This window comes from Paraburkholderia lebeckiae, from assembly GCF_014201005.1.
GTDB lineage: Bacteria > Pseudomonadota > Gammaproteobacteria > Burkholderiales > Burkholderiaceae > Paraburkholderia > Paraburkholderia tuberum.
In genome coordinates, this window is sequence record NZ_JACHDK010000013.1 from 1 (window position 1) to 57,671 (window position 57,671).

53 protein-coding genes (1 of these 53 running past the window's edge) are annotated in these 57,671 nt (G+C 64.7%); 37 read left to right on the forward strand and 16 right to left on the reverse strand.

Features of this window, described 5'->3' with window-relative positions; genetic code table 11:
- Positions 1 to 220 precede the first annotated feature (220 nt).
- From fliT to HDG39_RS22835, 3 genes are all read right to left on the reverse strand, one after another.
- Positions 221 to 520 (reverse strand): flagellar protein FliT, encoded by a 300-nt coding sequence (fliT, locus tag HDG39_RS22825; protein ID WP_184008862.1) that lies wholly within the window; start codon positions 518 to 520, stop codon positions 221 to 223.
- Positions 521 to 539: 19 nt separating this feature from the next.
- Positions 540 to 2,111, reverse strand: a complete 1,572-nt coding sequence (gene fliD / locus HDG39_RS22830) for a flagellar filament capping protein FliD (protein WP_184008864.1) — start codon at positions 2,109 to 2,111, stop codon at positions 540 to 542.
- Positions 2,112 to 2,283: 172 nt separating this feature from the next.
- On the reverse strand, positions 2,284 to 3,501 hold the full coding sequence (locus HDG39_RS22835) for a flagellin (protein WP_184008866.1): 1,218 nt from the start codon (positions 3,499 to 3,501) through the stop codon (positions 2,284 to 2,286).
- 385 nt (positions 3,502 to 3,886) lie between these two features.
- Between HDG39_RS22835 and HDG39_RS22840 the strand changes: the two genes are divergently transcribed.
- On the forward strand, positions 3,887 to 5,569 hold the full coding sequence (locus HDG39_RS22840) for a glycosyltransferase family 2 protein (protein ID WP_184008868.1): 1,683 nt from the start codon (positions 3,887 to 3,889) through the stop codon (positions 5,567 to 5,569).
- 155 nt (positions 5,570 to 5,724) lie between these two features.
- Here HDG39_RS22840 and HDG39_RS22845 read toward each other — a convergent pair whose 3' ends face one another.
- Together HDG39_RS22845 and HDG39_RS22850 are read right to left on the reverse strand one after the other, a co-directional pair.
- Positions 5,725 to 6,063: a hypothetical protein gene (locus HDG39_RS22845; RefSeq protein ID WP_184008870.1), complete on the reverse strand. Its 339-nt coding sequence runs from the start codon at positions 6,061 to 6,063 to the stop codon at positions 5,725 to 5,727.
- A 196-nt stretch (positions 6,064 to 6,259) separates the two neighbouring features.
- Entirely contained in the window at positions 6,260 to 11,113 is a 4,854-nt protein-coding gene (locus HDG39_RS22850; protein ID WP_184008872.1) for an O-linked N-acetylglucosamine transferase family protein, read from the reverse strand.
- Between the two features lie 425 nt (positions 11,114 to 11,538).
- Between HDG39_RS22850 and HDG39_RS22855 the strand changes: the two genes are divergently transcribed.
- Together HDG39_RS22855 and rpsU are read left to right on the forward strand one after the other, a co-directional pair.
- Positions 11,539 to 12,480, forward strand: coding sequence for an aldo/keto reductase (locus HDG39_RS22855; RefSeq protein ID WP_184008874.1), 942 nt, complete (start codon positions 11,539 to 11,541; stop codon positions 12,478 to 12,480).
- A gap of 411 nt (positions 12,481 to 12,891) precedes the next feature.
- Complete coding sequence (rpsU, locus tag HDG39_RS22860) at positions 12,892 to 13,104, forward strand: 30S ribosomal protein S21 (protein ID WP_006050883.1); 213 nt, start codon at positions 12,892 to 12,894, stop codon at positions 13,102 to 13,104.
- Positions 13,105 to 13,243: 139 nt separating this feature from the next.
- On the opposite strand, the gene HDG39_RS22865 is transcribed toward rpsU, so the two are convergent.
- Together HDG39_RS22865 and HDG39_RS22870 are read right to left on the reverse strand one after the other, a co-directional pair.
- Positions 13,244 to 13,630, reverse strand: a complete 387-nt coding sequence (locus HDG39_RS22865) for a hypothetical protein (protein WP_184008876.1) — start codon at positions 13,628 to 13,630, stop codon at positions 13,244 to 13,246.
- 53 nt (positions 13,631 to 13,683) lie between these two features.
- Positions 13,684 to 14,280 carry a DNA-3-methyladenine glycosylase I gene (locus HDG39_RS22870; RefSeq protein WP_026225513.1) on the reverse strand — a complete coding sequence of 199 codons (597 nt, stop codon included), beginning with the start codon at positions 14,278 to 14,280 and terminating at the stop codon, positions 13,684 to 13,686.
- A 140-nt stretch (positions 14,281 to 14,420) separates the two neighbouring features.
- On the opposite strand from HDG39_RS22870, the gene HDG39_RS22875 reads away from it, so the two are divergent.
- The gene (locus HDG39_RS22875; protein WP_184008878.1) at positions 14,421 to 15,311 is read left to right on the forward strand and encodes a glucosamine kinase nucleotide-binding domain-containing protein; all 891 of its coding nucleotides are present in this window, start codon (positions 14,421 to 14,423) and stop codon (positions 15,309 to 15,311) included.
- A gap of 47 nt (positions 15,312 to 15,358) precedes the next feature.
- Positions 15,359 to 16,180 (forward strand): Cof-type HAD-IIB family hydrolase, encoded by an 822-nt coding sequence (locus HDG39_RS22880; RefSeq protein ID WP_184008880.1) that lies wholly within the window; start codon positions 15,359 to 15,361, stop codon positions 16,178 to 16,180.
- Between the two features lie 101 nt (positions 16,181 to 16,281).
- On the opposite strand, the gene HDG39_RS22885 is transcribed toward HDG39_RS22880, so the two are convergent.
- From HDG39_RS22885 to aqpZ, 3 genes are all read right to left on the reverse strand, one after another.
- Complete coding sequence (locus HDG39_RS22885; protein WP_184008882.1) at positions 16,282 to 16,575, reverse strand: hypothetical protein; 294 nt, start codon at positions 16,573 to 16,575, stop codon at positions 16,282 to 16,284.
- Between the two features lie 294 nt (positions 16,576 to 16,869).
- Positions 16,870 to 17,637 (reverse strand): histidine phosphatase family protein, encoded by a 768-nt coding sequence (locus tag HDG39_RS22890; RefSeq protein WP_184008884.1) that lies wholly within the window; start codon positions 17,635 to 17,637, stop codon positions 16,870 to 16,872.
- A gap of 173 nt (positions 17,638 to 17,810) precedes the next feature.
- On the reverse strand, positions 17,811 to 18,551 hold the full coding sequence (gene aqpZ / locus HDG39_RS22895) for an aquaporin Z (RefSeq protein WP_184008886.1): 741 nt from the start codon (positions 18,549 to 18,551) through the stop codon (positions 17,811 to 17,813).
- Positions 18,552 to 18,836: 285 nt separating this feature from the next.
- Between aqpZ and HDG39_RS22900 the strand changes: the two genes are divergently transcribed.
- Positions 18,837 to 19,139: an H-NS histone family protein gene (locus HDG39_RS22900; RefSeq protein WP_013090908.1), complete on the forward strand. Its 303-nt coding sequence runs from the start codon at positions 18,837 to 18,839 to the stop codon at positions 19,137 to 19,139.
- Positions 19,140 to 19,435: 296 nt separating this feature from the next.
- Here the strand turns inward: HDG39_RS22900 and HDG39_RS22905 are convergent, their stop codons facing one another.
- Positions 19,436 to 20,500 carry a glycosyltransferase family 4 protein gene (locus tag HDG39_RS22905; RefSeq protein WP_184008888.1) on the reverse strand — a complete coding sequence of 355 codons (1,065 nt, stop codon included), beginning with the start codon at positions 20,498 to 20,500 and terminating at the stop codon, positions 19,436 to 19,438.
- 797 nt (positions 20,501 to 21,297) lie between these two features.
- Here HDG39_RS22905 and flhD point away from each other — a divergent pair.
- From flhD to HDG39_RS23005, 20 genes are all read left to right on the forward strand, one after another.
- On the forward strand, positions 21,298 to 21,618 hold the full coding sequence (gene flhD / locus HDG39_RS22910; protein WP_026225512.1) for a flagellar transcriptional regulator FlhD: 321 nt from the start codon (positions 21,298 to 21,300) through the stop codon (positions 21,616 to 21,618).
- On the forward strand, positions 21,618 to 22,268 hold the full coding sequence (flhC, locus tag HDG39_RS22915; RefSeq protein WP_184008890.1) for a flagellar transcriptional regulator FlhC: 651 nt from the start codon (positions 21,618 to 21,620) through the stop codon (positions 22,266 to 22,268). The genes flhD and flhC overlap by 1 nt, the downstream gene beginning before the upstream one ends.
- A gap of 136 nt (positions 22,269 to 22,404) precedes the next feature.
- Positions 22,405 to 23,265: a flagellar motor stator protein MotA gene (motA, locus tag HDG39_RS22920; protein ID WP_018418791.1), complete on the forward strand. Its 861-nt coding sequence runs from the start codon at positions 22,405 to 22,407 to the stop codon at positions 23,263 to 23,265.
- 22 nt (positions 23,266 to 23,287) lie between these two features.
- A complete protein-coding gene (motB, locus tag HDG39_RS22925) occupies positions 23,288 to 24,298 on the forward strand; it encodes a flagellar motor protein MotB (RefSeq protein WP_184008892.1) in 1,011 nt (336 codons plus the stop codon).
- 84 nt (positions 24,299 to 24,382) lie between these two features.
- Positions 24,383 to 24,760 carry a response regulator gene (locus HDG39_RS22930; RefSeq protein ID WP_018418789.1) on the forward strand — a complete coding sequence of 126 codons (378 nt, stop codon included), beginning with the start codon at positions 24,383 to 24,385 and terminating at the stop codon, positions 24,758 to 24,760.
- Between the two features lie 96 nt (positions 24,761 to 24,856).
- Entirely contained in the window at positions 24,857 to 27,217 is a 2,361-nt protein-coding gene (gene cheA / locus HDG39_RS22935) for a chemotaxis protein CheA (protein ID WP_184008894.1), read from the forward strand.
- Positions 27,218 to 27,296: 79 nt separating this feature from the next.
- Positions 27,297 to 27,830, forward strand: a complete 534-nt coding sequence (locus HDG39_RS22940; protein ID WP_018418787.1) for a chemotaxis protein CheW — start codon at positions 27,297 to 27,299, stop codon at positions 27,828 to 27,830.
- A 39-nt stretch (positions 27,831 to 27,869) separates the two neighbouring features.
- Positions 27,870 to 29,726 (forward strand): methyl-accepting chemotaxis protein, encoded by a 1,857-nt coding sequence (locus tag HDG39_RS22945; protein ID WP_184008896.1) that lies wholly within the window; start codon positions 27,870 to 27,872, stop codon positions 29,724 to 29,726.
- A gap of 204 nt (positions 29,727 to 29,930) precedes the next feature.
- Complete coding sequence (locus tag HDG39_RS22950; RefSeq protein WP_184008898.1) at positions 29,931 to 30,893, forward strand: CheR family methyltransferase; 963 nt, start codon at positions 29,931 to 29,933, stop codon at positions 30,891 to 30,893.
- On the forward strand, positions 30,890 to 31,609 hold the full coding sequence (gene cheD / locus HDG39_RS22955) for a chemoreceptor glutamine deamidase CheD (RefSeq protein ID WP_184008900.1): 720 nt from the start codon (positions 30,890 to 30,892) through the stop codon (positions 31,607 to 31,609). The genes HDG39_RS22950 and cheD overlap by 4 nt, the downstream gene beginning before the upstream one ends.
- Positions 31,610 to 31,614: 5 nt before the next feature.
- The gene (locus HDG39_RS22960) at positions 31,615 to 32,703 is read left to right on the forward strand and encodes a protein-glutamate methylesterase/protein-glutamine glutaminase (protein WP_184009082.1); all 1,089 of its coding nucleotides are present in this window, start codon (positions 31,615 to 31,617) and stop codon (positions 32,701 to 32,703) included.
- 61 nt (positions 32,704 to 32,764) lie between these two features.
- Complete coding sequence (gene cheY / locus HDG39_RS22965; RefSeq protein ID WP_018418782.1) at positions 32,765 to 33,160, forward strand: chemotaxis response regulator CheY; 396 nt, start codon at positions 32,765 to 32,767, stop codon at positions 33,158 to 33,160.
- A gap of 1 nt (position 33,161) precedes the next feature.
- Positions 33,162 to 33,872 (forward strand): protein phosphatase CheZ, encoded by a 711-nt coding sequence (gene cheZ, locus HDG39_RS22970; RefSeq protein ID WP_184008902.1) that lies wholly within the window; start codon positions 33,162 to 33,164, stop codon positions 33,870 to 33,872.
- A gap of 342 nt (positions 33,873 to 34,214) precedes the next feature.
- Positions 34,215 to 34,760 (forward strand): DUF2844 domain-containing protein, encoded by a 546-nt coding sequence (locus HDG39_RS22975; RefSeq protein WP_184008904.1) that lies wholly within the window; start codon positions 34,215 to 34,217, stop codon positions 34,758 to 34,760.
- Between the two features lie 14 nt (positions 34,761 to 34,774).
- Positions 34,775 to 36,088 carry a DUF3443 domain-containing protein gene (locus HDG39_RS22980; RefSeq protein WP_184008906.1) on the forward strand — a complete coding sequence of 438 codons (1,314 nt, stop codon included), beginning with the start codon at positions 34,775 to 34,777 and terminating at the stop codon, positions 36,086 to 36,088.
- Positions 36,089 to 36,265: 177 nt separating this feature from the next.
- Positions 36,266 to 37,501, forward strand: a complete 1,236-nt coding sequence (gene flhB / locus HDG39_RS22985) for a flagellar biosynthesis protein FlhB (protein ID WP_184008908.1) — start codon at positions 36,266 to 36,268, stop codon at positions 37,499 to 37,501.
- Positions 37,498 to 39,600 carry a flagellar biosynthesis protein FlhA gene (gene flhA / locus HDG39_RS22990; protein WP_184008910.1) on the forward strand — a complete coding sequence of 701 codons (2,103 nt, stop codon included), beginning with the start codon at positions 37,498 to 37,500 and terminating at the stop codon, positions 39,598 to 39,600. Before flhB ends, flhA begins: the two co-directional genes overlap by 4 nt.
- Positions 39,601 to 39,848: 248 nt before the next feature.
- The gene (gene flhF, locus HDG39_RS22995) at positions 39,849 to 41,810 is read left to right on the forward strand and encodes a flagellar biosynthesis GTPase FlhF (RefSeq protein WP_184008912.1); all 1,962 of its coding nucleotides are present in this window, start codon (positions 39,849 to 39,851) and stop codon (positions 41,808 to 41,810) included.
- Positions 41,803 to 42,672: a MinD/ParA family ATP-binding protein gene (locus HDG39_RS23000; protein WP_184008914.1), complete on the forward strand. Its 870-nt coding sequence runs from the start codon at positions 41,803 to 41,805 to the stop codon at positions 42,670 to 42,672. Before flhF ends, HDG39_RS23000 begins: the two co-directional genes overlap by 8 nt.
- Before the next feature lie 30 nt (positions 42,673 to 42,702).
- Complete coding sequence (locus tag HDG39_RS23005) at positions 42,703 to 43,437, forward strand: RNA polymerase sigma factor FliA (RefSeq protein WP_018418774.1); 735 nt, start codon at positions 42,703 to 42,705, stop codon at positions 43,435 to 43,437.
- Between the two features lie 93 nt (positions 43,438 to 43,530).
- Here HDG39_RS23005 and HDG39_RS23010 read toward each other — a convergent pair whose 3' ends face one another.
- The 5 genes from HDG39_RS23010 to flgA all read right to left on the reverse strand — a co-directional run bounded on the left by HDG39_RS23010 (position 43,531) and on the right by flgA (position 46,964).
- Complete coding sequence (locus HDG39_RS23010; RefSeq protein WP_090802498.1) at positions 43,531 to 43,941, reverse strand: type II toxin-antitoxin system HicB family antitoxin; 411 nt, start codon at positions 43,939 to 43,941, stop codon at positions 43,531 to 43,533.
- Entirely contained in the window at positions 43,938 to 44,120 is a 183-nt protein-coding gene (locus tag HDG39_RS23015; protein WP_184008916.1) for a type II toxin-antitoxin system HicA family toxin, read from the reverse strand. The genes HDG39_RS23010 and HDG39_RS23015 overlap by 4 nt, the downstream gene beginning before the upstream one ends.
- A 290-nt stretch (positions 44,121 to 44,410) precedes the next feature.
- Positions 44,411 to 44,857 carry a flagella synthesis protein FlgN gene (locus tag HDG39_RS23020; protein WP_018418771.1) on the reverse strand — a complete coding sequence of 149 codons (447 nt, stop codon included), beginning with the start codon at positions 44,855 to 44,857 and terminating at the stop codon, positions 44,411 to 44,413.
- A gap of 94 nt (positions 44,858 to 44,951) precedes the next feature.
- Positions 44,952 to 45,311 carry a flagellar biosynthesis anti-sigma factor FlgM gene (gene flgM / locus HDG39_RS23025; RefSeq protein WP_184008918.1) on the reverse strand — a complete coding sequence of 120 codons (360 nt, stop codon included), beginning with the start codon at positions 45,309 to 45,311 and terminating at the stop codon, positions 44,952 to 44,954.
- A 177-nt stretch (positions 45,312 to 45,488) separates the two neighbouring features.
- Positions 45,489 to 46,964: a flagellar basal body P-ring formation chaperone FlgA gene (flgA, locus tag HDG39_RS23030; protein ID WP_184008920.1), complete on the reverse strand. Its 1,476-nt coding sequence runs from the start codon at positions 46,962 to 46,964 to the stop codon at positions 45,489 to 45,491.
- Between the two features lie 218 nt (positions 46,965 to 47,182).
- On the opposite strand from flgA, the gene flgB reads away from it, so the two are divergent.
- The 11 genes from flgB to flgK form a co-directional block, all read left to right on the forward strand.
- Positions 47,183 to 47,683: a flagellar basal body rod protein FlgB gene (gene flgB / locus HDG39_RS23035; RefSeq protein ID WP_090802505.1), complete on the forward strand. Its 501-nt coding sequence runs from the start codon at positions 47,183 to 47,185 to the stop codon at positions 47,681 to 47,683.
- A 129-nt stretch (positions 47,684 to 47,812) separates the two neighbouring features.
- Positions 47,813 to 48,238 (forward strand): flagellar basal body rod protein FlgC, encoded by a 426-nt coding sequence (gene flgC, locus HDG39_RS23040; RefSeq protein WP_026225509.1) that lies wholly within the window; start codon positions 47,813 to 47,815, stop codon positions 48,236 to 48,238.
- 10 nt (positions 48,239 to 48,248) lie between these two features.
- On the forward strand, positions 48,249 to 48,971 hold the full coding sequence (locus HDG39_RS23045) for a flagellar hook assembly protein FlgD (RefSeq protein ID WP_184008922.1): 723 nt from the start codon (positions 48,249 to 48,251) through the stop codon (positions 48,969 to 48,971).
- A gap of 43 nt (positions 48,972 to 49,014) precedes the next feature.
- Positions 49,015 to 50,529: a flagellar hook protein FlgE gene (locus tag HDG39_RS23050; RefSeq protein WP_184008924.1), complete on the forward strand. Its 1,515-nt coding sequence runs from the start codon at positions 49,015 to 49,017 to the stop codon at positions 50,527 to 50,529.
- A gap of 17 nt (positions 50,530 to 50,546) precedes the next feature.
- Positions 50,547 to 51,305, forward strand: a complete 759-nt coding sequence (flgF, locus tag HDG39_RS23055; protein WP_184008926.1) for a flagellar basal-body rod protein FlgF — start codon at positions 50,547 to 50,549, stop codon at positions 51,303 to 51,305.
- Between the two features lie 106 nt (positions 51,306 to 51,411).
- Entirely contained in the window at positions 51,412 to 52,200 is a 789-nt protein-coding gene (gene flgG / locus HDG39_RS23060) for a flagellar basal-body rod protein FlgG (protein ID WP_018418763.1), read from the forward strand.
- A gap of 29 nt (positions 52,201 to 52,229) precedes the next feature.
- Positions 52,230 to 52,928: a flagellar basal body L-ring protein FlgH gene (flgH, locus tag HDG39_RS23065; RefSeq protein WP_184009085.1), complete on the forward strand. Its 699-nt coding sequence runs from the start codon at positions 52,230 to 52,232 to the stop codon at positions 52,926 to 52,928.
- A gap of 2 nt (positions 52,929 to 52,930) precedes the next feature.
- On the forward strand, positions 52,931 to 54,100 hold the full coding sequence (locus tag HDG39_RS23070) for a flagellar basal body P-ring protein FlgI (RefSeq protein WP_026225507.1): 1,170 nt from the start codon (positions 52,931 to 52,933) through the stop codon (positions 54,098 to 54,100).
- A 12-nt stretch (positions 54,101 to 54,112) separates the two neighbouring features.
- Complete coding sequence (gene flgJ, locus HDG39_RS23075) at positions 54,113 to 55,117, forward strand: flagellar assembly peptidoglycan hydrolase FlgJ (RefSeq protein WP_184008928.1); 1,005 nt, start codon at positions 54,113 to 54,115, stop codon at positions 55,115 to 55,117.
- Between the two features lie 353 nt (positions 55,118 to 55,470).
- Positions 55,471 to 56,244, forward strand: a complete 774-nt coding sequence (locus tag HDG39_RS23080; protein WP_184008930.1) for a flagellar brake protein — start codon at positions 55,471 to 55,473, stop codon at positions 56,242 to 56,244.
- Positions 56,245 to 56,461: 217 nt separating this feature from the next.
- Positions 56,462 to 57,671, forward strand: partial view of a flagellar hook-associated protein FlgK gene (gene flgK, locus HDG39_RS23085; protein ID WP_184008932.1) — the 5' portion only. It continues 785 nt past the right edge of the window; only the first 1,210 of its 1,995 coding nucleotides appear in the window; its start codon is at positions 56,462 to 56,464; the stop codon falls past the right edge of the window.

Consider the following 57,671-nt stretch of genomic DNA (forward strand, 5'->3'; position numbering starts at 1 on the left):
CCGAACGTGACTCAGTCGTTGAGATGGCGTCGATCGGCGCAAATAAACAGCCTCTGGCTGCATGAGTGAGGCGACAACCTGCTTGACGCGCGCCGGAACAGTGGCGGCGTCGAGAATAGTCCAGACATAACCGTCCGATCGAAAACCGGGGCTGCACAAAGAAAAGCCCGCGCAAGGCGGGCCGTGGTGCGCAAATGCGCAGCGAATCGTGGTTCCTGCTTCAAGCGAGAGCCACGCTCAAATACCGCCCGGCGTTGCGACTCGCCTGCATGCTCGCCTGATACTCGGCGCCCAGTTCCTGCTGCGCGACACGCGCGGCTTCGAAGATGCGGCTGTCGATCTCGTGGATCTCCCTGAGCCGTGCCATAACCTCCTGCGGCGGCTGCGCGCCAAGCGCCGTCAAGAGCGGCGAGCGCTCGTCGGCGAGCTGCGCGGCGCGCTCCCAGTCGCCGACAGCGGCCGCCAGTTCGAGGTCTTTCGTCATCTGCCAGATGCGCTCGATCGTGGCTATGTTCTGCATGGTTCGCTCCGCGCCACACTCAGCCCTTGTTCGTGGCAAGCGCGCCCGCGCTGTTGGTGCCACCGAACAGTTGCGTGAGGTACTGCGAGTTGTTGTTCATCGTAGCCATCAGCGTGTCGAGCGCGGTGAACTGCGCGGTGTACTGGCTGGTGAGCTGGGCCTGCCACGCCGTCAGCGTCGTCTGCTGGTTCGAGAGGCTCGTCAGGTCGCTGTTGATCGCGTCCGTACGGTTTTGAATGATGCCGCCGGACGAGGTGTAGTTCGTGATGCTGTCGTCCAGTTGCGCGGCGATGCCGGTGGTCGGATTGAACAGCGAGGTCACGGCCGACTGGTTGTTCTGCAGCGCAGCGTTGAGCGTCGTGTCGTCGACCGACAGGGTGCCGTCCGCCTGGAGCGTAATGCCGATCGCGGCAAGCGTCGTCTTCGTGGTGCCGCTGCCCACGCCGCTGCCCACGATCTTGGCGAGCTGGTTCTGAATCACACTCAACGTGGAATCGCCGAGCAGCACCCCCTGCGACGTCGAGCTCGCGTTGTACGTCGTCAACGAGCCCATCGTCGTGACGAGTGTGTTGTAGACGGTGACGAAATTGTCGATCGCCGACGACTCCGCGCTGGTGTCCTGCGCAACCGTGAGCGTCTGGGTGGTGCCGACCGCCGCTGACGTGAGATTCAGCGTCACGCCGGACAGGGCCGTGTTCACGGCGTTCGTGGAGCTGCTCACGCCGACGCCGCCGAGCGTGAAGTACGAATCCTGGGCGGCCTGCGTCTGGGTCCAGCCTGTGCCGGAGATGGTCGACTGGCTGGGGTTGATCGTGTTGCCGCTGCTGTCGGTACCGGTGAGGTCGCTCGCGCTGGATATCGACTTGCCGGCGGTGGTCGTCACCGCGAGCTTGTTCAGGTCGTCGGTCGAAGTCGAATCGCTGATTGCGATGCTGATGCCGCTCGACGCACCGGTCGAGTTCGATTGCAGCACGAGGTGGGCGCCGTCCGAGCCGGTCACCACGGTCGCGGTCACGCCGGGATTGTCGTTGGCCGAATTGATCGCCGAGGCAATGCCGGCAATCGAGCTGTTCGAGCTGTTCAGGGAAATCGTGCTGCTCTGGCCGTTGACCGTCAGGGTCATCGTGGCTGAGCCGGAAGCCAGGTTCGTGCTCGCGTTATAGCCCGCCGAGGTGAGCACTTGCGAGGTGGCGACCTGCGCCACATTGAGCGAATACGAACCCGCCACCGCGCCAGTCGCGGCCGTAGCGGTGACGCCGGTGCCGCTCAGGGTGGTCTTGAACGTATTGAGCGTGGCACCGTCGCTGAGCGGCAAGATGGCTGCCTGCAACGCGGACAGTCCCGCGGAGAGCGTGCCGTAGGCGGAGATCAGCGTGTTGTCCGCGGTCTGCTCGGCGGCGATGGTCGCGGCCTGGCCGGCGGTCTTGCTGTTGACGAGCGCGGTGACGAGCGAACTCGTGTCCATCGAGGAATTGGTCGAGCCGCTGATGATCGACTGGGCGGCTGCCTGCACCGACGCCTGGGCGGCGGCGGTCGTGGTGGCGACTGCGCTCGAGATCGCGGCAGTCGTGGATCCGGTTACGGTGGACATGAGGAGGCTCCGTGCGTCGGCAAGGCCGGTCAAAACGCTTGAATGTGCGGTTGAATGCGCGATTTAATTCGCGGTGTAACGCTGGAAACGACAATCGGGAGGCAAGCCTCCCGACGGATTTGCGTCCGGCGCGCGATGCGCTGCGCGCCGGACACCTGTGGCCGGAAGCGCCTTACTGGAGGAGCTTCAGGATCTGCTGCGGCTGCGAGTTCGCTTGTGCCAGCACCGAGATACCGGCTTGTTGCAGAACCTGTGCCTTGCTCAGGTTAGCCGTTTCTTCCGCGAAGTTCGCGTCCTGGATCGACGACTGGGCGGTCGACAGGTCAGTCGATTGCGCTTGCTGCGTCGAGCCGATGGCGCTGAAACGGTTTTGTGCTGCGCCGAGCGTAGCTTGCAGGTTGTTCAGCGTGGTCAGCGCGTTGTCGATCGATTCCATCGCTGCGCTTGCGCCGGTCTGGCTGCTGATGTCGATGCTCGCAACGTTCGTCGGCGTGTTGAGTGCGTCGATCGTGGCACCGGTGGCGGTGGCCGAAGCCGCGGTGAAGCTCGTGGTGAGGGTAGCGGTCGATGCGCCTACCACCGTCGACATGTCAGTAGCAAGGGCCGTGGCAATTGACGCGCCTGCGCCAGCAGCATTGGCGGCTGTGATTGTGGCGTTGCCATTGGCGTCGGCGGTGATCGTAACGCCGCCGAGTACTGCCGTAGCGGTGGCGGACGTCAGCGCCTGGTTGTTCTGGTCCGTCAGCGTGTAACCGCCCGAGCCGTCGGCGATCACGTTGATGGCCGTGATCGAGGCGCCCGTAGCAACGGTTTGGCCGCTATTGTTCAGCGACAGGTTGCCGAACGAACCGAGCGTGTTGCCTGCTTGCACGTTGCCGGTGCCGAGCTTCGCAGCCGACATGTCTTGCGTCAGGTTCAGGCTGATCGACTGGCCGACGTTCGCGCCAACCTGGAACGACACGGTGCCCAGCGAACCGTTGAGCAGGTTCATGCCGTTGAACGTCGTCTGCGACGCGACACGGTTGACTTCCGAAATCTGTTGCGAGACTTCCTGCTGCAGGGCCGCGCGGTCGTCGCTGGTCATCGAGCCGTTCGCTGCTTGCGTGGCCAGCTGGCGGATACGCTGCAGGCTGTTCGTCAGCGAGGCGAGGCCGCTCGATGCGGTTTGCACCATCGACGTACCGTCGTTCGAGTTCGACACACCCTGGTTCAGACCGTTGATCTGGGTCTGCATGATGTTCGAGATCGCGAGGCCTGCTGCGTCGTCCGCTGCGCTGTTGATGCGCTTGCCCGACGACAGACGCGTGATCGCCTGCGACAGTGCGCTGCCCGAACCGGTCAGGTTCTGCTGCGAAATAAGCGAGTTGATGTTTGTATTGATTCCGAGCATTTCAATTCTCCGAGTAGGGCACGGGCCCGATCCCAAAAATGGCAGCGTGGTGTGTGTTGGCCGCCTTGTTTGGGATATCGGTCCCTACCGGGAAAACTTTAAGGGGAGAATCAATCAAGGGCGTCAAATGGCGCAAAAGGGGCTTCGGCGCGGGATTGACGGCGCATGTCCGGCATTGAATCTTGCATCTTGCTTTCAGTGGCTGCCCCTGACTTCAAGGGCTGGTCATTGGATTCATTGCGCATTTTTCAGCTATGACTTAGCTTGCGCGAACCCGGCGTTTGCGCATCTGCGGAATTAGGCGCGAAAAGCGTGCTTGTCTGCCGGATCAACATTCCGCAGCGGCCGCTACACTGCCCGATCGCTTAATTCGGCCGCCAGTCGTATGCCCACAGTCAGCATCCTCATTCCAGCGTTCAAGCCGGCATACCTGGCCAAGACTTTGGCGAGCGCCTGCGCTCAAAGCTTTACGGACATTGAAATCCTCGTCGGCGACGACACGCCGGACGGCATACTGCGCGAGATCGCCGATGCAGCGAACGATCCGCGGATCCGCTATTTTCACCACGGATTTCAGGACGGCCTGCGCAATCAGGAGCAGTTGTGGGCGCACGCTAGCGGCCGGTACGTGAAGTGGCTTTACGACGACGATCTTTTGATGCCGACCTCGGTCGCCACGCTGGTTGCCGCGCTCGACAGTCATCCCGAATCGACCCTGGCCTTTCATCAGCGCGTTGTCATCGATTCCGACGACAAGGTGATCGACGTGCCAGCCGCACTGATCCAGCCCGGCGAGACGGCGCTCCTCGATCGCGCGTTTCTGATCGAGAACGTGGTGGTGACAGCCAACAACTTCCTCGGTGAACCAAGCAACGTCATGCTTGTGCGCGAGCGGGTCAACGTCGGCGCCATGATGAAGTACAGGGAACACGGACTTATCTATCTGACCGATGTCGCGATGTACCTGAACATGGCGGAGCAGGGGCCGGTCGTCCTGGCTGGCGGCTACCACAGTTGCTTTCGGCGACACGCGACGCAAAACTCCGGCGTGGCGAACCCCTGGCTTGCGGCGGGCTTTTACGAATGGGAAATCATGGTGCGCGGCGAAGCGGCCGCCGGGACCATCGGCGCGGAGGCGCTCGGCAAGGCTCGCGAGCGGCTCGGCGAGGTTTACAGCTTTGCCATTGAACAGGGCGGCCTGTCTGGGCTTGAACCATTGAAACAGAGCCTGGACGAGCTGGGGCGCGTGCCGCCTCGCGAACTGCCCGCGTCTCGCCGGTTTCTCGACGGCCTGGCCCACTCGCGCGCGGTGGCGGCGGCAAAGAGCCGCAAGCGCGTGCGGCTCGTCTGCGCCACGCGGGGAGACCAGCAGCAGTTCATGGCCGAAACCGCGCTCGGCCGTTCGCTGCGGCTATACAGCTCCGCCATGCGTGAAGACGACGTGCAGATCAGGCTGACGATCAACAACACGCAAGGGCTGCCTGCGATCTACAACGCCGCGATCGAGGCGGCGGCCACTGATCCGGCGATCCTCGTCTTTATCCACGATGACGTTTGGCTTGCCGACTTTTTCTGGCAGGAACGCATCCACACGGCACTCGACCGCTTCGATGTGGTCGGTATTGCTGGCAACACGCGCCGCGTGCCGGGGCAGCCGGCCTGGCATTCGACGACGCTCAGCTTTGAGCCGGACGCGGAGCATCTGAGCGGAAGCGTTGGCCGCGGTCGGGGCATGCCCTGCGACGAAGTCGATCTGTTCGGGCCACCGGAGCAAGAATGCAAGCTGCTCGACGGCTTGATGCTCATCGCCGACAGCGAGACGCTGCTTGCCCGCGGTGTCCGGTTCGACGAACGTTTTGCGTTTGACTTCTACGATCTGGACTTCTGCCGCCAGGCCGAACTGGCTGGCCTGCGGATGGGAACGTGGGCGTTGAGCGTGATTCATGAGGGTGGGCGTCGGTACGGCACCGAGGCGTGGCTCGAAGGCTACATCCGGTATCTGCAGAAATTCGGCGAAAAGGCGGGGCATGACATGCCGGTCGCGCAGGTTGATGCCAATGAGGCGTAGTGAGGGGGAAAAGCCCCTTAGTTCGCCGGACTGAAATGGCGGCGCGAGGGTCAAAATCTCGGGACCGACTTATCTCGATTACCCATAAAATCGCCCGGTCACAGGCCCATCTATGTCACCCAGCCGTACATGCCACCGCTGGAGGACTTCATTCCCTATCTGGAAAAAATCTGGGACTCCAGCGGTGCGGATACGGGGTTGTACGTACGGCACATCAGCGTTTCATTCCGCAAGACGAACATGGCGATTTGCCTTTCGTGCCGTTCGAGACATTGCCGCAGAGCCATCCGCCACATGAGTATGAGGTATTCGTTGCGTTGGAGCATGCACGGCAGAACATAGTGCGCGCCGAGATCGCCGAAACTGCCAGACAGCAGGGCTATCGGCTTGCTTCGTATGTCAGTCCTTCGGCACAGCTCGGTGCGCGTGTTGTCATCGGCGAGCACAGTCTGGTTCTCGAAGGTGCCATCTTCATTGACGGAACCTGTTTTCATCCATGAGGCACTTCGGGCTTCGGGTCGCATTGTTGATCGTCGGCTTGCAGCGGAAAAGGAGGGGATCTGATTCGGGCCTCGCATACGGCGCGTGATTCAGCGGAACACTGCGCCGATGCCGTTCGGCAGATATTTCACCGGCGATTGGCGTAGCCGCGAAAAATCAGCTTCGTTCACTGGCTGCGCCTGCAATCTACTAGCTCCCGTATTTGCGCAAATACCGCTCGTACCCCTCGCGCCATCCCGGCGACCCAAAAGCCCCACCGCTTTCGTGCACCACGCTCAACGGCCAGGTGCCCATGCTCAGGCCCTTGAGTTCGGCCTCGCGACAAAAATCCATATCATAGAAGTGGAACTTGAACTGCTCGTCGAATCGCACGTCGCGGCTCACGAGCGTTTCGCTGTCGGCAATCAGCAGGAGACCGTCGAGGAGCTTGCATTCCTGGGCGATCGGGCCGAAGTTCGAGATCTCGTTGCACGGGAATCCCTTGCCGTGGCCGACCGTCCCGCTCAGGTACCGGCGCTCGTCCCAGCGCAGGTCCGGCGTGACGAAGGCCCATGACGGCTGGTGCGGCACGCGGCGCAGGTTACCGGCAAGGCCCACCACGTCGAAACGCGTCAGCGATCGCCGCACGCGCAGTTTCCAGAAGAAGTCGCTGAGCCAGATGTCGTCGTGAATGAAGACGAGAATCGCCGGATCCTGCCTGGCGTGCTCGATGGCCTCGTTGTAGATGCTGGAAAGCCCGCGCGAGTTGTTGTCGAACAGTTGGAGCTGGACGTCCGGTTGGCTCGCGTAGGGCTTCAGCGTGCGACCCAGTGCGGTTTCGTTCCAGAACTGCTCGCGGCTGCAACGGGTGCCGCAGACGAAACGGATCGGCTTGATTGCCGCGGGGACGCCGTCTGCCTTCTCGCTCGACGTGACCGGTGCCGCCGTTGTCCCGGCGGCGGCTTGCGTATCGCTTTCGCGCGCCGGAACCTCGAAGTGTGCAGGTTCCAGCCCGTCGCACCAGCGTTGCCACATCGCGCGCAGCGCACGCGATGCGGCCTCGGCAATCGTGCCCGCGCTGATGAGCGAGGACTGCGCGCAGTGCGCTCGAAGCTCGCGGCGCACCATGGCTAGCGCATCCGGATCGGCGGCCAGCGCGACGCACTTGCGCACAAAATCGTTCTCGTCGCGCGCAACGAATGCGTCGTCGATGCCGAGGTGCGAGAGCCATCCCGTGCTGCCCCGACTCGCCATCGAGGAGCCGGGCAGGGTCACGGTCGGGACGCCCATCCACAGCGCGTGCATGGTCGTGGTCGAACCGGCGAACGGAAATGCGTCGAGACACACGTCGATCTGATGGTGCTGCGCCAGGTAGGCCGCCATCCCCGCGCGTGGCAGGAAGCTGATGCGGCTGGCGTCTATGCCCTCGTTGGCGAATAGCGCGCTCACCTTGCTGATCTGCTCGGGCGCCACAATCGCGCCGATGACCATCCGCGAATGCGGCACCTCGCGCAGCACGCGCGCCCACAGCGCGATGACTTGCGGCCCGATCTTGAGTAGCTTGCTGAAGCTGCCGAAGGTCATGAAGCCGTTTTTCAGGGCGGGCAACGCGTTGACGTCCGGCGCGTGCGGGTGCGGCTTGAACGGTGCGAGCGCCGGCAGGAACACGAGCTTTTCGGAGAACTGCCCGGCGAACTGCTCGAGCGGCGTGACGAAGCGGTCCGACATGTAATAGTCGATGGCCGTCAGACCGGTCGTCGATGGATTGCCGATCCAGCTCACCTGCACCGGCGCTGGTTTGTGCGCGAATGTCACGAGCCGGTTGCGGCCGGTATGGCCGGACAGATCGATGAGAATATCGATGCCGTCGCCGCGGATTTTTTCAGCGAGCACGGCATCGCTGACGCCTGAAACCGGGTGCCAGCCTTGGGCATGGGCGCGAATCTGGTCGGTGTAGCCGTCGCTGACCGTGTGGTTCGAATAGAAGTGCAGTGCGAGGCTCGTGTCGCGTGCCAGATTCTCGACGATCGACAGCAGGAAATAAGCGATTGGGTGATTGAACAGGTCGCCCGAAACGAAGCCGATCCGCAGACGCCGCGACGGATTGCGATCATTGGCGTGCTTTGGCCGGCGCGCGCGCAGGGACGCCTCGTGGCGGGTCGCGAATTCGCGGTATTCGGCGAAGGCGCTCGCCGCATCGAGACCGTTCTTATGCATCAGGCAAAACAGCAGGTTGCTGTGCACCTGCGCCTGCGACGGCGCCAATTCGAGTGCCCGGCGCAAGGCCGATTCGGCCTCTTTGCTCTCGCCATACTCAAGGAGTGCGACGCCGAGCGCGTCGTACGCGAGAGCGTTGTCCGGTGTCAGCGCCACAGCACGGCGGAAACAGGCGATGCTCTGCGCATGTCGGCCCATTGACTGCAGGACGACGCCCAAGGTGTGATGCAGTCCCGCGCTGTCGGGGTGGCGTTTGAGCGCCTCGCGGCAGTGCGTTTCGGCTTGCTCGAACTGGCGCGTGATTTTCAGCGCGTCGGCCAGCAGTGTTTGTGCAGAAAGCGTGTCGGGCAGCAGGGTGGCGGCACGCTCAGCGGCGCTCGCGAATTCAGTGTGCCTGCCCGCGCGCTGCAACGCGCACGCAAGGGCGAGCCAGCATTCGCCGTGCGACGGGTATTGCTGCGTCAAGCGATGCGCGGTCTTGAGCGCCGCTTCGATTTTTCCCTTGCCGAAGAGATCCGTGTATTGCCGCATTTCCCTTGCGCTTGCGCGTCTGTCATCGCGTCTTGCGGGCGCGGCTGTGTCCGCTACCGCGATGTCGTGTTCCCATTGCGGATCGGCGGCTGGTACACCGGTTTCGGCTGGAACCGGCAAAGCGGCGTCGAAATGCTCGGGCGCGAGTCCGTCGCACCAGCGCTGCCACATGATGCGCAGCGCGCGCGATGCGGCGTCTGCTACCGGTTTCGCACTGAACACTGATGACTGCGCGCAGTGCTGGCGAAGCTCGCGGCGCAGCGTCGCGAGAGCGTCGAGGTCGGCGGCGAGTGTCACGCACTTGCGCACGTAGTCGTCCTTGTCGTGCGCGACGAAGGGCGCGTCGAGCCCCAGCAATGAGAGCCAGCCGGTGCTGCTGCGGCTTGCCATCGAATCGGCGGGGAGCGTCACCGTGGGGACGCCCATCCACAAGGCTTGCAGTGTCGTGGTCGAGCCGCCGAACGGAAACGCGTCGAGACAGACGTCGATCTGATGATGCTGTTCCTGATAACCCAGCATGCCTTTGCGCGGCAGAAAGCCGAGCCGCGCCGCGTCGATCCCTTCAGCCGCGAACCGCTCGGTCAGCTTGTCGATCTCGTCCTGACCGGAAATCGAACCGATGACGAGACGCGCATCGGGCACCTCGCGCAGTACACGCGCCCACAGCGCCACGACTGCCGGCCCGATCTTGCTCATCCGGCTGAAACTGCCGAACGTCAGAAAGCCATTGCGCGACGCGGGCAGCTCGTTGACGGGCGGTGAGTTTTCCGGTGCCCTGAACGGGGCGAGGGCTGGCAGGAACACGAGCCTTTCCGAGAACTTGCCGGCGAACTGCACGAGGGGCGTCACGAAACGGTCGGACAGGTAATAGTCGATGGACGTCAGGCCGGTCGTGGCAGGATTGCCGATCCAGCTGACCTGAACCGGCGCCGGTTTATGCGCGAACGCTGCAAGCCGGTTGCGGCCCGAATGGCCCGCGAGGTCGATCAGAATGTCGATGCCGTCAGCGCGGATCTGCTGGGCAAGCGCGCCGTCAGGGAGGCCGTACACTTCACGCCATCCATCGACATGCCCGCGGATCTGTGCGGTGACGCTGTCGCTGGCCGGATTGTTCGAATAGAAGTGCAGGGAAAGGCCGTTGTCCCGCGCGAGATGCTCGACGACCGGCAAAAGAAACGACGTCACGGGGTGATCCACCAGATCGCCCGAAACGAAGCCTATGCGCAGGCGCCGCGACGGATCGCGCGGATTCGCATGGCGGGGCCACTGCTCGCGGAGGGGCGCTTCGTGTCGCTTCGCGAACTCGCGGGCCTCGGACTGGAACATCGCCATGTCGCGATCGACCTTGTGCATCAGACAGTGAAGCAAGGCGGTGTACGCGCTCGCATCCATCGGGGTCAATTCGAGTGCGCGGCGATACGCAGTTTCCGCTTCTTCATTCTGGCCGTGTCCGAGCAGCGCAGTGCCGAGCGTGCCATAGATGTCTGCATGGCCGGGTGCTAGCGCCGCAGCGCGGCGGCAACTGGCGATGCTCTCGGTGTAGCGGTGCATACCCGTCAGGCTGTTCGCCAGCATGCGATGCAGTTCCGCATAGTGGGGGAATTGTTCGAGCGCCTCGCGGCAGTGCGCCTCGGCGCGCGGCCAATCGGCGATGGCGCAGAGTCCGCTTGCCAGCAGCATGTGAGAAACCAGATCGTTGCGGAGCAGCCGCACGGCGTGCTCCGCAACGGGCACGGATTCGGCGTACTGCCCCAGACGCTGCTGGGACAGGGCAAGTGCTCGCCAGCATTCTCCGTGCGACGGATAGTGCGTCGTCAGACGAAGTGCGATGTTCAGCGATGCCTCGATCTCTCCTTTGCTGAAGAGGGCCGCGTGCTGGTTCAGCTCCTCTGTGCTCGCGCGACGCGTATCAATGGAGGGCATACGGGCGAGCAGCGTAGCGAATGCCGGCTCGCGCACGCCGAGCTGCTGTGCCGCGTCGCATGCCGCGCGGGCGGCTTCGTTCTGGCCGCTTTCGATGAGGGCGTTGATGTAGCCGACCCAATACGCGCCGTTGTTCGGTTCACGGCCGAGTGCGGCTTCGAAATGCAGCCACGCCTCGGCTTGGCGGCCCGTTTGCACGAGCAGCAGGCCGAGGTGGTAGTTTGCACTGGCGTGATCGCGAATCGCCTCGAGAATCGCGGCGTAGTGCGAAGCGGCCTGGTCGAATTCCCGCCTGCGATGATGCTCGAACGCCGCCTGCATGACGACCGCAATGTCGCGCTCCAGCTGTTGTTCGAGCTCCAGGGCGTCGGTTGGGAGGGAAGGAGTGGGCATGTCGAATTCGCGCGTAGATCGCAAGGAGGCTGAGTCTGCAATTATGCGGTGGGGTCTGCTGCCCCGATGCGTCGAGCTAACGCCAAAACGGTCGTCAATTTGGCGGGATATCCGGCTGTCGCCGATCGCGATATGGCGCGAGCCAGCAACCTGCCCGTGGCGCGTGCCCGCGTTCGTGTCCTATGCGATGCCGCCGCTTGCGGCATCCGCCGGTACCTGCGAGGGGCATTGAAAAAGACTTGAGAGGCGCGCGCATCCCGCTGCGCCCCCTTTTGCGCCGTGCATCAATATGGTGAGTGCCATGCGCTGTGATTTGCAGCGGCGCCGCGCGCTGCAGCCTTGTTCAAGGCGGCGTATGCTCAACGGTCCCGGGTTCGCCGGGCCACTTCCCACATTGCGTTCGCCCACTCATTCCTGGAGCCATCATGGAACTACGCAGGATCGGCACTTCCTCGTTGCAGGTCGCCCCGCTCATGTTCGGCGGCAACGTATTCGGCTGGACGGCCGATGAAGCCACCTCTTTCTCGATCCTCGACGCGTTCGTTGAAGCCGGACTCAATTTCATCGACACCGCCGATGTCTACTCGGCCTGGGTGCCCGGCAACCAGGGCGGCGAGTCGGAGACGATCCTCGGCAAGTGGTTCCGTCAGAGCGGCAAGCGCGAGCGGATCGTGCTTGCGACCAAGGTGTCGAAGCATCCGCAGCGCAAGGGGCTATCGGCCGCAAATATCCAGGCGGCGGTCGAAGACTCGCTGCGCCGCCTGCAAACCGACTACATCGACGTCTATTTCTCCCACGACGACGACACCGCGACACCGCTCGCGGAGACGCTCGGTGCGTATCAGAAGCTGATCGAGGCCGGCAAGGTGCGCGTGATCGGCGCGTCTAACTATAGTGGCGCGCGCGTCGAGGAAGCGCTCGCGGTGTCGCGCGAGCACGGGCTGCCCGGATATCAGTTGCTGCAGCCCGAATACAACCTCTACGACCGCGCGCAATACGAGAGCGACAGCGAGCCGGTGGCGCTCGCGAATCATCTCGGCGTGGTCGTCTATTACAGCCTCGCGAGCGGGTTCCTGTCGGGCAAATACCGCAGCGAGGCCGATCTGGCCGGCAAGGCGCGCGGGAGCCGGGTCGAAAAATACCTGAACGGGCGCGGCTTGCGGATTCTCGGCGCGCTCGACCGCGTCGCGCAACGGCACGGCAGCACGCCGGCCGCGGTCGCGCTTGCATGGCTGATCGCCCGGCCGAGCGTTACGGCCCCTATTGCGAGCGCAACCTCGGTCCAGCAGTTGAGGAGCCTGGTCGCGGCCGTCCAGCTGTCCCTCACCGCCGACGATATTCGTGAGCTGGATGAAGCGAGCGCCTGATAAGGCGAGCACTTCGGCCGCCGACACGGGGGCGATCCGCGCCAGGGAAAAGCCTGGCGCAATCGGTAAACCCCTGGTAGCATGGAGAGTTTCCTGATATGATCGGGAGTGAATTGAGATCTTTGCCTGTTTCGTCTTCGTTGATGAAAGGTTGGCGAAACGGCAACAGACGCGGCTTTTGCATTACGTCTGTCCGCGTTCCGCGGTGAACTCTCCACCTCTCTTTTCCGGCCTCCGTGGCCGCTTTGCCTCTCGCTTCATTCGTGGTTTGGCCGGGGTTGTTTATCAGCCTCGCGTTTGCCTGTTACTGGCCATGAATCGGAGCGATCGGAGGGCCGGCGCGTGAGTGGTGACCTGAGCGGTTACCGCCATGCAATTAAACCCGTATCTAGTGATTGAGTTAGGAATTACATGACGACGATTCTTCTGAAGGAAAACGAGCCGTTCGAAGTGGCAATTCGCCGCTTTCGTCGCGCAATCGAAAAGAATGGCTTGATCGCTGAACTGCGTGAACGCCAGTCGTACGAAAAGCCGACCACGGCTCGCAAGCGCAAGAAGGCAGCAGCTGTTAAGCGCCTGCACAAGCGTCTGCGCAGCCAGATGCTGCCGAAAAAGCTGCACTAAGCACGCTTTTTACATACGCCGAACGGCGGTGTGAGCTTCGAAAGAAGCCACATCGCCGTTTTGCGTTTACGGCGTCGAATTTTGCCCCTGCGTGCAGCCGTTACGCCGCGCTCCTCAGCCGCTCGGCCGACAGCCCGAACTAGCGCGCGATCGAGCCCAGCCGGTCGTGCCACTCCCATGTGCCGAACACGTCGTGCACGTTTTGCAGGCAACTGAGCAAAGCGATGGTCACCGGGTCGTATACGTTGATACGGGCGCGAAGCGGCGCTTTTTTCAGCGCGGCCAAGCCGACATCCATGTAAGCGGGCACTTCGGCCGGTGGCTTGCCGATGAAGCGCACCGGCTCGCCTTCCATTGCGGTCATGTAATCGCGCGGCTTGATCAGGTTGCCGACCGGGCAGCCGCCGCAATAGCCGCAGTAGTCGCCGCCGCCGCTCGGAAGCAATGCGGCGCGTTTCTGTTCGAACAGATGCGTGACGGACTGATCGTAAATGTCCTTGTAGGTCAGGAAGCTAAGTGTTTTCATGGGTGGTCTCCCGCCCAATTCGCTCATTTGCACGTCCAGCGGACGCTGCGGCTTCACCCCGCCTTCCGACCACGCCGCTTCTTGCCCAGCGACGCACATCGCTCGCGGCACATGCAGGTCGTCTCATGATCGTTGACCATGCCGACCGCCTGCATGAATGCATAGCAGATCGTCGAACCGACAAATTTGCAGCCGTAGCGCTTGAGCGCCTTGCTTAGCGCGTCCGATACTTCCGTCGACGCAGGTGCATGCTTATACGAAGCCCATTCGTTCTGAATCGGCGTGTCGTCGACGAATGACCACACGAAGTGCGCGAGCGAGCCATGTTCGACCTGAATCTGCTGCACAGCGCGCGCGTTCAGGATGGCCGCCTCGATTTTGCCGCGATGTCGCACGATGCTTTCATCGGCGACGAGTGCATCCACGTGCTTCGGCGTGAAGGCCGCGACCTTGTCGATGTCGAAGTCGGCGAATGCACGGCGGTAGCCGATGCGCTTGTTGAGGATCGTCGACCATGACAAACCGGCCTGCGCGCCTTCGAGCACGAGCATCTCGAACAGGTGCTGGTCGTCGCGCGAGGGCACACCCCATTCGGTGTCGTGGTACTGTGCGAGCGCTTCGCTCGATACCCAGTTGCATCGTTGTGTCACTGTCGTGCCCCCGCGTGGTCATGTCGTTCGCCAGCATAGCGGAAGCGGTGTACGCCGCAAGCTGGCCAATCGGCTAATTGCGCGATTCAAACTGACCTGCCACGCTAAGCGTTACTCACCCACGGAACCGATTCGATTCGATGAACCACGACTTCTTTCTGATCGGCGTCGACGGCGGCGGCACCGGCACGCGCGTCGTGCTCGGCGATGCGCAGGGCCGCGAACTGGCGCAAGCGGCAAGCGGCCCATCGGGCCTCGGGCTCGGCATCCCGCGCGCATGGCAGTCCATTCAGGCCGCCTGCGGCGAAGCGTTCGAGCGAGCCGGAGCCGCCCTCGACTGGTCGCGCTGCGTGCTCGGTTGCGGACTGGCGGGTGTCAACAATCGCGACTGGCTCGCCGAGTTTCACCGGCAGGCGCCGCGGCTCGCCGGACTGGCCGTCGAAACCGACGCCTACACGACCCTGCTGGGCGCGCACGACGGCGCGCCCGGCGTGATCGTCGCACTCGGCACCGGCAGCGTCGCGGCTTCGCTCGCGAGCGACGGCGAATTCCGCATGGCCAGCGGCTACGGCTTTCCATCGGGCGACGAAGCGAGCGGCGCGTGGCTCGGCCTTCGGCTGATCGTGCACGCGCAACAGGCGCTGGACGGCCGCGTTCCCGTCGACGATCTCACGCACGCGCTGCTCGCACATACCGGCGCGCGGGATCACGACAGTCTCGTCGTGTGGCTGTGCGCGGCCAATCAGACTGCCTACGCGCGGCTCGCGCCGATCGCGATCGAACACCGCGCACATCCGTTCGCGGCGCGGCTGCTCGGCGAGGCCGGCGTCGAAGTCGGCAAGATGATCGTCGCGCTGGACGCGACGGGCGCGCTGCCGGTCGCGTTATGCGGAGGCCTCGGTACGCCGTTGCGCGAGTACGTGCCGCAGGCGTATCAGGCGCGCCTGAGAGAGCCGCGGGCGGATTCGGCGCATGGCGGCTTGCAACTGGCGCGGCGCGAGGCGCAGCGGCTGTCTGGAGGAGACCTGTAAAATACCCGCTTTGACGCTGCCTCGACGGCTCAGCCGCCGGACTCACCATGTATAAAGTCATCGCCACGGATCTCGACGGCACACTGCTCAACGCCGATCACCAGGTAGACCCGTTCACGGTCGCCACGGTGCGCAAGCTCGAAAGCGACGGGCTGCAGTTCGTGATCGCCACCGGGCGGCATTACTGCGACGTCGCGGGCATCCGCGATCTGCTCGGCATCAATCCGTATCTGATCACGTCGAACGGCGCGCGCATTCACGCGCCAGACAACGCGGTGATCCACGCCGACGATCTGTCGCCGGCGATCGTCCAGCGTCTCGTGCAGCCCGAAATTGTCGGCGCGCATGGTCGAGTGATCGTCAGTCTGTTTGCAGACGAGGCTTGGCTGATCGACCGCGACGCGCCCCATCTGCTGGAATTTCACCAGGACTCCGGCTTCACGTACGAAGTGACCGACCTGCCGAAGCACGATGGCGTCGACATTGCCAAGGCGCTGTATATCGGCGATCCCGCCGATCTCGCGCAGGTGGCCGCCAATCTGGAACGTGACTTCGGCGAGCGACTGTACGTGACGTATTCGTTGCCGGATTGTCTCGAAGTGATGACCGCGAATGTGTCGAAGGGGCGGGCCCTGCAGATCGTGCTCAAGCGTCTCGGTGTCGACGCGTCGCACTGCGTCGCGTTCGGCGACAACATGAACGATATCGATCTGCTCGAGACGGCCGGCCATCCATTCATGATGAACAACGCCAATCCCGATCTGATCACCCGTCTGCCGCATGTGCCGCGCATCGGCAACAATTTCGAGGCGGGCGTTGCGCATCATCTGCGCAAACTGTTTGCGCTCAACGACGAACTGGCATCTTGAACCGTCGTCACCGCGATTGAAAGCGGCCCGCATCCACTCGCATGGATGCGGGCCGCAGAAGTTGCTCGCGAAGCGCGCAGCGTGCGCTCCGCTTGCGCTCGTCAATCCCGCCAGCCGCGGTGCTCGCCTCGATTGTCATGACCCCAGCGACGGTTGTCGTGGCCCCAGCCGCGGTCATCGCGGTGATAGTCGCGGTAGTAGTCGCCGCGCGGGTAGCGATGATCCCAGCCGCCGTAGTACACCGGCTCCGGCGCCGCGTAGACCGGCGCGGGCGCTGCATAAACCGGGACACCGAGCGATAGGCCGACGCTCAGATCCGTATGCGCTTGCGCGACACCGCATGCGCCCGCCGCGAGTCCGGCAGCAACCAGCAAGTGAGTGACGATGCGTTTCATGTTGGTCTCTCCTGTGAGGCGACGTAGGTTTGTCGCACAGGACCAATGTACGCACTCGAGGCGGGCTGGACTGCGACCAGATGTTACGGACTGCAAGCATCGTCGAAGTCATCCAAGGCAGGAAAAGCACTCGCGCGGACCTTGCGCGCAGTCACCTTGTTTCGCTTGCAGCCGCGCCGCACGGGGCTTTGCGGCGGATCAATTCAAGCCGGCAGGCGGCTCGTCGCGCACGCTCGCCGCTTGCCGCTTGCCGCGCCGGCGCACGTAAACGCGGCTTACATCTGTATTGCTCAATTAATCCGCCGCAGGCGCAGAAGCGGCCGAAGTTGCGGAAGAGGCCGCCCCTGCCGAAGATGCCGACACTCCCGGCAAGGCCGCGCAAGGGCAATCGGTTGCCCGTCCGTCGAGCCCTTCGCGATCGTGTTTGAAGCTCGCGCGCGGCGTGCCGTTCTGCCAGTCGAGTCGGACGATGTAAATGCTGTCGAAGTCCTCGCTTTGCCATTTCGGCACGTCGGCCGCGCGACCGCCATGCGCGCTCAACATCTGCCGCAACAGCGTCTCGATCAGCTTGTGCTCCCACGCAACGACGATGAGCTTGCCGCGATTGGCCGGGTCGACGAGCGCGTTGCCGAGCTGGTCGATCTGCGCAAAACCGTACGGTGTTTGGACCGGCATCTGGAATTGAATCGCGGTCGGTTCGATCGTCGCCAGCGGGCGCACGTAATAGTACGGATGACCGCCGTCGTCTTTTTGCTGGCCGGGGTCGGGCGCGTAGATCGCATCGGGTTTGCCGAATTTGGCGGCGATCACGGCCGGCAACGCGAGCGCACGGTTGAGCCCCTGGCAGTCTAGCTGGCCGTACCCCTGCGCGGGTTTCTCGCCGTGTCGAACGAATACAAGGGTTTCGATATTGCCGCCCGCCGTGGCAACGGCGGGGGCTGCGGTCGCAACGACGGTCGCCGTGTTCGTTGCCGCGGACGCGGCCGGCAACGCCATCATGCTCGAGCACAGGCCGCCGAGCGACAGTGCGACGCCATGCAGGAATCCGCGGAAACGGTTCATCGAAAGCACCTGTGCGAGGCTGGGAAGTCGCCCGATTCTAGCAGCGGTGCCCACCGCCACGCCGCCGAGGCGGCATTCATATCGCATTGGCGAGCGCAATGAATAATGGGCGCCGAGGCGCCCATTCATGCCGACTACGCGACGATCACGAGACCGGCGCGTCGAACTGGCCGTCAGTCGAGCGCCAGCTTGCGCGCATCGCTGCTGCGATCCTCAGCGATCAGTGGATAGACGACACCCGCGATCACCGCACCGATGATCGGCGCAACCCAGAACAGCCACAGCTGATCGATCGCCACGCCGCCGACGAATAGCGCCGGGCCCGTCGAGCGCGCCGGATTGACCGACGTATTGGTGACTGGAATCGAGACCAGATGGATCAGCGTCAGGCACAGGCCGATCGCGATGGGCGCGAAGCCGGCCGGCGCGCGGCGGTCGGTCGCGCCGAGAATCACGAACAGGAAGAAGCCAGTCATTACCACTTCGCAAATGAAGGCAGCGGCGAGCGAGTAGTGACCCGGCGATTGCTCGCCGTAACCGTTCGTAGCGAAGCCGCTCGCGACCAGGTCGAAGCCAGGCTTGCCCGACGCGATCAGCGACAGTACGAATGCGCCGAGCACCGCGCCGACCACCTGCGCGACGATATAGGGCAGAAGATCGCGCACCGGAAATCGGCCGGCGACGGCCAGTCCGACGCTCACCGCCGGATTCAGGTGGCAGCCCGAAATGTGGCCGATCGCAAAAGCCATCGTCAGCACGGTCAGGCCGAAGGCCAGCGACACGCCGACGAAGCCGATGCCCAATCCATGAACCGGCCCGGCGAAGTTGGCGGCGAGAACCGCGCTGCCGCAGCCTCCGAGCACGAGCCAGAAGGTGCCGAACAATTCGGCAACGACGCGCTTTGACAACTGCATGTTTGGTGATCCTAAAAAGAATGGGTACTTCAGAAGCACGCATCGAAAAGGGCGAGTACGTACCTTGAGCGCGCAATTCTAGGCGGACAGCGCCAAATCGAGTGTCAAGGATTGTCAATCCGGACAAAATTTATAAACTATTGCGAGATAAAGCGGAGGTTTTACAATTCACACACTTTAATAATTATCAGAGGAAATTCGCTAAACCGGTATTAGTCGCCATTGCGAATTTTTATAATTGCAGCTAGTCTGCGGTCGAATGAGTTCTAGAAAGGGGAGAACCGAATGTCTCAATATGCAGACCTCAAGGCGCAGATTGCCAAATTGCAGGCACAGGCAGAAGAAGCGCGACGCACGGAAATCGACAATGTCGTCGCCGACATCCGCCAAAAGATCGCCGAATACGGTCTGACCGCGCAGGATCTCGGTTTCGCGGTCGCCGCCAAGCGCGGCCGCCCGCCCAAGAAGACGCCGCTGCCGGCGAAGTATCAGGACCCGAAGTCGGGCAATACATGGAGCGGGCGCGGCAAGCCGCCCAAATGGATCGTCGGCAAGAATCGCGAGCGCTTTCTGATTGGCTCGGCGTGACGCCCGCCCGACCAGATGTGAGACGGGGTGAAGGCGGTCTGAAGGTTTTTTGCTGTTTGGCTTATTCGCCGCGCGCTAATCCACCGTGGAAGCGCAACCACCCTGTATTAAAAAAGCCGCCCATACAGGGCGGCTTTTTCGCGTCCGGCAGCCAAAAGACTTCGTTTTTAGCTCGCGCAAACGATTCCGATGCCCGACTCGCCGCTATTGGGCGTTATAGGCGAAGGTTCACTGCGCCGCTTCAAAGCGTACCGAAAACGGCCAGCCGTAAAAGCGCCGGCCGTTTTCACGCGCGCCTAGCCGACCGCGACCTGGCGCAATACCGGGCGCCGCGACGTTTCAATCAAGGCGGAATAGCCGTCGACATAGTTCTGCGCCATCGTTTTCGAACTGAAGCGGCGTTCGAACTGGGCGCGGATTTCGGTGCGCGACAGCTCGTCGAGACGCTGCAGAGCCGCTACCGCGCCTTGCACGTCCTCGACGATATAGCCGGTCACGCCGTGGTCGATCACCTCAGGCACGGAGCCGCGGTTGAACGCGATAACCGGCGTGCCGCAGGCCATCGACTCGATCATCACGAGGCCGAACGGCTCGGACCAGTCGATCGGGAACAGCAGCGCCTTCGCGCCCGACAGAAACTCGGGTTTCTGCGCCTCGTTGATCTCGCCGACGAACTCGACATGCGCCATCGACAGCAGCGGCTCGATCTCGCGCTTGAAGTACTCCATGTCGACCTTGTCCACCTTGGCGGCGATCTTCAGCGGCAGACCGCTTTGCGCGGCGATCCTGATAGCTGTATCGACGCGTTTTTCCGGGCAGATGCGGCCGAGGAACGCGAGATATTCGGGCTTCTTGTGCGGCTGCGGCGTCAGCAACTGGTCCGGCAGACCGTGATAGATCGTGTTGAGCCAGTTGGCCTGCTGCAGCGGCAGACGCTGCGAATCCGAAATCGACACGACCGGCACATGCGAGAACGCATCGAACACCGGCTGTAATTCCGGCAGGTCGAGACGACCGTGCAGCGTGGTCACGAACGGCGTGTCCATCGTCGTGAACAGGGGGAACGGCATGTAGTCGAGATGGAAGTGCAGCACGTCGAACTCGTGCGCGATCTTGCGGACCTTTTCCATCATCAGCACGTGCGGCGCCAATGCATCGCGAATCGTCGGATCGAGGCGCAGCGCGCGCGGCCAGCATGCCTCCAGATTGGCGGACGTGACCGAGTCGCCGCTCGCGAACAGCGTGACGTCATGGCCGAGTTCGACAAGCGCTTCGGTCAGATACGACACGACACGTTCGGTGCCGCCATAGAGTTTCGGTGGGACAGCTTCGTAGAGCGGCGCGATTTGTGCGATTCGCATGCGTTTTCTCCTGTGTCGATCGAAGTTAGCGCTGTGGCGCCGACCCAGATCCCATGCGGATTTTTGATACTTACCGGGGCTTCGCACGACGGCTGAATGGCGCGTGGTGCGGATGCGGAACCGGACGGTTGGGCGCGGTTTGCCCCGCCCGAGGGGGCTCCGAAATGACTATCGGGTAATCCCTTAGCCTTCATTATCGGGATCGACCGCGGTAATTCGAGCTATTTTTCAAACGCTTAATGTTGTTACAGCGCGAAACATGGACCTTACAGCTGCCGCGCAAGGTCGAGCCGCAAACGGTCCCCATAATCGGGAAGCGTAAGTCCACCGACTCAATCAAGGCTCGACAGGCGAAATGCACCATAGCAAACGGCGGGCCCGAGGGTCGGATAGTCGGGAAAGGTCTCTAACCGAGCCAGATTGCAGCCGGGTGAAAACGTCTTATAATTCTTTGCCACCGTTTTACGGTGCGGCGGTGAAGTTCCGAAAACTCACCATCTGGTACACGCCGCAGCCGTATAAATTCCCAGCGCGCATCGTCAGTCCCGCGCCGCGCATCAATTCATCCCAATTCGTGGCTCGCCGCAACCTGAGCTGTAGGAATAATTCCTACACAAATGACGGATTAATCCGTCACCCAGCTGGGGTGTCTCTCCGATTTTCGGCTGTGCCCCCTTTCGAGACAATGCTTGCAAGACCAGAGACGAGCGGATTCGCGCGGATTCAGCGCGCGCGTTCGAGCAAACGTTTCCGCAAAAAATCGGCCTGACCAGCCGGGCATACGAACGGGGGAAATCATGAGCACGACTAGCCATATGCTCAGTGAGATCAGGGAAGTCAATCTTTCCTATCTGCTGCTCGCCCAGCGTCTGCTGCGCGAAGACAAGCCGATGGGCATGTTCCGCATGGGTATTTCGGACCAGCTGGCCGACGTGCTCGCCAATCTGTCGTTGGCGCAGACCGTCAAGCTCGCGGCGTCCAACCAGATGCTGTGCCGCTTCCGCTTCGACGATCACGCGGTGCTGTCCGCCCTCGCGGACAAGGACAAGTCCAGCGCGATCGCGCAGGCTCATTCCGCGATCCTGATGGCGAGCCAGCCGGTCGAGCAGATCGGCTGATGGCCAGTAAGAGCGTCGTACTCGAAGTCCGGGAAATCACCCTCGCGATCGAGCTGGTCGAACTGGGTGCGCGTCTGCAATTGCTGGAGGCGGAAACCAGCCTGTCGCGCGACCGGCTCGTCAAGCTGTACAAGGAATTGAAAGGGGTGTCGCCGCCCAAGGGCATGCTGCCGTTTTCGACCGACTGGTTCATGACCTGGCAGCCGAACTTTCATTCGTCGCTGTTCTACAACATCTACCGTTTCATGGCCGGTCACGGCGGCTGCCGCGCGATCGAATCGATCGTCAAGAGCTACCGGCTGTATCTCGAGCACGTGCAGTTGCACGACGACGAGCCGGTGCTCAGTCTCACGCGCGCGTGGACGCTGGTGCGCTTCTTCGACTCGGGCATGCTGCAGATGAGCGCCTGCCGCCGCTGCGGCGGCCACTTCGTCGCGCACGCGTACGATCCGCAGCACGGTTTCGTTTGCGGGCTGTGTCAGCCGCCGTCGCGCGCGGGCAAGACGAAGAAGGCGGCGCAAACGCGGGCCGAGCGGCAAATCGCCGTCGCCGGAATCCCGGCCGAGGTGCCGCAAGTGACCGACGCGCGAGCTCACGAGGCCCGCTGCCCCGCCCCCACGCTCGATACCCCCGTCAACGCCGAAGTCTGAGCAGCGCATGTTGAGGCAGTGCAAGCCTCTGGTTTACACCGGACTCGAGCGCCGTGTTTTTCCCCAAAGTTTTCCGCCTCGGTGCCGTAAACCTGACTAACGACGGTAACCGTCGCTTTTTTGTGAGGGATCGGCAGTGCTGATTTTCGTGGGAACACTCGTGACGCTGTTGTCCGTTTTCGGCGGTTACGCGCTCGAAGGCGGCCATCTCGGCGCGCTGCTGCAACCCGTCGAGGTGCTGATGATCGTCGGCGCCGGACTCGGCGCGTTCATTCTCGGTAACGGGATGAAGACGATCCGGGCGACGCTGCGCGTCATTCCGACCCTGTTCAAGGGCGCGAAGTACAACAAGGACGTCTACATGGAGCTGATGGGGCTCCTGTACGTGCTGCTCGCGAAAGCACGCAAGGAAGGCACGCTGACGCTCGAAGCCGACATCGACGATCCGTCGAAGAGCCCGATCTTCACGCAGTACCCGAAGATCCTCGCCGACAAGCACATCATCGAGTTCCTGACCGACTACCTGCGGCTGATGGTCGGCGGCAACATGAATGCGTTCGAGATCGAAAGCCTGATGGACGAGGAGATCGAGACGCACCACCAGGAAGGCGAGGCGCCCGCGCACGCGCTGACCAAGGTCGGCGACGCGATGCCGGCGTTCGGTATCGTCGCCGCGGTGATGGGCGTCGTGCACACGATGGCCTCGGCCGACAAGCCGCCCGCGGTGCTCGGTGAAATGATCGCGCAGGCGCTCGTCGGCACGTTCCTCGGCATTCTGCTTTCGTACGGGCTGATCGGGCCGCTCGCCAGCGTCGCCGAGCAGCGCGTGACCGAGTCGACCAAGATGTTCCAGTGCATCAAGGTGACGATCCTCGCGAGCCTGAACGGCTACGCGCCGGCGATCGCGGTCGAGTTCGGCCGCAAGGTGCTGTTCTCGACCGAGCGCCCGTCGTTCGCCGAGCTCGAAGAGCACGTGCGCCGCGTCAAGGCGAAATAAGCAGGCGACGGGAACCGAACCGATGAGCAGCAAGGACAAAGACCGCGCAATTGTCGTCAAGCGCAGCGCGCCGAAAAAGTCCGGTCATCACGGCGGCGCGTGGAAGCTCGCGTACGCGGACTTCATGACCGCGATGATGGCGTTCTTCCTGCTGATGTGGCTGCTGAGTTCGGCCTCCACCGTGCAGCTGAAAGGTATCGCCGACTACTTCAACCAGCCGTTGAAGATCACGCTGTGGGGCGGCGATCGCAGCGCCGAAGACTCGAGCATCCTGAAGGGCGGCGGTCGCGACATCTCGACCGACGCGCAGGGCGTGACCCGCTCGTCCGACGGCAGCAGCAGCCGCGCCGAGCGCACCGCGTCGCACAACGACGACGACTCCGTGAAGCAGCTGACGGGCGCGCTCGAACGCCAGGAACAGGTGCGCCTGCACGACCTGCAGGTCAAGCTGATGGCCGCGATCGAGGCGAACCCGGTGCTGCGCCAGTTCAAGCAGCAGATCCGCATCGACTCGACGCTGACCGGCCTGCGCATCGAGATCGTCGACTCGCAGAAGCGGCCGATGTTCGCGACCGCGCGCGACGTCGTCGAGCCGTACATGCGCGACATTCTGCGCGAGATCGGCCACACGCTGAACGACGTGCCGAACCGCATCATCGTGCAAGGTCACACCGACGCCGTGCCGTACGCGGGCGGCGAGAAGGGCTATAGCAACTGGGAGCTGTCTGCCGACCGCGCCAACGCGTCGCGGCGCGAGCTGGTCGCGGGCGGCATGGACGAAGCGAAGGTGATGCGCGTGCTCGGTCTCGCGTCGACGCAGAACCTGAACAAGGCGGACCCGCTCGATCCGGAGAATCGTCGCATCAGCATCATCGTGTTGAACAGGAAGTCCGAGGAGGCGCTCGATCACGACGACTCCACGACGACGACCCTGTCGGACGACGCAGCCGGCTCGAAGCCGCTGCTGCAAAAACTTGCGCAGCCGGTGACGGCTGCACCGAAGTTGCCGGCGGCGGCGCCACCGGCCCAGTAACAGACCGCGGCCGCCGGGCCGCGGCGCGCGCCCGAGCGGGCGCGCACCGCCCGGCGACCCAGTGTTAAGCGCAGCGAGGTTTTCATGATCAGGCACATCCTGGCAATCGACGATTCGGCATCGATGCGGCAGATCCTCGCCGCGACGCTGACGGGCGCCGGCTATGAAGTCACCCTCGCGGCGGACGGCAACGAAGGGCTCGAAAACGCGCTCGCGATGGCGTTCGATCTCGTGTTGACCGACCAGCACATGCCCGGCAAGACCGGTCTCGATCTGATCACCGCGTTGCGCGGAAATCCGGCCTATCAGGCGACGCCCATCCTCGTCCTCACGACGGAATCGGGCGAACCCTTCAAAGAGGCTGCGCGCGCGGCGGGCGCGACCGGCTGGATCGAAAAGCCGCTCGACCCGGACATGCTGACCGAGCTGGTGGCGGCGCTGGCCGAACCGGACCCGGCTTGATCCGCGCAATCAGCACCTTTAGACACAGTACAGATAGCTCTCGACGCGCCTTTACGGCAGCTCACGCCAAACAGGCACTCTCGCGGTGAACCAGGCATGACACTCGACATCACACAGTTCTATCAGACGTTCTTCGACGAAGCGGACGAACTGCTCGCGCAGATGGAGCAATTGCTGCTCAATCTCGACGTGGCCCACCCGGACCCCGAAGACCTCGCGGCGATCTTTCGCGCCGCGCATTCGATCAAGGGCGGCGCGGCGACGTTCGGTTTCACCGCGCTCACCGAGACCACGCACATTCTCGAGTCGCTGCTCGATCGCGCGCGCAACAACGAGCTGGTGCTGCGCAAGGACATGATCGACACGTTCCTCGAAACCAAGGACGTGCTGTCCGGCCAGCTCGCCGACTATCGCGCGAGCGCCGAGCCCGATGCGGCGGTGGCGCGTGCGATCTGCGCGAAGCTGGAGCAGCTGCACGCGGAAAGCCGCATGGGCGGCGCGCCGGCAGCGGCGGCGAGCGCCGAAACGGCGCCGGCCGTGAGCGCACCCGCGCCCGCAGCAGCGCAGGCGACGGCAACCCAAACGACAACACAAGCAACCGCGCAACAGCAGCAAGGCGGCACCCCGCCCGAGCACGTCGTCGAACAGGCGGTGCAGGCGGCGGGCGAATGGATCGACGGCGAACCGGCACAGACCGGACAAGCCGCGGGCACGGCCGACAGCGCCGGCCCACATATGAAAATTACGCTACGGGGCGTGGGAGAGAAAGACCAGGAACTGCTCACCGAAGAGCTGGGCAACCTGGGCAACATCGTCGGGCAGGTCAAGAGCGGCAGCGATCTGATGCTGTGGCTCTCGAGCGACGTATCTTCCGACGACATCATCGCCGTGTGCTGCTTCGTGATCGACGAAAGTCAGATCACGATCGGCCGTGGCACCGCGCCGGTGGACGACGCGCAGCAGGGCGAACCTGGAACGCCCGACGCTGCCGCTCCGACACCGGCGCAAACTGCGCAGGTCGCGCCCGCCGCTCCCGCGGCGCAAGCTCAGGCGCAGCCGGTCCTTCACACGGAGCCCGCAGCATCGTCGACCCCGGCGGCCCTCACCGCAGCGCCCGCAAGCGCGCCCGGTCAGGCGGACAGCATCGAGCCGCCGCCAGCGGCACCCGCGGCGGCTCAGGCGGCGGCCAAACCGGCTTCGGCCGCGTCCGCCGATCAGGACCGCAAGGCGCCCCGTCCGGCCGCCGCGGCGGCTGGCGCCGAAGGCAGCTCGATTCGCGTCGGCGTCGAGAAGGTCGATCAGCTGATCAATCTGGTCGGCGAGCTGGTGATCACCCAGGCGATGCTCGCGGAGACCACCAGCACGTTCGATCCGGCGCTGCACGACCGGCTCTTCAACGGCATGGCGCAACTCGAGCGCAACGCGCGCGATCTGCAGGAAGCGGTGATGTCGATCCGCATGATGCCGATGGATTACGTGTTCAGCCGCTTCCCGCGTCTGGTGCGCGATCTCGCGGCGAAACTCGGCAAGGAGGTCGAACTCGTCACCTTCGGTCAGGCGACCGAACTCGACAAGAGCCTCATCGAACGGATCATCGACCCCTTGACGCACCTCGTGCGCAACAGTCTCGACCACGGCATCGAAACCGTCGAGGCGCGGCGCGCGGCGGGCAAGGATTCGACCGGTCAGCTGGTGCTGTCGGCGGCGCACCACGGCGGCAACATCGTCATCGAGGTCAGCGACGACGGCGCGGGCTTGCGCCGCGACAAGATTCTCGCGAAGGCGGCCAAGCAGGGCATGCAGGTCAGCGACACGATGAGCGACGAGGAAGTCTGGAACCTGATCTTCCTGCCGGGCTTCTCGACCGCGGAGCAGGTCACCGACGTGTCCGGCCGCGGCGTCGGCATGGACGTGGTGAAGCGCAACATCCAGTCGATGGGCGGTCACGTCGAGATCACGTCGCACGCGGGCAAGGGCAGCACCACGCGGATCGTGCTGCCGCTCACGCTCGCGATCCTCGACGGCATGTCGGTGAAGGTCGGCAACGAGATCTTCATCCTGCCGCTGAACTTCGTGATGGAGTCGCTGCAACCGCGAGCCGAAGACATTTACACGGTCGCCAACGGCGAGCGCGTGGTGCGCGTGCGCGGCGAATACCTGCCGCTGGTCGCGCTGCACGAGGTGTTCAACGTGTCGGATGCGAAGCGGGAGCCGACGCAGGGCATCGTCACGATCATGCAGACCGAGGGACGGCGCTTCGCGATGCTGATCGATGAACTCGTCGGCCAGCAGCAGGTGGTCGTGAAGAATCTGGAAACGAACTACCGCAAGGTGCACGGCATTTCCGCGGCGACCATTCTGGGCGACGGCAGCGTCGCGCTGATCGTGGACGTCGCGGCGCTGAACCGCGAATCGCGTCATGCGCATGGGCATGCGCAGGCGATGAGCCTCGCCTAACGCACGCAGCAAACGCGGCACTGACCGACATACGCAACACAACTTCAACTCAATTCATCCCAACCGTTTGGGGGCTAACGTGGCAGAAGTCCAATCCATCAATTCGAGCGTCGCAAACGCGAGCGGTACGAATGGCCGCCGCGACGCGCAGGCGGACGCCGGCGGTCAGGAATTCCTCGTCTTCACGCTCGGCGCGGAAGAGTACGGCATCGACATCCTCAAGGTGCAGGAAATCCGCGGCTACGACAACGTGACGCGCATCGCCAACGCGCCCGAGTTCATCAAGGGCGTGATCAACCTGCGCGGCATCATCGTGCCGATCGTCGACATGCGGATCAAGTTCCATCTCGGCCGCGTCGAGTACGACCATCAGACCGTCGTGATCATCCTGAACGTCGCGCATCGCGTGGTCGGCATGGTCGTGGACGGCGTGTCGGACGTGCTGACGCTCGCGGTCGATCAGATCATGCCGGCGCCGGAATTCGGCGCGACGCTGACGACCGAATACCTGACCGGTCTCGGCACGGTCGACGGCCGCATGCTGATCCTGATGGACATCGAGAAGCTGATGACCAGCTCCGAGATGTCGCTGATCGAAACGCTCGGCGCCTGAGCGCAGGCAGTAACGGAACCCGGCACAAGGAGCATCGAAATGCTGAGCAGGTGGTCGATCCGCACGTCGCTGACGGTGGTGGGGATTCTTCTGGTGACGCTGACCGTGGTAGTCGGCGCGCTCGGGCTGTCCGCGCTGAATCGCGCGAGCGGCTCGCTCGATCGCATCGCGCGCGGCGAACTGGTCGCGATTCATGCGCTCGACGATGCGTCGGCGTATCTGTTGCGTTCGCGCATCGCGATCGATCGCTTCAACACGCTGACGGCCGCCGGCAACGCAGACGAGGCGAAGAAGGCGCTCGACCGCGCGCAGGAGCTGCTCGGCAAGAGCAAGCAGAGCTGGCAGGCGTATCTCGACGCGCCGAAGCACCGCGTCGAGCAGGCCTTGCTCGACGATGTGCTCGCGAAACATACGACGGTGATGCACGACGGCGTCGACGTCGAATTCGCCGCGTTGAACGCGAACAATCTCGACGCGTATCACGCGGTCGCGGACACGAAGATCAGCCCGATGTTCATCGCCTACGACGCGGCCGCCGCCGCGGTGATCCAGGCGCTGCAGCAGAGCGTGGCCGATCAGGAAACGAGCGCGCAGTCGAACGCGTCGCTGATGATCATGCTGATCGGCGTGGCCACGGCGTTCGCGCTGCTGGTGGTGGTCGGCGTCCGTTTCGCGCTGCGCGGGCTCATCGTGCAGCCGCTGAACGACGCGACCGCCTGTTTCGAGCGGATCGCCGGGGGCGACCTGTCCAGCCCCGTCGAGGTGTTCAGCAACAATGAAATCGGTCGTCTGTTCGCGGGCATCAAGCGGATGCAGGAAAGCCTCGCGACGATGGTGCGTGCGGTCCGCAGCGGCACCGAATCGATCGACACCGGCGCGCGCGAAATCGCGATGGGCAACACCGATCTGTCACAGCGCACCGAGCAGCAAGCGGCGTCGCTGCAGGAAACCGCATCGAGCATGGATCAGCTGACCGGCACCGTGCGGCAGAACACCGAGAACGCGCGCCAGGCGAGCCAGCTCGCCGTCAACGCGTCGGACATCGCGACGCGCGGCGGCGACGTGGTGAGCCAGGTCGTCACGACGATGCAGGAAATCGCGACCAGTTCGAACAAGGTCGTCGACATCATCGGCGTGATCGAGGGCATCGCGTTCCAGACCAACATCCTCGCGCTGAACGCGGCGGTCGAAGCCGCACGCGCCGGCGAACAGGGCCGCGGATTCGCGGTCGTCGCGGGCGAAGTGCGCAGCCTCGCGCAGCGCAGCGCGAGCGCCGCGAAGGAGATCAAGGAGCTGATCGGCGATTCGGCCGACAAGATCAGGAGCGGCTCCGAGCTGGTCGGCCGCGCGGGCACGACGATGGACGAAATCGTGCAGGCTGTGCGTCGCGTGACCGACATCATGGGCGAGATCAGCGCGGCGTCGGAAGAGCAGTCGGGCGGCATCGAGCAGGTCAACCGCGCGGTCGTGCAGATGGATTCGGTCACGCAGCAGAACGCGGCGCTGGTCGAACAGGCGGCGGCCGCGGCGGCGTCGCTCGAAGATCAGACGCGGCAGTTGCAGGCGGTGCTGGGCGGCTGGAAGGTAACCGGCACACCGGCGCGTCAGAGCACCCCGGCGACGCGTGCGCAGACGCCCGCGCGGCTCGGCAAGGCTGCACCGCAAGCGGCGAGCGCGGCGACTCCGGTGAACCCGGTGGGCGCGAGCAAGGAATCGAAGGCAACCGCGCCGAGCGCGGCGCCCCCCACGCAGCACGACGTGGCCGCACGCGTCGAACCGGCATTGAAGCCCCGGCCGGCCGCAGCCGCGGCTCGCGTCGCGACCGACACGGCCACGCGCGCCGCTCCGCCGAGCACGGCGAAGGCGAGCTCGGACGCGGACTGGGAAACGTTTTAGGCAACGGCAGAGTGACATGTGGTCAACCGGCATCGCGCCCGCGGATGGGCGAAGCATCGAAACACGCGCAGCACGCGTGTCGCGAGCCGGCCATATGTCGATGGTACTCGCGGGAGGGCGCGGCCCCGCGACGACAATTCCTACCTCCCGGGCAGTCCGGCTGGGCGGCGAGCGTGACGGTTCATATCGCAGACAGGAATTTTGATGATGGCAACGCGCGCAACACAACGCCCCGCGCGGGCAGCACCTGACGGCACAGAGCCGGCCAGGTCCGTCGAGACGGGCCGCGATTTCGAATTTACGGCGGAGGATTTCGCCCGCATCCGCGACCTGATTCATCGCGGGGCGGGCATCTCGCTGTCGGACCACAAGCGCGACATGGCGTATAGCCGCCTCGCGCGCCGCTTGCGGGCGCGCGGCATCGATACGTTCCGGCAGTATCTCGATCTGCTCGAAGCGGAAAACGATCCGGCCGAGTGGGAAGCGTTCACCAATGCCCTGACCACCAACCTCACGGCGTTTTTCCGCGAAGCCCATCACTTTCCGATCCTCGCCGAGTTCGTGCCGCGCCGTGCGCAACCGGTTTCCGTGTGGTGCTCGGCGGCATCGACGGGCGAGGAGCCGTACTCGATCGCGATGACGCTGCTCGAAGCGCTCGGCGACAGCGGCGCGCGCCAGGCGTCGGTGCTCGCGACCGACATCGACACCCAGGTGCTCGCGAAGGCCGAGGCCGGCGTCTACCAGTTCGACCAGGTCAAGCACCTGTCGCCCGAGCGGTTGAAGCGCTTCTTCCTGAAGGGCACCGGCGCGCATGCGGGGATGGTCAAGGTGCGTCCCGAAGTGCGCGCGCTCGTGCGCTTCGAGCAACTGAACCTGACCAATCGCGATTACCAGTTGCGCACGCAGTTCGACGCGATCTTCTGCCGCAACGTGATGATCTATTTCGACAAGCCGACGCAGGCGCAGGTGCTGTCGCGCTTCGAGCCGCTGATGAAATCGGGCGGCCTGTTGTTCGCCGGCCATTCGGAAAACTTCACGTACGTGACGAAAGCGTTCCGGCTGCGCGGCCAGACCGTCTACGAACTGACGCGCGACGCGGGCGGTGCGCGCGCGCAGTCGCGCGCCGACGCGCATGACGCGCATCAATCGAGCGGGGTGGCCGCATGAGCAGCACGCTGCCGATCGCTTCGAACCTGTACTACGACAACCACTTCCAGCGCCCCGGCGTGAAGCTGTTGCCCAACGAGTTCTACACGACGAGCGAAGACATGGTGCTCGTGACCGTGCTCGGCTCGTGCGTCGCGGCCTGCATCCAGGACCGCACCGCGGGCATCGGCGGCATGAATCACTTCATGCTGCCCGACGACGGCGCCGACGTCGCGCAGGCCGCGTCGGACTCGATGCGCTACGGCGCGTACGCGATGGAAGTGCTGATCAACGAACTGATCAAGGCGGGCGGGCGGCGCGAGCGCTTCGAGGCCAAGGTGTTCGGCGGCGGCGCGGTGCTCGCGGGCATGACGACGATGAACATCGGCGATCGTAACTCCGAGTTCGTGCGCCGCTATCTGGACACCGAAAAGATCCGCATCGTCGCCGAGGACCTGCAGGGCTCGCACCCGCGCAAGGTCGCGTTCATGCCGCGCACCGGTCAGGTGATGGTGAAGAAATTGCGCTTGCAGCAGGAAGCGGGCGTCGCCGAGCGCGAACAGGCGCTAGTGCGGCAAAGCGCCGAAGCGCGCGCCGAGCGGCTCGCCGCCGCGCGCAAGCGGGTCGAGCTGTTCGCGAAGCCGGCCGGCGCCGCCGCGCGGCCGAGAATCGAACTGTTCGGCGCGAGCCCGCGCCCGACTGATTCCAACAACGCCAGAACTACAGAGGAGGCGTGAGCGCTGTGCAAAAGATCAAGGTATTGTGCGTCGACGATTCGGCGCTGATCCGCAGCCTGATGACCGAAATCATCAATGGCCAGCCGGACATGACGGTGGTCGCGACGGCACCCGATCCGCTCGTCGCGCGCGAGCTCATCAAGCAGCACCACCCGGACGTGTTGACGCTCGACGTCGAAATGCCGCGCATGGACGGCCTCGACTTTCTCGAGAAGCTGATGCGCCTGCGGCCGATGCCGGTCGTGATGGTGTCGTCGCTGACCGAGCGCGGCAACGAAATCACGCTGCGCGCGCTCGAACTCGGCGCGGTCGATTTCGTGACCAAGCCGAAGGTCGGCATTCGCGACGGCATGCTCGACTACTCGGAAAAGCTCGCCGACAAGATTCGCGCGGCAGCCCGCGCGCGCGTGCGCCAGGCCGCGCCCGCGCAGCAGGCGGCCACGCAGGCCGCGAATGCGCCGGTCGGCTCCGCGCCGCTCTTCAACAACCCGCTGCTGAGTACCGAGAAGCTGGTTATCGTCGGCGCCTCGACGGGCGGCACCGAAGCGATCCGCGAAGTGCTGGTGCCGCTGCCGCCCGACGCGCCCGCGGTGCTGATCGCGCAGCACATGCCGCCGGGCTTTACGAAATCTTTCGCGCAACGCCTCAATGGTTTGTGCCGGATTACCGTTAAAGAAGCGGAGCACGGCGAGCGTGTGCTGCCGGGGCACGCGTACATCGCGCCGGGCCACGCGCATCTGTTACTCGCGAGGAGCGGTGCGAACTATATTGCGCATCTGTCCGACGACCCGCCGGTGAACCGGCATCGTCCGTCGGTCGATGTGCTGTTCCGTTCGGCCGCGCAACATGCGGGCAAGAACGCGGTCGGCGTGATTCTGACCGGCATGGGGCGCGACGGCGCGGCCGGGCTGCTGGAGATGAAAAAGGCCGGTGCCTACACGCTGGCGCAGGACGAGGCGAGTTGCATCGTGTTCGGCATGCCGCGCGAGGCGATCGCGCTCGGCGCGGCCGACGAAATCGCCGCGCTGCCGGAAATGAGCCGGCGCGTGATGGCGCGTTTGTCGTCGATGGGTGACCGCGTTCAGCGGGTATGATGCGTGCCGGATGGAATGACGTGGCCGAGCGCCGCAACATGGATCAAGCAAAGGGAAAGAAATGGATAAGGGAATGAAGATTCTGGTGGTTGACGATTTTCCGACGATGCGTCGGATTGTCCGCAACCTGCTGAAGGAACTGGGCTACTCGAACGTCGACGAGGCGGAAGACGGCGCGGCCGGTCTCGCGCGTCTGCGCAGCGGCAGCTACGAGTTCGTGATCTCGGACTGGAACATGCCGAACCTCGACGGTCTCGCGATGCTGAAGGAAATCCGCGCCGACGCGAGCCTCGCGCACCTGCCGGTGTTGATGGTGACGGCCGAGTCGAAGAAGGAAAACATCATCGCGGCGGCGCAGGCCGGCGCGAGCGGTTACGTCGTCAAGCCGTTCACGGCCGCGACGCTCGACGAGAAGCTCAACAAGATCCTCGAGAAGATGGCGAAAGCCGGGAGCTGATGTGACGCCGCCGACCCAAACGCCTGGCGCCGAAGCGGGCAACGACAGCGGCGACTTCGCGTCGGACCGCATCCTTGCCCGCATCGGACAACTGACGCGCACGCTGCGCGATTCGATGCGCGAGCTCGGGCTCGACAAGCACGTCGAGCGCGCGGCCGAAGCCGTGCCCGATGCCCGCGATCGTCTGAAGTACATCGCCAACATGACCGAGCAGGCCGCCGAGCGCGTACTGTCGGCGATCGACATCGCGAAGCCGATCCAGGAGCAGCTGCAGAAAGACGCGGGCACGCTCGACGCGCGCTGGGAGCAGTGGTACGCGGCGCCGATCGAGCGCGAGGAAGTGCGCGCGCTGATGAACGACACGCGCACCTTCCTGCGCGGCGTGCCCGACGCGACCAGCGCGACCAACTCGCAGCTGATGGAGATCATGCTCGCGCAGGACTTCCAGGATCTGACCGGCCAGGTGATCAAGAAGATCACCGACGTCGTCTATCTGATCGAGCAGCAGCTGCTCGGCGTGCTGGTCGAGAACATCGCGCTCGAGCGGCGCGAGCAGTTCGCGGCGAACGCCGCGGCTCTCAAGGCGGAGGTGTCGTCGACGGGCAGCCCCGAGCATCTGCTCAACGGTCCGCAGATCAATCCGGAAGGCAAGACGGATGTGGTGCAAGACCAATCGCAGGTCGACGATCTGCTCGCGAGCCTCGGTTTCTGATCGACTGATTCAGCCCGGCAGGCGTGCCGGGCTGCTGGCTTCTCCGCGATTCGCGCCAAACACGCGTTCAATGCGCGCCGAATACCCATCTTCCGTCCGGTTTCCTGTTAGTAATAGGCGGGTAAGTCGCGCGCGCGGGCGCGCCTTGCGCCGGCTGAAAGAATCCGCAGGCATACTACGAGGTCAAAGCGGTACGGCACCCGGCTAGCGCGACGCCGGGCGGTCGCGCGGTGAGGGCGGACCCCCTCAGCGTTTGCGGCCGCGGCGGTGCCGTATCATCTGCCTATAAGCGGCCGCTTCGCCCAATCGGCGAAGCGTGCCGCGGCTCGGGAGGAGCTTCTCATGTGGAGTCGTATTGGTCGCGCCGGAGTCACGGCGCTCGTGTTGCCGTGTTCGTTGTTGGCCCTGACGGCCGCGCAGTCCGCCCATGCGGCGCTGGGCAGCGCGCCGCTTACCCCCCCATCCGACGCCTCGGTGTCGTCCCGCGTGGTGCAGCCCGCCAGCGGCGCGGCGCAAAGTGTCATGCGTTCTGAATCGAGCGCGGCATCGTCCACATCCACCACATCCGCTTCCTACACGGTACGCGAGACCACGTTCGGCAACGGCACCGTGGTGCGCGAATATCTGAGCACGAGCGGCGCGGTATTCGGCATTTCGTGGCATGGTCCGCAAATGCCCGATCTCAGTGATCTGCTCGGCAGTTATTTTCCGCAGTACGTGGCCGGCGTGAAGGCCGTGCGGGCCGCGCGCGGCAACGCGCGGGGGCCGGTCGCCGTCGACGAGAGCGGGCTGGTGGTGCGTTCGGGCGGCCACATGGGCGCGTTCAGCGGCGTCGCGTGGCTGCCGTCCGCGCTGCCGGCCGGCGTCAGCGGTTCCGACATCCAGTAACGGCGAGGACCACGATGCGAACCATGCTCACGACCGCGAACATCAAAAGCTGGATGCAGGCCGCGCTTGCCGTGCTGCTCACGGCGACGCTCGTCGCCTGCGGCGGAGGCGGAGGCGGCGGTAGCGACAACAACTCCAGTTCCAACAATGGCAGCAACACCTCGAACGGACTGAACGGCGGTTCGCTGCCGGCCAGCCCGACCCAGCAGCCGATCTCCGCGAACGCGTCGAACACCGTGCCGATCACGGTCGGCCGGGGTGTGGCCGGTGTCATCAACATTCCGACCGTCAGCGTGACGATCTGCGCGCCGGGCTCGACCAGCAACTGCCAGAAGATCGACAATATCCAGGTCGACACCGGCTCGTTCGGCTTGCGCGTGGTCAGCTCCACGCTCAATTCGACGCTGCTCGGCGCGCTGCCGGTCAGCACGATTGGCAGCAACGGCGCGCAGCTCGCCGAGTGCGCGACCTTCGCGGACGGTTACACGTGGGGCTCGGTGCGCACCGCGATCGTGACGATCGGCGGTGAAACGACGACCAGCAGCATCCCGCTGCAGATCATCGGCGACAAGTCGGCGAGCACGGTGCCCACGAGCGGCTGCGGCAGCGGCATGGCCGAAAACACGGTCGGCGATCTCGGCGCGAACGGCATTCTCGGCATCGGCACCGCGCTGACCGATTGCGGCAAGACGTGCGAGAACGCGGCGACCTACAGCAACTACTTCGCCTGCCCGAACGGCACGTCGTGCACGCGCACCGCGGTGCCGATTCCGCAACAGGTCGCCAACCCTGTCGCGAACTTCCCGCTGGACAACAACGGCGTGATCGTGCAGATGGCGCCGGTCTCGAATACCGGCCAGGCGTCGGCGACCGGCACGCTGGTGTTCGGCATCGGCACGCAGGGGAACAACCCGCTTGGCGCTGCGCAGGTCTTCACGACCGACGCATTCGGCGACCTCAACAACAGCACCTTCAACGGCAAGACCGTCCAGGCGTTCCTCGATTCCGGCTCGAACGCGTACTTCTTCAGCGATAGCACGCTCTCGCTGTGCGCCAGCCAATTCGCGGGCTTCTATTGTCCGTCGTCGGCGCAGACCCGCACGGTCACGCTGGTCGGGTTGAACAACGTGTCGGCGGTCGCGAGCATCGGCATCGTGAACGCGCAGACGCTGTTCGCCAACGGCAGCAACTACGCGTTCAACACTCTCGCCGGCCAGATCGGCGCCAATACCAGCTTCGACCTCGGTCTGCCGTTCTTTTACGGCCGCCACGTGTACTACCACCTCGATCAGACCGCGAGCGGCGCGCCTCCTTACGTCGCCTTCTGACGCGACACGTCGATCCAATGCCGGACGGCGCGCGTGTGACAAACGCGCGAGCCGTCCGCTCATCCGTCGAAATACCCCGGTTTCTCCGCCCTTATCCGCCGATCGGCGCTTGCGTCGAGCAGGAATAATCGCTGTCACTGGAAAGAGGCGCCGTGCCTCGGCCGACTGGAGAGCTTTGTGGCAGAGGACAGCGACCTCGAAAAAACCGAATCCGCCACCCCTCGGCGCCTGCAGAAGGCACGCGAGGAGGGGCAGATCGTGCGTTCGCGGGAGCTCTCGACCTTCGCCCTGCTCGCGGCGGGGTTCTACGGCGTATGGGGCATGTCGGGCAGCATCGGCGAGCATTTGCAGAACATGCTGCGTGCGTCGCTCACCTTCAACCACGCGAGCGCGTTCGACACCAGCCGCATGCTGATCGGCGCGGGCACAGCGGGTCGTGAAGGACTCTACGCGCTCGTGCCGATACTCGGCGTCACCGGACTTGCCGCGCTGCTCGCACCGATGGCGCTGGGCGGCTGGCAGCTGTCGGGGAAAGCGCTCGAGCCGAAGTTCAACCGGCTGAACCCGATCGAGGGCCTCGGCCGCATGTTTTCGATCAACGGACCGATCCAGCTCGGCATGTCGCTCGCGAAGACGCTGGTGGTGGGGTTGATCGGCGGCACGGCGATCTGGAATCGCCACGAGCAATTCCTCGCGCTCGCGACGCAGCCGCTCAATCTCGCGCTCGCCAACTCCGTGCATCTGATCGCGGTGTGCTGCGGCATGACGGTGGCCGGCATGTTCGCGGTGGCCGCGCTCGACGTGCCGTACCAGCTGTGGTCGTTCCACAAGAAGCTGCGCATGACGAAGGAAGAAGTGAAGCGTGAACATCGCGAGAGCGAAGGCGATCCGCACATCAAGGGCAAGATTCGCCAGCAGCAGCGCGCGATCGCGCGGCGCCGCATGATGGCCCAAGTGCCGAAGGCCGACGTGGTCGTGACGAACCCGACGCACTTCGCGGTCGCGCTGCAATACACGGATGGCGAGATGCGCGCGCCGAAGGTGGTCGCGAAGGGCGTGAACCTCGTGGCCGCGCGGATTCGCGAGATCGCCGCCGAAAACAACGTGCCGCTGCTCGAAGCGCCGCCGCTCGCGCGTGCGCTCTATCACAACGTCGATCTGAATCGCGAGATTCCGGGGCCGCTCTATGGCGCGGTCGCGGAAGTGCTCGCGTGGGTCTATCAGCTGCGCCGCTTCAAGGCCGAAGGCGGCGACGTGCCGGTCGCGCCGACCGAACTCGACGTGCCGCCCGAACTCGACAAGGGCGGCGTATCGGACGAGGACGCCGCCGAGGAAGCCGCCAACACGCTGAACCCGACCGACGACAACCCCAACGACGCCACTAGCGGCGACAACAACGGAGCCTCCGCATGAACGCTCGCGCCGGTTTCCTCGCCCGACGGCCGGATGCGCTGAGCAGCACCAACCTGCGCGCCCTCGCCGGGCCGGTGCTGATCTGCATGATCCTCGGCATGATGATTCTGCCGTTGCCGCCGTTCCTGCTGGATCTGCTGTTCACGTTCAACATCGCGCTGTCGGTGATGGTGCTGCTCGTCAGCATGTACACGATGAAGCCGCTCGACTTCGCCGCGTTCCCGAGCGTGCTGCTGTTCTCGACGCTGCTGCGGCTGTCGCTGAACGTCGCCTCGACGCGGGTCGTGCTGCTCGAAGGCCATACCGGTCCCGATGCGGCCGGTCAGGTGATCGAGTCGTTCGGCCACTTCCTCGTGGGCGGCAACTTCGCGGTTGGTATCGTCGTATTCGTGATCCTGATGGTGATCAACTTCATGGTGATCACCAAGGGCGCGGGGCGGATCGCCGAAGTGTCCGCGCGCTTCACGCTCGACGCGATGCCCGGCAAGCAGATGGCGATCGACGCCGATCTGAACGCCGGCCTCATCAACGAAGAGCAGGCTCGCACGCGGCGCAAGGAGATCTCTCAGGAAGCCGAGTTCTACGGCTCGATGGACGGTGCGAGCAAGTTCGTGCGAGGCGATGCGGTCGCCGGCCTCCTGATCATGGTGATCAACATCATCGGCGGGCTGATCGTCGGGATGGTCCAGCACGACATGAGTTTTGCCGCGGCGGGCAAGAACTACACGCTGCTGACGATCGGCGACGGCCTCGTCGCGCAGATTCCGTCGCTGGTGATTTCGACGGCGGCCGGCGTGATCGTCTCGCGCGTCGCGACCAACGAGGACATCGGCACGCAGCTGACCGGCCAGCTGTTCACGAACCCGCGCGTGCTGATGATCACCGGCTGCATTCTCGTGCTGATGGGCCTGATCCCGGGCATGCCGCACTTCGCGTTCCTGATTCTCGGCGGCGGCCTGATCCAGCTCGGCCGCACGATGAAGAAGCGCACCGAGGAGCGCAAGAACGCACCGGCGCTCGTCGACGTCGCGCCGGCCGCGCTGGCGCCGGTCGAAAACGCCGAGGCGAGCTGGGACGACGTGACGATGATCGACACGCTCGGTCTCGAAGTCGGCTACCGGTTGATTCCGCTCGTCGACAAGAACTCGGACGGCGAGCTGCTCAAGCGGATCAAGAGCATCCGCAAGAAGTTCGCGCAGGAAATCGGTTTCTTGCCGCCGGTCATTCATATCCGCGACAACCTCGAATTGCGGCCGAACGGCTATCGGATCGCGTTGAAGGGCGTCGAGGTCGGCTCGGGCGAGGCGTATCCGGGCCAGTGGCTCGCGATCAACCCGGGCCAGGTATCGGCCGCGCTGCCGGGCACGCCGACCCAGGACCCGGCGTTCGGCCTGCCCGCCATCTGGATCGACACGAATCTGCGCGAACAGGCGCAGGTATACGGCTACACGGTCGTCGATTCGAGCACGGTGATCGCGACGCACCTGAATCACCTCGTCGTCACGCACGCGTCGGAGCTGCTCGGCCGCCGCGAGGTGCAGTCGCTGGTCGAGCGGATGCAGAAGGACACGGCGTCGCTCGTCGACGATCTGGTGCCGAAGATGCTGCCGCTCACCACGCTGCAAAAGGTGCTGCAGAACCTGCTCGAAGAAGGCGTGCCGATTCGCGACATGCGCACGATCCTCGAAGCGCTCGCCGAACACGCGACCAAGCTCACCGACCCGCACGACCTCACCGCCGCGGTGCGGCTCGCGCTGGGCCGCGCGATCACGCAGCAGTGGTTCCCCGGCACCGCCGACATGCAGGTGATGGGCCTCGACGCGAACCTCGAACGGGTGCTGTCGCAGGCGCTATCGACCGGACCGAACCCGGGCCTCGAACCGGGTCTCGCGAACACGCTGCTCACCGAAACGCAGAAAGCGATGACGCGTCAGCAGAACCTTGGCCTCGCTCCGGTGCTGCTGGTGCAACACGCACTGCGGCCGATGCTCGCGCGCTTCCTGCGCCGCAGCCTGCCGCAGCTGAAGGTGCTCTCGTATGCGGAAGTGCCCGATACGCGCAACGTCAAGGTGGTCAATCTGATCGGCGCGCACGGCTGACGAAGGTCGCTCGCTCGCGGCTGTCGATACAACGCAAACCGGCGCTCCAATGGGGCGCCGGTTTGCGTTTGCACGGCTCTCCCAGGCTCGTCGAACGATGCGTCTGCGGTGTGTCCATCGCGCGAATTACCCACCTTTAACGGTCTTTATCCATCGATCGTCGCCCGACGCCTTTCGCAATAATTGATCGCAATGGGAAGCGGTGTATTGCCGGTCCGTCAGTCCGTATACCTCATCGGGGGTCCAGCTTGAACATTCGTAAATTTGTCGGTGCTACCAGTCGCGACGCGCTGCGTCTCGTTCGCGAAGCACTTGGCCCCGATGCGGTCGTGCTGTCGAATCGCACGATGGACGACGGCAGCGTCGAAATCGTCGCGCTCGCCGATAGCGATCTCGCCGCGATCACGCCGAAAGCGCGCGAAGGCGCGCAGGCCGCGGCGCTCGGCACGGGCTCAGGTGCGGCATCGACGCTGGCGCCGCGCGGCTTGTTCGCGGCGCCGACGAATCCGTACGCGAGCGCAATGCCGGACGTGTTTTCGTCGGTGTTCGGCGCGAGCCCGGAAGCGGGTGGTGAAGCGACGCCGGCGATCGAGCCGGCGAATGCGGCTGCGGATTTCATGGCCGCCGCGTTGCCCGGCAATCCGCCAGTCGCCCCGGCGATGCTGGGCACGACCGGCGCGTCCGCGGCCATCGCGACAGGCGCCGCGCCCGCCGTGAGCCAGTCGGCCTCCAGCGCGGCCACATCGTTCAACGCACCGGCCACGGGCGCCGCTGCCGCCACGCCTTCCGGCGCGAGCGCCCGCGCCGCGGCCGCGCGCCTGTCGAAAGACATCCGCGCGGATTTGCTGAAAGCTGCCGGCGGGCCGGTACCGCCGGCTATCGCATCGAGCGAAGCCGCCGCGCCGCGCACGATGGCGGAGTCGAATCCGTGGCTCATCGATCACGCGCGCCGCATCGCGGCCGAGCAGCAGCAACAGAGCGGCCAATACAGCGCGCGTCCCGCCGCGATGACGCCCGCCGTCGCGACCGCCAAAGGCCTCGGCAGCGCGGTCGACGCGCGGCCGGCCGCCGTGCCGCCGCTGCTCGACACGCCCGACTGGGCGCGCGAAGCCGCCGAAGTCGCCGCGCGCCGCGCCGCTCAGAAGATCGCACCCGTGCCGTCCGCTACTGACGAAAGCCGCACGCCGTCCGCCGTCGCCGAAGCGATCAAGGGGCGCATGGAGCAGGTCGTCAAGGACACCGTGATGAACGAGCTGTCGTCGATGCGCGACATGATGGAAGAGCACTTCGCGGGTCTGCTGTGGGGCGATCGACAGCGCCGCAGTCCCGCACGCGCCGCGCTCACCAAGCATCTGTTCGCCGCCGGCTTTTCCGCGCAGCTCGTGCAGATGCTGGTCGACAACCTGCCCGAAGATGTCGACACGATGGACGGCGGCATGGACTGGGTGCGCTCGGTGCTCGAGTCGAACCTGCCGGTGATGGAGGACGAAGACGCGCTGATGGAGCGCGGCGGCGTATTCGCGCTGATGGGGCCGACCGGCGTCGGCAAGACGACGACCACCGCGAAGCTCGCAGCGCGCTGCGTGATGCGCTTCGGCGCGAGCAAGGTGGCGCTGCTGACGACCGACAGCTACCGCATCGGTGGTCATGAACAGTTGCGCATCTTCGGCAAGATTCTCGGCGTTTCGGTGCATGCGGTGAAGGACAGCGCCGATCTGCAGCTCGCGCTCTCGGAATTGCGCAACAAGCACATCGTGCTGATCGACACGATCGGTATGAGCCAGCGCGACCGGCTCGTGTCCGACCAGATCGCGATGCTAAGCCGCGCCGGCCAGCCGGTGCAGCGTCTGTTGCTGCTCAACGCGACGAGCCACGGCGACACGCTGAACGAAGTCGTGCAGGCGTATCAGCGCGCGCCGGACCAGCAGCCGCTCGCCGGCTGCATTCTGACCAAGCTCGACGAAGCGACCAACCTCGGCGGCGTGCTAGATACGGTGATCCGCTACAAGCTGCCGGTGCATTACGTATCGACCGGACAGAAGGTGCCGGAGAACCTTTACGTCGCGACGAAAAAATTCCTGATCAAGAGCACCTTCTGCATTCCGCGCGACAACTCGCCGTTCGTGCCGCACGACGACGACATCCCCGCGTTGCTGTCCTCGCTGTCCGCACGTTCGACGGCCGAGCTGCACGAGGTTCGCTTTGGATAAGTTCGTTTCAGATCAAGCCGAAGGGTTGCGGCGGCTGCTCGCGCGGGGCGGCGCGCGCGTGATCGCGTTGGCGGCTGCGTCGTCGGGCGTCGGCAGTACGACCGTGGCGGTCAACCTCGCCGCGGCGCTCGCACAGCAGGGCAAGGACGTGCTGGTGATCGACGAATGCGTCGGTGAGAGATCGGTGAGCGCGATGCTTGGCGGCTTGCGCGGCGCGGGCAACTTCGCGGCGGTGATGCGCGGCGAGAGCCCGGTCGATTTCGCCGCCGCGCGTCACGCGCTCGGCTTTTCGGTGCTGTCCGCCTCGCGCAACAACCGCGAGGGGCATACGGAGGCCGAACTCAGTGCGCTGCTCGGCGGCTCGGCCGATATCGTGCTGATCGACGCGCAGCTCGACGACGAAGGGCATCTGTCGCCGCTCGCGAAGCAGGCGCATGACGTGATGATCGTCGCGCGCATGTCGGGCGAGGCGATCACCGAGGCCTATGCGTGCATCAAGCGTTTGCATTACGCACACGCAATCGCGCAGTTGCGCGTGCTCGCGAATCACGTGCAAAGCGCCAACGACGCGCAAGCCGCGTTCGCGAATCTCGCCGGCGTGGCCGGCCGTTACCTGACCGTCGCGTTGGAAAACGCCGGCTGCATTGCGGCCGACGTGCGCATCGCACGGGCACTCGAGCTGTCGCGCTGCGTGGTCGACGCGTTCCCGTCGACACCGGCCGCGCGCGACTTCCGCCATCTCGCCGCCGAATTGCAGTACTGGCCGATGCGGCCAGCGATGTCGTCGCAAACGCCCTGGCGGGCGCCTGCGACAGTTACAGCGGCGCACCACGCCGACCAACCGTCCGCGCATCACGCTTAAAAGGCGTGCACGAAGGACAAGGGGAGCACGATGTACAACGCTCAGGGAAAGATTTCTCAGGCCGAAGTTTTGACGAAGTACGCACCGCTCGTGCGTCGACTCGGCTTGCAGCTTGTCGCGAAAATGCCGGCGAGCGTCGATCTCGACGACCTGATCCAGGCCGGCATGATCGGTTTGCTGGATGCCGCCGGCCGCTACAAGGAAGACCAGGGCGCGCAGTTCGAGACGTATGCAAGCCAGCGGATTCGCGGCGCGATGCTCGACGAGCTGCGCAGCAACGACTGGCTGCCGCGCAGCCTGCGCCGCACGTCGCGCGAAGTGGAATCAGCGGTGCACAAGGTGGAGCAGAACCTCGGCCGCTCGGCGAGCGAGGCGGAGGTCGCCGAGCACCTGCAAATGCCGCTCGAGGAATATCAGTCGATGCTGCAGGACCTGCATGGCAGCCAGCTGATCTACTACGAAGACTTCGACCGCTCCGCCGACGACGAACCTTTTCTGGACCGCTACTGCGTCGATCACTCCGACCCGCTCTCGGCGCTGCTCGACGACAGCCTGCGCTCGGCGCTCATCGAAGCGATCGACCGCTTGCCGGAGCGCGAGAAGCTGCTGATGTCGCTGTACTACGAGCGCGGCATGAATCTGCGCGAGATCGGCGCGGTGATGGAAGTCAGCGAATCGCGCGTGTGCCAGTTGCATAGCCAGGCCGTGGCACGCCTGCGCACCCGACTGCGCGAAATGGCCTGGGCGAACGCCGAAACGAACTGACGCCACCGCGGCGCAGCACGCCGTTTTTCAAGCGCTGCTTTCAAATGCGGCGGTGCGCCGATGCCGATGCGCGCCTGTGCCGCCTACCGTTGCTCAGGCGTTCGCCATCTCATGCTCGGCGGCGAGCGCGAGAAACGCCGAGCGCGACATACCGCGCGCCTGCGCATACGCGTCGATCTCCTGCACCAGCACTTCGGGCAGCGAGATGTTGATGCGAACCGCCTTCTTCAACGCCGGAATATTGCGCGTCGTCACGAAACCCCATGTGAACCCCGCGAACTCGGGATTGCGCCGATGCTCGCCTAGCGTGAGAGGCTCGGGCAGTGGCAGCCCTTCGTCGAGCAAGGTTTCGAGATGCGATTCGATTGCCTCTTTCGCGTTCACATACGCTTGTTCGAGTGTGTCGCCCGCGGAGTAGCAGCCTGGAATATCGGGCACCACGACGCCGAACGCGTGCGTGTTGTCTCCGGGTTCGATGGCGATCGGAAAGATCAGATGCTTCATTTGAGCCCCGCCTGTTTCAGAATGCTGTTCAGCGTGCCGGCCGGCAAATCTTTTTTCGGATGCGGGACGGTCACGAGCCCCCGTTTTCCCGGGTGCCTGAAATGATGGTGACTGCCCGCTGTGCGAACGAGCTGCCAGCCGTTCGCTTGAATCAATTTGACGACCTCGGCACTGTTCATACATCATACCCTCTATTATACACACGCCTACACAAACTAACGAGCAAACAAGATTCCACCCGCCGGATTGCGGCCATGTCGAAGCCGCGGCGTTGGCGAAAGCTCGAACGAAGTCACCATTTCAACGTGACGAGGTGGACTAGCGCCAGCTAGCCGAATGGCTAACGCAGCGCGGAACGGACAGGGAAGTGGGTGGAAAAGCGGCGGCGGAAAACGAAACAGCCCGTCGATGACGGGCTGTTTCATTCATTTCGTAGATTGCTCGATTGCAGGCCGGGCAGGCGGGCCGATCAAAGTCCCGAATAAGCCGGAACTCGTCCATCCGGCCCGTACAGATTCGTCTTGCGCGGCACGTTGACTTGCAGCGCCTTTAGCGCGCGCTCGTTGTAGTCCATCCGCACGCGGATCAGCTCGCCGTTGTTGGTGTTGACGCGCCGCGCGCGATCCGCGGCTTTCTGCAGCAGCTTCCATTGCGTCGCGACGCGCGCGTCGGTGCTGGCCGCGAGCTCCATGCCGGACCAGCCGGTCGGAAAGCCGAGTTCGGCCAGATGCGAGTCGCGCGCGGCTTCGAGCCTCGCGAGCACGCCGATCAGCTCGGTTTTCTTCTCGACGATCGCGGGCAACTGCTCCAGCGGCGAGACCGCCGTCAGCGCTTTGGTTTCGAGAGTGAGGATGGAGGCGAATGCCTCGACGGTCGAATATTCTTCGATCAAGGTAGCAACGAGGGCGTCTTTCATATCAACAACTCGCTACGCACACTGGCTCGCGAACGGCGCGCGAACCGGGTTGGTCGGACGCCGCCCGGCAGATCACCGAGCGGCGAAATGCCGATCAGTTGCCGGTCGACGAGGTTTTGTTCTGCAACAGGTCGCGCGCCGTCTGCAGCACGCCGTCGGCGATCTTGGCGGAGTCGATCTGCAGCGTGCCGTCCTTGATCGCCTGTTTGATCGACTCGACGTGCGCCGTGTCGATGTCGGCTGAGCCGGAGGCCGCGAGGCTGCGCAGATGCTGCGACAGACCCGACAGGCTCACGCTCGTGTCGCCCGACGCGCTGCTCGCGGCCGGCGCGGCCGTGCTCGTCGCGCCCTGCGTGGTGCTGGCTGCCGGCGTGGCTTCGTCGCCCTGCTGTGAACGGGACAAAGCGTCTTTCAACGACGGCAGATTTGAAGAGGTGGTGGGATCGACTTTCACGATTGGCTTCCCTAACGATTTGATCCTGATAACGGCAACCGCTGATCAAAACTTTAGCGCAATCGTTCGACACCCGGCTCGCCGCCAGGTGGCCATCTACCCCTTTCAATCTCCGTCCGTCTGGCCTGGCCACCGGGGCGCCGACCGTTTCGACGGTGCTCGTTGCCGCCAGCCCGCTCACATCTGGATCTCCACCGTGCCGCCGTCCTTGACGATGCCGGAGATGATCTGGCCGTTGGCGGTCTTCACGCGCACCTGCTGGCCCGGCGACGCGTTGTTCATCGCGCTGCCCTCGGACGAGATCGAGAAACCGTCGCCGGCCGCGATGACCCGCACGGTCTGGCCGAACACCACCGCCGACGCGCTCTTCAGCATGTCGCGGCGCAGCGGCATGCCGCCCGCGATCCGCGCGAGCGAGACCGAGCCGACCGCCTGCGACGGGTCGGTGACGATCGCCTGCGGCAGGCCGGTCAGGTCGCCTTCGCGCGCGACGAGGTCGGCGGCCGTGAGCACTTCGCCCGGCGCCATCGCGCGGGCGGCGAGGTAGTAGGTCGCATGCAGCGAGATGCGCGCCTGCAGATAGATGGTCCACGGCCGCTCGCCCGCGCAGCGCACGCCGACCGTCAGCCGGCCCCACAGGCGCGCGCCGGTCGGCATGAACGGTTCGAGCGACGTGCACGCGGCGAGGCCGCGCGGAAACGCGGGCGCGACAGTGATGTCGGCTTTGCCGGGCAGGCCGACGGCCTGCTGTTGCAGGAACGCGAGCGCGCTCGCGTGAATCGCTTCCGGGTCCTGCTGGCCTGGCAGCGGCGCGGCTTGCGCAGCCGTCGCGGCGGTACCGGTCTGCGGCGCTCTCTGTGCAATGACGGCCGCCGGTTGGCGCGAGCCAGGCGACGTCGTGGGCGTTCTCGCGATCCCGGGATGCGCCGCCTGCGCCGCAGCGGCCGCGATCGGCTTGCCATTCGCGCCGAACTCGGGTGGCTCGCCGCGCGCGGCGAGACTGTCGAAACCGTCGCCTTGCGGCGCATTGGCCACGACCACGCGCCGATTCGCGACGCTGGCGGCCGGGCCCGCTTCGACATTGACGCGCGCGACGCCCGACGCCCCAGTGCTGGCCGCCGGCGGAATCGTCACGACGCCGATGGCGTCCGGTTTGAAGTTGGTGCGGATGATGGCCGGCGCGGCGGCAGCGGGCTCGCCCGCGCCCGGAATGACGATCGCGCCGCTTGCGCTCGCGGCACGCCCGAAGGTATCGGTGTCGCGCGACGCGCTCGCGCGGCCGAGCGACTGTGCGGTCGCCGCCGCGAGCGACGCCGCCGACGCGCTGCGCTGCGCCGGCGTCTGAATCCGTTGCGCGAGATCGTTCAGCGCGGCGGGATTTTTCTCGGCGGGCCCGGCAATCACGATCGGGCCGCCCGCATCCTGCGCCTGGGTCGTAGCCGGCAGCAACACGATACCGCCCGCAACCCATACCGCGACGTTGACGGCCGCCCGCGTCAGGCAATGCGCAAGGCAACGCGAGAAAGAGCGCGGCACCGGCTGGGCGAGCGCGCCCTCCGAATCATCGACACATTCATCGACCCGGCCACCCCCCACGCGACGCATCGTCGTGCCGCTCGCCGGCTGCGGCAGGGTGTTGGTGGGCTGGTCCATCGCGGGTCTCCATCGAATGCATCGGTACGCCTTGCATTCTAGTGAGCCCCCCTTTCGCGCAAACGTTGAATAGAAGCCCCCTTTCCCGGTTATTCGTCCGATTGCCGCTTGCGCCCGGCCCATAAGATGCATCACATGCAAAAAGGCCTTCGCACCCGCCGCGTGTCTCTCACGATGCGCGCACGGGACGGCCTTGGAAACGTTCTCGGGAGATTCCGATGCTGGACAAGCTCGATGCCGAATTCGCGTTCGGCCGGCAGGCGATGGATGTGCGCGCATACCGGCAGGAACTGCTGTCGTCGAATATCGCGAACGCCGACACGCCCGGCTACAAGGCGCGCGATATCGACTTCGCGTCGTCGCTCGCCGGCGCGCTGAAGAAGACGGGCGGCAGCACCGCGGGCCAAGGCGCATCGAACAGCTCGACGCTCGCGATGACGCAACCCGCGGGCGTGACGAGCGGCATGTCGATGAACACGACCGAGGCCGGCCACATGAGCGGTAAGGCCACACTGACGGCGACGGGCGGCAGCCCCGACGATTACGGCAACCTGCAATACCGGATCCCGCTGCAGCCGGCGCTCGACGGCAACACGGTCGACGTCGATACCGAGCGCGTGCAGTTCGCCGACAACACGGTGCACTTCGAGTCGGGTATGACGGTCGTGTCGAACCAGATCAAGACGATGCTGTCGGCGATCACGTCGGGCTCGTCGTAAGCCCGGCCCGCCGCACGGCACGCAAGCAGAGCGCAAAGCAGCTGAATACAGGCAGCACGCAGGCACGAACAGAAACGCTACGGGACTTAACGTAAAGCCGGTGCGAACCGGCAGGAGAGGTCAGGAAACATGCCATCCCTGATGAATATTTTTGGTGTCGCGGGCTCCGCGATGTCGGCGCAGTCGGAGCGGCTCAACGTGACGGCGTCGAACCTCGCCAACGCGGACAGCACGACGGGTCCCGACGGTCAGCCGTACAAGGCCAAGCAGGTCGTGTTCGCGGTGAGCCCGCTCGGCGGCGCGCGCACACGCTCCGGCCAGCAGGTCGGCGGCGTGCAGGTGACCGGCGTGGTCGACGATCCGTCGCCGATGAAGACCGCGTACGAACCCGGCAATCCGGCCGCCGACGCGAACGGCTACGTGACGCTGCCCAACGTCGACCCGGTGCAGGAGATGGTCAACATGATCTCGGCCTCGCGCTCGTACCAGGCCAACGTCGAAACGCTGAACACCGCCAAAACCCTGATGCTGAAAACGCTCACGATCGGAACCTGAGGAGAGAGCCTTGACCACCAACACCACGATCGGCGGCAGCGGCACGACCGTTTCGCAGACGCTGCTCGACACGATGAACGGCACGAGCAGCAGCTCGAGCGCGACCGGCTCGACGAGCAGCACGTCGGGCACGTCGGCGGCGGACTTGCAGAACACCTTTCTGCAACTGCTCGTCGCGCAAATGAAGAACCAGGACCCGACCAATCCGATGGACAGCTCGCAGATGACCTCGCAGCTCGCCCAGATCAGCACGGTGCAGGGCATCAGCCAGCTCAATACGTCGCTCACCTCGCTGTCGACGCAGCTGTCGGCGGGCCAGCAGTCGCAGGCCGCGCTGCTGATCGGTTCGACCGTGCTCGCACCGGGCAACTCGATCACCGTGTCGAGCGGCAAGACGAACGAGTTCGGCGTCACGCTCGCGAACTCCGTCAGCGACCTGCAGATCGTCGTGAAGAACTCGGCCGGCACGATCGTCAACACGCTCGATCTCGGCAAGCAGTCGGCCGGCACGATTCCGGTTGGCTGGACGCCGACCGATTCGGCGGGCAACACGCTCGCCGACGGCACCTACACGATCACCGCGACAGGCACGATCAACGGCCAGCAGGCGACGGCTACCACGCTCACCGGCGCGACGGTGGAAAGCGTCGTCCAGCAGAGCAGCGGCACGCCGGGCCTCGTGCTGTCGAACGGCTCGACGGTCGACCTGACCGGCGTCGCGGCGATCCTGTAGTCCGGATCCATTCAGTTACGACTTTACAGATACGGAGTACGTCATGAGTTACCAAACAGGTTTGAGCGGTCTGTCGGCGTCGTCGAGCGATCTCGACGTGATCGGCAACAACATCGCCAACGCCAACACCGTCGGCTTCAAGAGCGGCACCGCGGAATTCGCCGACATGTACGCCAATTCGGTCGCGACCGCGACGAGCCAGCAGATCGGTATCGGTACGCAACTGTCCGAAGTGCAGCAGCAATTCTCGCAAGGCACGCTCACGACGACGAACCAGGCACTGAACGTCGCGATCAACGGCAACGGCTTCTTCCAGATGTCGAACAACGGCACGCTGACCTATTCGCGCAACGGCGTGTTTCAGCTCGACAAGAACGGCTTCATCACGAACGCGCAGGGCCTCGATCTGATGGGCTACGCGGCCAATGGCTCGGGCATCATCAACACCGCGCAGACCGTGCCGCTGACGGTGCCGACCGCGAACATCGCGCCGCAGGCGACCACCTCGATCACCGCGGGCCTGAACCTGAACGCGCAGGACAACATCATGCTCGGCGCGCCGACGGCGACGCCGGGCGCCGGCAACACCGGCACACTGAGCACGACCGGCGCGACGATCACCAACGCGGCAGCGGGCACCAACACCGACAATTACACGATCAACTTCACGAGCCCGACCACCTACACGGTCACGGACAACACGCTCGGCACGACCACGGCGTCGCAGACCTACACGTCCGGCACCGCGATCACGCTCGGCAACGGCGAGAGCATCACATTCAGCGGCACGCCGGTGGCCACCGACAGCTACACGATCACGCAGAACCCGACCACGTTCAACCAGAGCAGCTCGTCGACCTACAACTACTCGACGAGCACGACCGTCTACGACACGCTCGGCGGCTCGCAGACGGTCAACATGTACTTCGCGAAGACGGGCTCGGGCACGTGGAACGTATACGCGGGCCCGTCGACCGGCACCGCGACCCTGATCGGCACGGCGAACTTCAATTCATCGGGCACGCTGGTCAGCACGACCGACGCGACGACCGGCCTCGCGACCGCGACGCTCGGCGCGTTCACCATGTCGCTTCCGACCACCGACGGTTCGGGCACGCCGCAGAACGTCACGCTGAACATGGCCGGCACCACGCAGTACGGCGGCAAGGACGGCGTGAACAGCCTGTCGACCGACGGCTATGCGGCGGGCACGCTGACGAGCTTCACGGTCGGCTCCGACGGCACGCTGACCGGCAACTACTCGAACGGCCAGACCGCGGCGCTCGGCCAGATCGTGCTCGCGAACTTCTCGAACCAGAACGGCCTCGTCGACCTCGGCAACAACGAGTACGGCCAGACGGCTGCCTCGGGCGTCGCGCAGATTTCGACGCCGGGCTCGACCAATCACGGCGTGCTGCAAGGCGGCGCGGTCGAGAACTCGAACGTCGATCTGACGAGCGAGCTGGTCAACCTGATCACCGCGCAACGCAACTATCAGGCGAACGCGCAGACGATCAAGACCCAGCAGGCCGTCGACCAGACCCTGATCAACCTGTAAGCGAACGGGACCTCTTCATGGATCGGCTGATCTACACCGCGATGTCAGGCAGCGCCCAGGCGCTCGAACAGCAGGCGATCGTCGCGAACAACCTCGCGAACGCGTCGACCACGGGCTTTCGCGCGCAGCTCGAAACCTTCCGTGCCGTGCCGATGTCGTTCGGCGACGGCAGCACGATCAACGACGACACGACCCGCACCTTCGTGCTGTCGTCGACACCGGGCGCCGACTATACGCCGGGGCCGATCCAGCAGACGGGCAATCCGCTCGACGTCGCGATTCAGGGGCCGGGCTGGCTGTCGGTGCAGACCGCCGACGGCAACGAGGCCTACACGCGCGCGGGCAATCTGCACATCGACGAAAACGGCCAGCTCGTGAACGCGACCAATCAGGTCGTGCTCGGCAACGGCGGGCCGGTATCGGTGCCGCCGGGCGCACAGATCACGATCGGCAAGGACGGCACGGTGTCGGCATTGACGCCGGGCGATCCGCCCACCGCTGTGGTCACCGTCGATCAGCTGAAGCTGGTCAATCCCGATCCGCAGTCGCTCACGCGCGGCGATGACGGTCTGTTTCGCACCGCCGACGGCAACCCCGCCGACGCCGATCCGACCGTGACGCTCGCGCCGGCGTCGCTCGAGGGCAGCAACGTGAATCCGGTCAGCGCGATGGTCTCGATGATCACCAACGCGCGCCAGTTCCAGATGCAGACGCAGTTGCTGGAAAACGCCGACAAGAACGATCAGTCCGCCAACCAGCTGCTCAGCTTCAGCTAACGGATTGCCGCGCGGGGCGCCCTACGAGGCGCGCTCCGAGACAGCTTTGCATGGGTCCGGAGCAAGCGCTAAAGCGCCAACTCCGCCCGACATTGGAGAACCATAAGTGAACCGCTCACTGTATATCGCCGCCACCGGCATGAATGCGCAACAGGCGCAGATGGACGTGATCTCGAACAACCTCGCGAACGTCAGCACCAACGGCTTCAAGGGCTCGCGCGCGGTGTTCGAGGATCTGCTGTACCAGACCATCCGCCAGCCGGGCGCGAACTCGACGCAGCAAACCGAACTGCCGTCCGGCATCCAGCTCGGCACCGGCGTGCAACAGGTCGCGACCGAGCGTCTGTACACGCAGGGCAACCTGCAGCAGACCGGCAACTCGAAGGACGTCGCGATCAATGGCGCGGGCTTCTTCCAGGTGCAGATGCCCGACGGCACGACGGCCTACACGCGCGACGGCTCGTTCCAGACCAACGCGCAGGGTCAGCTCGTCACGTCGAGCGGCTACCAGGTGATTCCGGCGATCACGATCCCGACCAATGCGACCTCGCTGACGATCGGCAGCGACGGCGCAGTGTCGATCACCGTGGCCGGCTCGAGCAACACGCAGCAGCTCGGCACGATGCAGCTCGCGACCTTCATCAACCCGGCCGGTCTCGACTCGAAGGGCGAGAATCTGTTCGCGGAGACCGCGTCGTCGGGTGCGCCGAACGTGTCGCAACCGGGTCTGAACGCCGCGGGCACGCTCAACCAGGGTTACGTGGAAGCGTCGAACGTGAACGTCGTACAGGAGCTGGTGAACATGATCCAGACGCAGCGCGCGTACGAAATCAACAGCAAGGCCGTGACGACCTCCGACCAGATGCTGCAGACCTTGAGCCAGATGCAGGTTTGAGGACTGGAAATTTAAGGCGGTAAACGATGATGTCGCACTCCACTCGCACTCCGGTTCATTCGCGCACGGCCGAGGCGCTCGTGCAGCTCACGCTGCTCGCCGCGCTCGGCGGCTGCGCACTCGTGCCGAAGCAACCGATCACGCAACAGCCGATGAGCGCGCTGCCGCCGGTGCCGCCGCAGGCGCAGGCGCCGGGCTCGATCTACAACCCGGGCTACGCGGGCCGTCCACTGTTCGAAGATCAGCGGCCGCGCAACGTGGGCGACATCATCACGATCGTGATCGCCGAGAACATCAACGCGACGAAGTCGTCGGGCGCGAATGCGAACCGCAACGGCAACACGAACTTCAACGTGCCGACCGCGGGCTTCCTCGGCGGACTGTTCGCCAAGACCAACCTCAGCGCGGCCGGCACCAACGGCTTTGCCGGCACCGGCGGCGCGAATGCGTCGAATACGTTCAACGGCACGATCACGGTGACCGTGACCGGCGTGCAGGCGAACGGCAACCTGATCGTGAGCGGTGAGAAGCAGATGCTGATCAATCAGGGCAACGAGTTCGTGCGCTTCTCGGGCGTCGTCAATCCCAACACGATTTCGAGCCTGAATGCCGTGTACTCGACCCAGGTCGCCGACGCGAAAATCGAATACTCCGCGAAGGGCTACATAGACGAAGCGGAGACCATGGGCTGGCTGCAGCGGTTCTTCCTCAACGTGTCGCCGTGGTGATCATGGGTACTGTCTTCAACACGCTGTCGCGCGCGGGCCGAGCGCTGATGTTCGTCGCGCTCGCCTGCGCGGCGCTGCCGGCCGCGACGCCAGCGCACGCGGAGCGCCTGAAGGACCTCGTGCAGATCCAGGGCGTGCGCGACAACCCGCTGATCGGCTACGGCCTCGTGGTCGGCCTCGACGGCACCGGCGACCAGACCACGCAGACACCGTTCACGACGCAGACGCTCGCGAACATGCTCGCGAACCTCGGCATCTCGATCAACAACCAGGCGGCGGGCTCCAGCAACTCGCAGTCGTCGCTGTCGAACATCCAGCTGAAGAACGTCGCCGCGGTGATGGTGACCGCGGTGCTGCCGCCGTTCGCGCGGCCGGGCGAAGCAATCGACATCACGGTGTCGTCGCTCGGCAATGCAAAGAGCCTGCGCGGCGGCACGCTGCTGCTCACGCCGCTGAAGGGCGCCGACGGCCAGGTGTATGCGCTCGGCCAGGGCAACGTCGCCGTGGGCGGCGCGGGCGCGAGCGCGAACGGCAGCAGGGTGCAGGTCAACCAGCTCGCCGCGGGACGCATCACCAGCGGCGCGATCGTCGAGCGCTCGGTGCCGACGGCGGTGTCGCAGGCGGGCACCATGCAGCTCGACCTGAACGACATGGACTACGACACCACGCAGCGCGTCGTCGCGGCGATCGACAACGCGTTCGGCAGCGGCACCGCGACCGCGCTCGACGGCCGCACGATCCAGCTGCGCGCGCCGGCCGATCCGCAGCAGCAGGTCTCGTTCATGGCGCAATTGCAGAACCTCGAAGTGCGGCCCGGGCAGGCCGCCGCGAAGGTCATCCTGAACGCCCGCACCGGCTCGATCGTGATGAACCAGATGGTCACGCTGCAGAACTGCGCGGTCGCGCACGGCAATCTGTCGGTCGTGATCAATACGCAGCCGGTGGTGAGCCAGCCGGGCGCGTTCTCGAACGGCCGCACGGTGGTCGCGCAGCAGTCGCAGATCCAGATGAAGCAGGACAACGGCTCGCTGAAACTCGTGAACGCCGGTGCGAACCTCGCCGAAGTGGTGAAGGCGCTCAACGCGCTCGGCGCGACGCCCGCGGATCTGATGTCGATCCTGCAGGCCATGAAAGCAGCCGGTGCATTGCGCGCCGACCTTGAAATCATCTAAGGAGCACGCGAGATGAATTCCGATACGACCAATAGCGTCAACTCCGCCAACGATCTGACCAGCCGGTTCGCGCTCGACGTGCAGGGCTTCGGCGCACTCAGCGCGCAGGCAAAAGCCTCGCCGCAAGCCGGCATGAAGATGGCCGCGCAGCAGTTCGACGCCGTGTTCACGCAGATGATGTTGAAGAGCATGCGCGATGCGACGCCGCAGGACGGTCCGTTCGATTCGCACGACACGGCGACGTTCACGTCGATGATGGATCAGCAGATGGCGCAGCAGCTATCGAAGAAGGGCATCGGCGTCGCCGACGCGATGCTCAAGCAGCTGATGCGCAACCAGGGCATGCAGGTGGGTGGCGCGAACGGCACGGGCGCGGCGGGCGGTCTCGCCGGCATGGCCAACGCGCTCGGCGGCGGTAGCGGCGGCGACGAAGGCCAGAGCGCGGCGCTCAACGCGCTCGCGCGTGCTTATGGCAACGCCCAGTCCAACGGCCAGCTCGCGCTCGGCCGCGCCTACTCGGCCAATAGCGCGCTGACGCCGCCGGTGCGCGGCGACGGCAGCTCGTCGAAGGTCGACGCCTTCGTCGACAAGCTCGCCGCGCCGGCGCAGGCCGCGAGCGCGGCGACCGGCATTCCGGCGCGCTTCATCATCGGTCAGGCCGCGCTCGAATCGGGCTGGGGCAAGAGCGAGATCAAGAAGGCCGACGGCTCGGCGAGCCACAACGTGTTCGGCATCAAGGCGGGCAACGACTGGACCGGCAAGACCGTGTCGACGGTCACGACCGAATACGTGAACGGCAAGCCGCATCGCACGGTCGAGAAATTCCGCGCATACGACTCGTATGAGGAAGCGATGACCGATTACGCGAGCATGTTGAAGAGCAATCCGCGTTACGCGCAGGTGATCAATTCGTCGCGCGACGTGAACGGTTTTGCGAACGGCATGCAGCGCGCCGGTTATGCAACCGATCCGCATTACGCAAAAAAGCTGCTGTCGATCATGCAGAAAATGGGCTGATTGAAAATAACGCACACGACGGGCATTAAAGCGGCTTTAAAGGTATCGGTAAAATCGGCGACAAAATCAGCAGAAAACCGGCATCGGTAAAAAGCTCCGCATGGTCCGGGGCGAGCAAGGTCGCGGGAAATAGGGCGGATACGCTTTTAACGTTTGCGCGAAATTTTCCGGCGAATATTTAAATTGCGCCCCTAAATTTTGGTTCGATGTTGCCGCTAACGAGTTAGACCCGATACCGGAATAGCGCTGTAAGGTCCGGTCGAACGCGTGTGTTGCGGCTTTGCATGAAGACCTTCAGAGTCCATGGCTAGGCCCTGGCACGTGCCCGCAAGAACATGCTTACCGGCAAGCCCATGGATATGAACCAGTCGAACGGCCTGACTGACACGAACGCTCAGCCGCACGTCCCGCAAAACGAGAGCGCTTCCGATTTCGGCCGCCGCAATCCGCTGGAGATCGGCGTGCAGCTGCGCAATATCGTCAATCGCGGCGATTTCCTCACCGTCGAATATGCGGGCGGGCAGATCGTCACGCGCCTGCTCGACGTCGACGTGCGCGAGCGCACCTTCACCTTCGATTGGGGCGCGCTTGCCGATCAGAACAAGGTGCTGCTCAACGCGCCGCGCTGCCAGTTCCACGCGTCGCCGGACGGCGTGCGCGTCGAGTTCACGACGCCGACGCCACGCGAGACGCGCTTCGAGGGAATGCCGGCGTTCGAGGCCGACTTCCCCGAGGTGCTGTTCTACGTGCAGCGCCGCGAGTACTTCCGCGTCGCCGCGCCGATTCTCGACCCGTTCATGTGCACGGGCCGCCTGCCCGACGGCGACACGTTCCGCTTCGAGGTGCACGACCTGTCGCTCGGCGGCGTCGGGATGCGCACGACCGACCTGCGCGTCGCCGAGCTGCCGATGGGCGCGCGCCTGATGGACTGCGAGCTCACGCTCGGCGCGCTCGGCCGTCTGTCGCTCGATCTGCAGCTCGTGTCGCATCGCTCGCTCGCGCTGCCGAACGGCACGCAGCGCTATCAGCTCGGCTTCCGTTTCCTGTCGCTGCCGGGCAGCACGGAAAACACGCTGCAGCGGCTGATCACGCAGCTCGAAATGAAGCGCCGCTCGCTGGCGCGCTGAGCGGCGAGCCAATGCGCGGTGCCGTGCGCTTGACGCCTGGTACCGCGCGAACGCTTTGGCCGACGAAGCAAACGTTGCACTCGCGTCGGAGGCAATGGCGCGGCAACGTCGCGCAAACGAAGTGGAATGGCCCTCAATTTTTCGCACGGTGGGCCGTTAAAGAGGATGTTCCACTAACGCGGTGGCATGTCTGCGACGCCGCCCTTCAGGATGACGCATGTCCAGCAATCTGTTGAATATCGGCCTTAGCGGACTCAACGCGGCCCAATGGGGTTTGACGACGACTGGTGAGAACATCAGCAACGCGTCGACACCCGGCTATACGATGGAAACCCCGGTGTATTCGGAGACGATCGGCACGTATACCGGCTCCGGCTACCTGCCGATGGGCGTCTCCACCGACACCGTGACGCGCGCGTACAGCCAGTACCTGACGACCCAGCTGAACGACGCGCAGTCGTCGAGCAGCGCGCTCACCGCGTACAACACGATGATCACCCAGCTCAACAACCTCGTCGGCAGTCCGACCGCCGGGATTGCGAGCGCGATCAGCGGTTACTTCACGGGGCTGCAGAACGTCGCCAACAACGCATCGAGCGTGTCGACGCGGCAGACCGCGATCAGCGACGCGCAGACGCTCGCGAACCAGATCAACGCGGCGGGCCAGCAGTACGACCAGTTGCGCTCGAGCGTCAACACGCAGCTGAGCAACTCTGTTACGCAGATCAACACCTACACCGCGCAGATCGCGTCGCTGAATACCCAGATCACGCAGGCGAGCAACCAGGGCCAGCCGCCGAACCAGCTGCTCGACGAACGCGACCAGGCGGTGTCGAACCTGTCCCAGCTGATCGGCGTGTCGGTCGTGCAGGACAACGGCAGCTATAGCCTGTTCATGTCGAGCGGACAGCCGCTCGTGCTGGCCGGCAACAGCTTCAATCTCGGCACGGCGACTTCGTCGGGTGATCCGAGCGAGCTGTCGGTCCAGTATCTCGGCCAGGCCGGGGCAAAGCCGACACCGACGCCGCAGACGCTGTCCGACACGAGCGTGTCCGGCGGCACGCTGGGCGGACTGCTGCAATTCCGCTCGCAAACGCTCGATCCGGCCGAGGCGCAACTCGGTGCAATCGCGACCAGCTTCGCCGCGCAGGTCAATGCGCAGAACGAACTCGGCCTGACGCTGAACGGCACCGCGGGCGGCGCGCTGTTCACGGTCGGCTCGCCGACCGTGTACGCGAACTCGCAGAACACCGGCAACGCTACGCTCGGTGTCTCGTTCGCCGACGCGACCCAGCCGACCACGGGCGACTACACGCTGTCGTACAACGGCAGCAGCTACACGCTGACCGACAACCAGACCGGCAGCATCGTCGGTTCGGCGGCGAACCTGACCAACCCGATCGGCGGCCTGCAGTTCTCGGTCGCGA

Coding starts and splice junctions, on each gene's coding strand:
- HDG39_RS23005 (WP_018418774.1), top strand. CDS start 42,703: ATGTACAACGCTCAGGGAAAGATTTCTCAGGCCGAAGTTTTGACGAAG.
- HDG39_RS23070 (WP_026225507.1), top strand. CDS start 52,931: ATGGGTACTGTCTTCAACACGCTGTCGCGCGCGGGCCGAGCGCTGATG.
- HDG39_RS22840 (WP_184008868.1), top strand. CDS start 3,887: ATGCCCACAGTCAGCATCCTCATTCCAGCGTTCAAGCCGGCATACCTG.
- flhC (WP_184008890.1), top strand. CDS start 21,618: ATGGCCAGTAAGAGCGTCGTACTCGAAGTCCGGGAAATCACCCTCGCG.
- HDG39_RS22945 (WP_184008896.1), top strand. CDS start 27,870: ATGCTGAGCAGGTGGTCGATCCGCACGTCGCTGACGGTGGTGGGGATT.
- HDG39_RS23010 (WP_090802498.1), bottom strand. CDS start 43,941: ATGAAGCATCTGATCTTTCCGATCGCCATCGAACCCGGAGACAACACG.
- flgF (WP_184008926.1), top strand. CDS start 50,547: ATGGATCGGCTGATCTACACCGCGATGTCAGGCAGCGCCCAGGCGCTC.
- flgA (WP_184008920.1), bottom strand. CDS start 46,964: ATGGACCAGCCCACCAACACCCTGCCGCAGCCGGCGAGCGGCACGACG.
- rpsU (WP_006050883.1), top strand. CDS start 12,892: ATGACGACGATTCTTCTGAAGGAAAACGAGCCGTTCGAAGTGGCAATT.
- HDG39_RS22875 (WP_184008878.1), top strand. CDS start 14,421: ATGAACCACGACTTCTTTCTGATCGGCGTCGACGGCGGCGGCACCGGC.
- fliT (WP_184008862.1), bottom strand. CDS start 520: ATGCAGAACATAGCCACGATCGAGCGCATCTGGCAGATGACGAAAGAC.
- flgH (WP_184009085.1), top strand. CDS start 52,230: ATGTCGCACTCCACTCGCACTCCGGTTCATTCGCGCACGGCCGAGGCG.
- flgJ (WP_184008928.1), top strand. CDS start 54,113: ATGAATTCCGATACGACCAATAGCGTCAACTCCGCCAACGATCTGACC.
- HDG39_RS23050 (WP_184008924.1), top strand. CDS start 49,015: ATGAGTTACCAAACAGGTTTGAGCGGTCTGTCGGCGTCGTCGAGCGAT.
- HDG39_RS22855 (WP_184008874.1), top strand. CDS start 11,539: ATGGAACTACGCAGGATCGGCACTTCCTCGTTGCAGGTCGCCCCGCTC.
- flgC (WP_026225509.1), top strand. CDS start 47,813: ATGCCATCCCTGATGAATATTTTTGGTGTCGCGGGCTCCGCGATGTCG.
- HDG39_RS23020 (WP_018418771.1), bottom strand. CDS start 44,857: ATGAAAGACGCCCTCGTTGCTACCTTGATCGAAGAATATTCGACCGTC.
- flhA (WP_184008910.1), top strand. CDS start 37,498: ATGAACGCTCGCGCCGGTTTCCTCGCCCGACGGCCGGATGCGCTGAGC.
- HDG39_RS22975 (WP_184008904.1), top strand. CDS start 34,215: ATGTGGAGTCGTATTGGTCGCGCCGGAGTCACGGCGCTCGTGTTGCCG.
- HDG39_RS22880 (WP_184008880.1), top strand. CDS start 15,359: ATGTATAAAGTCATCGCCACGGATCTCGACGGCACACTGCTCAACGCC.
- HDG39_RS22905 (WP_184008888.1), bottom strand. CDS start 20,500: ATGCGAATCGCACAAATCGCGCCGCTCTACGAAGCTGTCCCACCGAAA.
- flgB (WP_090802505.1), top strand. CDS start 47,183: ATGCTGGACAAGCTCGATGCCGAATTCGCGTTCGGCCGGCAGGCGATG.
- cheD (WP_184008900.1), top strand. CDS start 30,890: ATGAGCAGCACGCTGCCGATCGCTTCGAACCTGTACTACGACAACCAC.
- HDG39_RS22850 (WP_184008872.1), bottom strand. CDS start 11,113: ATGCCCACTCCTTCCCTCCCAACCGACGCCCTGGAGCTCGAACAACAG.
- HDG39_RS22835 (WP_184008866.1), bottom strand. CDS start 3,501: ATGCTCGGAATCAATACAAACATCAACTCGCTTATTTCGCAGCAGAAC.
- cheA (WP_184008894.1), top strand. CDS start 24,857: ATGACACTCGACATCACACAGTTCTATCAGACGTTCTTCGACGAAGCG.
- HDG39_RS22950 (WP_184008898.1), top strand. CDS start 29,931: ATGATGGCAACGCGCGCAACACAACGCCCCGCGCGGGCAGCACCTGAC.
- flhD (WP_026225512.1), top strand. CDS start 21,298: ATGAGCACGACTAGCCATATGCTCAGTGAGATCAGGGAAGTCAATCTT.
- HDG39_RS23080 (WP_184008930.1), top strand. CDS start 55,471: ATGGATATGAACCAGTCGAACGGCCTGACTGACACGAACGCTCAGCCG.
- HDG39_RS22900 (WP_013090908.1), top strand. CDS start 18,837: ATGTCTCAATATGCAGACCTCAAGGCGCAGATTGCCAAATTGCAGGCA.
- cheY (WP_018418782.1), top strand. CDS start 32,765: ATGGATAAGGGAATGAAGATTCTGGTGGTTGACGATTTTCCGACGATG.
- HDG39_RS22980 (WP_184008906.1), top strand. CDS start 34,775: ATGCGAACCATGCTCACGACCGCGAACATCAAAAGCTGGATGCAGGCC.
- HDG39_RS22885 (WP_184008882.1), bottom strand. CDS start 16,575: ATGAAACGCATCGTCACTCACTTGCTGGTTGCTGCCGGACTCGCGGCG.
- HDG39_RS22930 (WP_018418789.1), top strand. CDS start 24,383: ATGATCAGGCACATCCTGGCAATCGACGATTCGGCATCGATGCGGCAG.
- HDG39_RS22845 (WP_184008870.1), bottom strand. CDS start 6,063: ATGAAAACAGGTTCCGTCAATGAAGATGGCACCTTCGAGAACCAGACT.
- HDG39_RS22865 (WP_184008876.1), bottom strand. CDS start 13,630: ATGAAAACACTTAGCTTCCTGACCTACAAGGACATTTACGATCAGTCC.
- motB (WP_184008892.1), top strand. CDS start 23,288: ATGAGCAGCAAGGACAAAGACCGCGCAATTGTCGTCAAGCGCAGCGCG.
- HDG39_RS23015 (WP_184008916.1), bottom strand. CDS start 44,120: ATGAACAGTGCCGAGGTCGTCAAATTGATTCAAGCGAACGGCTGGCAG.
- fliD (WP_184008864.1), bottom strand. CDS start 2,111: ATGTCCACCGTAACCGGATCCACGACTGCCGCGATCTCGAGCGCAGTC.
- aqpZ (WP_184008886.1), bottom strand. CDS start 18,551: ATGCAGTTGTCAAAGCGCGTCGTTGCCGAATTGTTCGGCACCTTCTGG.
- HDG39_RS22890 (WP_184008884.1), bottom strand. CDS start 17,637: ATGAACCGTTTCCGCGGATTCCTGCATGGCGTCGCACTGTCGCTCGGC.